This window comes from Thioalkalivibrio denitrificans, from assembly GCF_002000365.1.
GTDB lineage: Bacteria > Pseudomonadota > Gammaproteobacteria > Ectothiorhodospirales > Ectothiorhodospiraceae > Thioalkalivibrio_A > Thioalkalivibrio_A denitrificans.
The window spans coordinates 1-51,230 of record NZ_MVBK01000042.1 but is presented as its reverse complement, the minus strand read 5'-3'; the positions used below and the strand labels follow the sequence as shown (position 1 = coordinate 51,230).

Annotated in this window: 52 protein-coding genes and 1 tRNA gene; 16 read left to right on the top strand and 37 right to left on the bottom strand. The window is 65.1% G+C overall.

Annotated features, from left to right (window positions below):
* Positions 1-165: 165 nt before the first annotated feature.
* The gene (locus tag B1C78_RS07705) at positions 166-3,441 is read left to right on the top strand and encodes an SNF2-related protein (RefSeq protein ID WP_077278579.1); all 3,276 of its coding nucleotides are present in this window, start codon (positions 166-168) and stop codon (positions 3,439-3,441) included.
* A 105-nt stretch (positions 3,442-3,546) separates the two neighbouring features.
* On the opposite strand, the gene B1C78_RS07700 is transcribed toward B1C78_RS07705, so the two are convergent.
* Complete coding sequence (locus tag B1C78_RS07700) at positions 3,547-3,837, bottom strand: hypothetical protein (protein ID WP_077278578.1); 291 nt, start codon at positions 3,835-3,837, stop codon at positions 3,547-3,549.
* A gap of 320 nt (positions 3,838-4,157) precedes the next feature.
* Here B1C78_RS07700 and B1C78_RS07695 point away from each other — a divergent pair, with 320 nt between their 5' ends.
* On the top strand, positions 4,158-4,403 hold the full coding sequence (locus B1C78_RS07695) for a hypothetical protein (protein ID WP_077278577.1): 246 nt from the start codon (positions 4,158-4,160) through the stop codon (positions 4,401-4,403).
* 264 nt (positions 4,404-4,667) lie between these two features.
* On the opposite strand, the gene recG is transcribed toward B1C78_RS07695, so the two are convergent.
* The 21 genes from recG to B1C78_RS07590 form a co-directional block, all read right to left on the bottom strand.
* Entirely contained in the window at positions 4,668-6,725 is a 2,058-nt protein-coding gene (recG, locus tag B1C78_RS07690; protein WP_077278576.1) for an ATP-dependent DNA helicase RecG, read from the bottom strand.
* Between the two features lie 221 nt (positions 6,726-6,946).
* The gene (locus tag B1C78_RS07685; protein WP_077278575.1) at positions 6,947-7,330 is read right to left on the bottom strand and encodes a RidA family protein; all 384 of its coding nucleotides are present in this window, start codon (positions 7,328-7,330) and stop codon (positions 6,947-6,949) included.
* Between the two features lie 240 nt (positions 7,331-7,570).
* A complete protein-coding gene (gene spoT, locus B1C78_RS07680) occupies positions 7,571-9,745 on the bottom strand; it encodes a bifunctional GTP diphosphokinase/guanosine-3',5'-bis pyrophosphate 3'-pyrophosphohydrolase (protein ID WP_077278574.1) in 2,175 nt (724 codons plus the stop codon).
* A gap of 23 nt (positions 9,746-9,768) precedes the next feature.
* Positions 9,769-10,029 (bottom strand): DNA-directed RNA polymerase subunit omega, encoded by a 261-nt coding sequence (gene rpoZ / locus B1C78_RS07675; protein ID WP_077278573.1) that lies wholly within the window; start codon positions 10,027-10,029, stop codon positions 9,769-9,771.
* Positions 10,030-10,069: 40 nt separating this feature from the next.
* Positions 10,070-10,702: a guanylate kinase gene (gene gmk, locus B1C78_RS07670; protein WP_077278572.1), complete on the bottom strand. Its 633-nt coding sequence runs from the start codon at positions 10,700-10,702 to the stop codon at positions 10,070-10,072.
* A gap of 169 nt (positions 10,703-10,871) precedes the next feature.
* Positions 10,872-11,444, bottom strand: a complete 573-nt coding sequence (locus B1C78_RS07665; protein WP_425443964.1) for an SgcJ/EcaC family oxidoreductase — start codon at positions 11,442-11,444, stop codon at positions 10,872-10,874.
* A gap of 67 nt (positions 11,445-11,511) precedes the next feature.
* Complete coding sequence (locus B1C78_RS07660) at positions 11,512-13,833, bottom strand: nitric oxide reductase activation protein NorD (protein ID WP_077278570.1); 2,322 nt, start codon at positions 13,831-13,833, stop codon at positions 11,512-11,514.
* A gap of 38 nt (positions 13,834-13,871) precedes the next feature.
* The gene (locus B1C78_RS07655; protein ID WP_077278569.1) at positions 13,872-14,675 is read right to left on the bottom strand and encodes a CbbQ/NirQ/NorQ/GpvN family protein; all 804 of its coding nucleotides are present in this window, start codon (positions 14,673-14,675) and stop codon (positions 13,872-13,874) included.
* Between the two features lie 75 nt (positions 14,676-14,750).
* Positions 14,751-14,978 carry a histone H1 protein gene (locus B1C78_RS07650; RefSeq protein ID WP_077278568.1) on the bottom strand — a complete coding sequence of 76 codons (228 nt, stop codon included), beginning with the start codon at positions 14,976-14,978 and terminating at the stop codon, positions 14,751-14,753.
* Positions 14,975-15,613, bottom strand: a complete 639-nt coding sequence (gene parA, locus B1C78_RS07645; RefSeq protein ID WP_077278567.1) for a ParA family partition ATPase — start codon at positions 15,611-15,613, stop codon at positions 14,975-14,977. Before parA ends, B1C78_RS07650 begins: the two co-directional genes overlap by 4 nt.
* A 39-nt stretch (positions 15,614-15,652) precedes the next feature.
* A complete protein-coding gene (locus B1C78_RS07640) occupies positions 15,653-15,931 on the bottom strand; it encodes a 4a-hydroxytetrahydrobiopterin dehydratase (RefSeq protein WP_077278566.1) in 279 nt (92 codons plus the stop codon).
* Entirely contained in the window at positions 15,924-16,370 is a 447-nt protein-coding gene (locus B1C78_RS07635) for a ferritin-like domain-containing protein (RefSeq protein ID WP_077278565.1), read from the bottom strand. Before B1C78_RS07635 ends, B1C78_RS07640 begins: the two co-directional genes overlap by 8 nt.
* 12 nt (positions 16,371-16,382) lie before the next feature.
* The gene (csoS1, locus tag B1C78_RS07630; RefSeq protein ID WP_077278564.1) at positions 16,383-16,727 is read right to left on the bottom strand and encodes an alpha-carboxysome major shell protein CsoS1; all 345 of its coding nucleotides are present in this window, start codon (positions 16,725-16,727) and stop codon (positions 16,383-16,385) included.
* A gap of 80 nt (positions 16,728-16,807) precedes the next feature.
* Entirely contained in the window at positions 16,808-17,101 is a 294-nt protein-coding gene (gene csoS1 / locus B1C78_RS07625; RefSeq protein WP_077278563.1) for an alpha-carboxysome major shell protein CsoS1, read from the bottom strand.
* Positions 17,102-17,131: 30 nt separating this feature from the next.
* Positions 17,132-17,431 carry an alpha-carboxysome major shell protein CsoS1 gene (gene csoS1 / locus B1C78_RS07620; protein WP_077278562.1) on the bottom strand — a complete coding sequence of 100 codons (300 nt, stop codon included), beginning with the start codon at positions 17,429-17,431 and terminating at the stop codon, positions 17,132-17,134.
* Between the two features lie 41 nt (positions 17,432-17,472).
* Positions 17,473-17,805: a carboxysome peptide B gene (locus tag B1C78_RS07615; RefSeq protein ID WP_077278561.1), complete on the bottom strand. Its 333-nt coding sequence runs from the start codon at positions 17,803-17,805 to the stop codon at positions 17,473-17,475.
* 3 nt (positions 17,806-17,808) lie between these two features.
* Positions 17,809-18,060 carry an alpha-carboxysome shell vertex protein CsoS4 gene (gene csoS4 / locus B1C78_RS07610; RefSeq protein WP_077278560.1) on the bottom strand — a complete coding sequence of 84 codons (252 nt, stop codon included), beginning with the start codon at positions 18,058-18,060 and terminating at the stop codon, positions 17,809-17,811.
* Positions 18,061-18,084: 24 nt separating this feature from the next.
* The gene (locus B1C78_RS07605) at positions 18,085-19,638 is read right to left on the bottom strand and encodes a carboxysome shell carbonic anhydrase (protein WP_077278559.1); all 1,554 of its coding nucleotides are present in this window, start codon (positions 19,636-19,638) and stop codon (positions 18,085-18,087) included.
* A 32-nt stretch (positions 19,639-19,670) separates the two neighbouring features.
* Positions 19,671-22,559 (bottom strand): alpha-carboxysome scaffolding protein CsoS2, encoded by a 2,889-nt coding sequence (locus B1C78_RS07600; RefSeq protein ID WP_077278582.1) that lies wholly within the window; start codon positions 22,557-22,559, stop codon positions 19,671-19,673.
* A gap of 143 nt (positions 22,560-22,702) precedes the next feature.
* Complete coding sequence (locus B1C78_RS07595; protein ID WP_077278558.1) at positions 22,703-23,035, bottom strand: ribulose bisphosphate carboxylase small subunit; 333 nt, start codon at positions 23,033-23,035, stop codon at positions 22,703-22,705.
* A gap of 67 nt (positions 23,036-23,102) precedes the next feature.
* Positions 23,103-24,524, bottom strand: coding sequence for a form I ribulose bisphosphate carboxylase large subunit (locus B1C78_RS07590; protein ID WP_077278557.1), 1,422 nt, complete (start codon positions 24,522-24,524; stop codon positions 23,103-23,105).
* 349 nt (positions 24,525-24,873) lie between these two features.
* Here B1C78_RS07590 and B1C78_RS07585 point away from each other — a divergent pair, with 349 nt between their 5' ends.
* Entirely contained in the window at positions 24,874-25,827 is a 954-nt protein-coding gene (locus tag B1C78_RS07585; protein WP_077278581.1) for a LysR family transcriptional regulator, read from the top strand.
* Between the two features lie 616 nt (positions 25,828-26,443).
* Positions 26,444-26,980 carry a thioredoxin fold domain-containing protein gene (locus tag B1C78_RS07580; protein ID WP_077278556.1) on the top strand — a complete coding sequence of 179 codons (537 nt, stop codon included), beginning with the start codon at positions 26,444-26,446 and terminating at the stop codon, positions 26,978-26,980.
* Positions 26,981-27,170: 190 nt separating this feature from the next.
* On the opposite strand, the gene B1C78_RS07575 is transcribed toward B1C78_RS07580, so the two are convergent.
* Together B1C78_RS07575 and ispB are read right to left on the bottom strand one after the other, a co-directional pair.
* Positions 27,171-27,247: transfer RNA gene (locus tag B1C78_RS07575), tRNA-Pro, on the bottom strand.
* Positions 27,248-27,343: 96 nt separating this feature from the next.
* A complete protein-coding gene (gene ispB, locus B1C78_RS07570; protein WP_077278555.1) occupies positions 27,344-28,312 on the bottom strand; it encodes an octaprenyl diphosphate synthase in 969 nt (322 codons plus the stop codon).
* 156 nt (positions 28,313-28,468) lie between these two features.
* Here ispB and rplU point away from each other — a divergent pair, with 156 nt between their 5' ends.
* The 4 genes from rplU (at position 28,469) to proB (ending at position 31,365) form a co-directional block, all read left to right on the top strand.
* Positions 28,469-28,780, top strand: a complete 312-nt coding sequence (rplU, locus tag B1C78_RS07565; protein ID WP_077278554.1) for a 50S ribosomal protein L21 — start codon at positions 28,469-28,471, stop codon at positions 28,778-28,780.
* A 20-nt stretch (positions 28,781-28,800) separates the two neighbouring features.
* Positions 28,801-29,058 (top strand): 50S ribosomal protein L27, encoded by a 258-nt coding sequence (rpmA, locus tag B1C78_RS07560; protein ID WP_077278553.1) that lies wholly within the window; start codon positions 28,801-28,803, stop codon positions 29,056-29,058.
* A gap of 167 nt (positions 29,059-29,225) precedes the next feature.
* Positions 29,226-30,266 (top strand): Obg family GTPase CgtA, encoded by a 1,041-nt coding sequence (gene cgtA, locus B1C78_RS07555; protein WP_077278552.1) that lies wholly within the window; start codon positions 29,226-29,228, stop codon positions 30,264-30,266.
* Positions 30,238-31,365, top strand: coding sequence for a glutamate 5-kinase (proB, locus tag B1C78_RS07550; protein WP_077278551.1), 1,128 nt, complete (start codon positions 30,238-30,240; stop codon positions 31,363-31,365). The genes cgtA and proB overlap by 29 nt, the downstream gene beginning before the upstream one ends.
* Positions 31,366-31,521: 156 nt before the next feature.
* Here the strand turns inward: proB and rpsT are convergent, their stop codons facing one another.
* Complete coding sequence (gene rpsT / locus B1C78_RS07545) at positions 31,522-31,782, bottom strand: 30S ribosomal protein S20 (RefSeq protein ID WP_077278550.1); 261 nt, start codon at positions 31,780-31,782, stop codon at positions 31,522-31,524.
* A gap of 233 nt (positions 31,783-32,015) precedes the next feature.
* Here rpsT and B1C78_RS07540 point away from each other — a divergent pair, with 233 nt between their 5' ends.
* The 8 genes from B1C78_RS07540 to ispH all read left to right on the top strand — a co-directional run bounded on the left by B1C78_RS07540 (position 32,016) and on the right by ispH (position 41,254).
* On the top strand, positions 32,016-32,561 hold the full coding sequence (locus B1C78_RS07540; RefSeq protein WP_077278549.1) for a DsrE family protein: 546 nt from the start codon (positions 32,016-32,018) through the stop codon (positions 32,559-32,561).
* A gap of 177 nt (positions 32,562-32,738) precedes the next feature.
* Positions 32,739-33,284: a DsrE family protein gene (locus B1C78_RS07535; protein ID WP_077278548.1), complete on the top strand. Its 546-nt coding sequence runs from the start codon at positions 32,739-32,741 to the stop codon at positions 33,282-33,284.
* Between the two features lie 193 nt (positions 33,285-33,477).
* Positions 33,478-34,995, top strand: a complete 1,518-nt coding sequence (murJ, locus tag B1C78_RS07530; RefSeq protein ID WP_077278580.1) for a murein biosynthesis integral membrane protein MurJ — start codon at positions 33,478-33,480, stop codon at positions 34,993-34,995.
* 220 nt (positions 34,996-35,215) lie between these two features.
* Positions 35,216-36,142 carry a bifunctional riboflavin kinase/FAD synthetase gene (gene ribF / locus B1C78_RS07525; RefSeq protein WP_077278547.1) on the top strand — a complete coding sequence of 309 codons (927 nt, stop codon included), beginning with the start codon at positions 35,216-35,218 and terminating at the stop codon, positions 36,140-36,142.
* A gap of 66 nt (positions 36,143-36,208) precedes the next feature.
* Complete coding sequence (gene ileS, locus B1C78_RS07520) at positions 36,209-39,022, top strand: isoleucine--tRNA ligase (protein ID WP_077278546.1); 2,814 nt, start codon at positions 36,209-36,211, stop codon at positions 39,020-39,022.
* Between the two features lie 239 nt (positions 39,023-39,261).
* Entirely contained in the window at positions 39,262-39,753 is a 492-nt protein-coding gene (gene lspA, locus B1C78_RS07515; protein WP_077278545.1) for a signal peptidase II, read from the top strand.
* Positions 39,750-40,187, top strand: a complete 438-nt coding sequence (locus B1C78_RS07510; RefSeq protein ID WP_077278544.1) for an FKBP-type peptidyl-prolyl cis-trans isomerase — start codon at positions 39,750-39,752, stop codon at positions 40,185-40,187. Before lspA ends, B1C78_RS07510 begins: the two co-directional genes overlap by 4 nt.
* Positions 40,188-40,321: 134 nt before the next feature.
* Positions 40,322-41,254: a 4-hydroxy-3-methylbut-2-enyl diphosphate reductase gene (gene ispH / locus B1C78_RS07505; protein ID WP_077278543.1), complete on the top strand. Its 933-nt coding sequence runs from the start codon at positions 40,322-40,324 to the stop codon at positions 41,252-41,254.
* Between the two features lie 139 nt (positions 41,255-41,393).
* On the opposite strand, the gene B1C78_RS07500 is transcribed toward ispH, so the two are convergent.
* The 12 genes from B1C78_RS07500 to B1C78_RS07445 all read right to left on the bottom strand — a co-directional run bounded on the left by B1C78_RS07500 (position 41,394) and on the right by B1C78_RS07445 (position 51,089).
* On the bottom strand, positions 41,394-41,780 hold the full coding sequence (locus B1C78_RS07500; protein WP_077278542.1) for a type II toxin-antitoxin system VapC family toxin: 387 nt from the start codon (positions 41,778-41,780) through the stop codon (positions 41,394-41,396).
* Entirely contained in the window at positions 41,780-42,010 is a 231-nt protein-coding gene (locus B1C78_RS07495; RefSeq protein ID WP_077278541.1) for a type II toxin-antitoxin system Phd/YefM family antitoxin, read from the bottom strand. Before B1C78_RS07495 ends, B1C78_RS07500 begins: the two co-directional genes overlap by 1 nt.
* A gap of 124 nt (positions 42,011-42,134) precedes the next feature.
* On the bottom strand, positions 42,135-42,593 hold the full coding sequence (locus B1C78_RS07490) for a PIN domain-containing protein (RefSeq protein WP_077278540.1): 459 nt from the start codon (positions 42,591-42,593) through the stop codon (positions 42,135-42,137).
* Entirely contained in the window at positions 42,571-42,813 is a 243-nt protein-coding gene (locus B1C78_RS07485; RefSeq protein ID WP_077278539.1) for a hypothetical protein, read from the bottom strand. The genes B1C78_RS07490 and B1C78_RS07485 overlap by 23 nt, the downstream gene beginning before the upstream one ends.
* 92 nt (positions 42,814-42,905) lie before the next feature.
* Positions 42,906-43,619, bottom strand: coding sequence for a transposase (locus B1C78_RS07480; RefSeq protein ID WP_077278538.1), 714 nt, complete (start codon positions 43,617-43,619; stop codon positions 42,906-42,908).
* Positions 43,620-43,886: 267 nt separating this feature from the next.
* Positions 43,887-44,342 (bottom strand): type IV pilin protein, encoded by a 456-nt coding sequence (locus B1C78_RS07475; RefSeq protein ID WP_077278537.1) that lies wholly within the window; start codon positions 44,340-44,342, stop codon positions 43,887-43,889.
* A 20-nt stretch (positions 44,343-44,362) separates the two neighbouring features.
* A complete protein-coding gene (locus B1C78_RS07470; RefSeq protein ID WP_077278536.1) occupies positions 44,363-47,797 on the bottom strand; it encodes a pilus assembly protein in 3,435 nt (1,144 codons plus the stop codon).
* 33 nt (positions 47,798-47,830) lie between these two features.
* Entirely contained in the window at positions 47,831-48,346 is a 516-nt protein-coding gene (locus B1C78_RS07465; protein WP_077278535.1) for a pilus assembly PilX family protein, read from the bottom strand.
* 10 nt (positions 48,347-48,356) lie between these two features.
* The gene (locus B1C78_RS07460; protein WP_077278534.1) at positions 48,357-49,457 is read right to left on the bottom strand and encodes a PilW family protein; all 1,101 of its coding nucleotides are present in this window, start codon (positions 49,455-49,457) and stop codon (positions 48,357-48,359) included.
* Position 49,458: 1 nt separating this feature from the next.
* A complete protein-coding gene (pilV, locus tag B1C78_RS07455) occupies positions 49,459-49,971 on the bottom strand; it encodes a type IV pilus modification protein PilV (protein WP_077278533.1) in 513 nt (170 codons plus the stop codon).
* A complete protein-coding gene (locus B1C78_RS07450; RefSeq protein ID WP_077278532.1) occupies positions 49,968-50,462 on the bottom strand; it encodes a GspH/FimT family pseudopilin in 495 nt (164 codons plus the stop codon). The genes pilV and B1C78_RS07450 overlap by 4 nt, the downstream gene beginning before the upstream one ends.
* Before the next feature lie 114 nt (positions 50,463-50,576).
* Positions 50,577-51,089 (bottom strand): GspH/FimT family pseudopilin, encoded by a 513-nt coding sequence (locus tag B1C78_RS07445; RefSeq protein ID WP_077278531.1) that lies wholly within the window; start codon positions 51,087-51,089, stop codon positions 50,577-50,579.
* Positions 51,090-51,230: the final 141 nt, after the last annotated feature.

Below are 51,230 nucleotides of genomic sequence, written 5' to 3'. Positions count from 1 at the left end.
CGACACTCACCCCAACCTACACGTCGGCGTTTCCGCTTCAAGCGATGTCCTGGCGCGCTTTGCGGCTTTGCGAGAGAAAGTTTCCTTACGCTGTATGGCGCCGAACAATAGCTCGGGCAATCCCCGCCATGCACGCATGGCCCCTCCGGCGCTATAGTGCCACCCATGAACGACCCCGAACATCCGGACAACGAGCAGATCGATCTGTTCTCGGTCCAGCCGACAGTGGAGTCCGATCTCTGGCCGGCCCACGAACGGTTCCCGTGCAACCGTAGCGGACACACGGTGGGGCAGGTGGTTCTGCAGGATCTGCGCGAGGCTCAGTCCCCGCTGATCGTGAGCGGCTACGCCTCACTGGAGCGGATCGTGCGGCTGCTCGCGGACCTGGATGCGAAGGGCGGACCGGTGCGGCTGCTCTTTGGTGTGGAGCCTCACGCCACGGGGCGCGAACGCTTCGCGCTGCAACACGTGGATTTTCCCACAGAGGTCCGCGACTACTGGCTGGCACACGGCATCTCCGTCGATGCCAGCGCATCCCTGATTCACGCCATCGGGCTGATCGAGTCCGGCCGGGTGGAAGCGCGCCACCTTGGCGGTGCCCGCAAGCGGCTGCACGCCAAGATCTATTGCGGCGAGAAGGGCGTCACCCTGGGCTCCAGCAACTTCACGGATTCCGGCCTGAGCCGCCAGCTCGAGGCAAATGTGCGTTTTACGACGAAGGAGCCCCGGCGCTTTCACGAGGCCCGGCGCATCGCCGAGAACTTCTGGGCGCAAGGAAGACCCTACCGGGATGAACTGCTCGCCCTGCTGCGCCAATTGCTCGCCGTGGTGAGCTGGCAGGAGGCACTGGCGCGCGCCTGCGCCGAACTGCTGGACGGGGACTGGGCCCGCGCTTACCTGGGTGCACTGGAGCTGGAATCGGCAGGTCTCTGGCCTTCCCAGGTGCAGGGCATCGCCGAGGCCCTGTGGCTGATGGAGAACGTGGGCAGCGTACTGGTAGCCGACGCCACCGGCTCCGGCAAGACCCGCATGGGCGCGCACCTGATCCGGGCCGCGGTGGATCGCATCTGGAGCAGCGGGCGTATGCGCAAGGGCCGGCCGCTGATGGTCTGTCCGCCCGCGGTACGCCATGCCTGGGAGGCGGAGGCCCAACGCTGCGACCTGCCCCTGGTGACGCTTTCCCACGGCGTACTGTCCCGGGCCGCGGGCAGCGCCGGTGAACAGGTGGAAGACGCGCTGCGCCGGGCCCAGGTGCTGGCAGTGGATGAGGCTCACAACTTTCTCAACCTGGCGTCGCGACGCACCCGCATGGTGCTCTCCAACATGGCGGACCATACCCTGCTGTTCACGGCCACGCCCATCAACCGCAGCGTGGTGGACCTGCTGCGCATCGCGGACACCCTGGGCGCGGACAATCTGGCCCCGGAGACCCTCACCATGTTCGAGGGTTTGCTGCGCAGCCGTCGCCTGGACCGCAGCCTCAGCCCCGGAGAGCTGGCCGCGCTTCGCCAGGAACTGGAGCGTTTCACCGTGCGCCGTACCAAGCGCGAACTGAACGCGCTGGTCGATCAGAACCCCGAAGCCTACCGGGACGCTGCCGGCCGCCCCTGCCGTTACCCCCGCCACCGATCTCACGTCTACAAGCTTGGCGAGAGCAACGCCGACCAGGCGCTCGCGGCAAAAATTCGCACATTGTCCGGAAAGCTGCGCGGACTGCTGTATCTGCGCGGCGCCCTCGAGATGCCGGCCGTGCTGCAGCGCGAACACTGGGACGCGGCCCGATATCTTGAGAGCCGCCTGAAGTCGGCGCGTATGCTGCCCGCCTATGTGGTTTCGGCGGCACTGCGTTCCTCGCGCGCCGCACTGACCGAACACCTCAGGGGCACCGCCTTCGCGCTGGAGCACTTCGGCCTTGCGGGGCGCTTCAACAAGCCGCATGTAGGCAATGTCATCGATAAGCTCCGGGAAATCCGCGGGCAGGTGCCGGAGAACCGCCTCGGCATCCCTCTGCCGGACTGGCTCACCGATCCCGACGCCCACGCGCAGGCCTGCGACGAGGAACGTTCGCTCTACGAGGCCATGTGGGAGGCCCTCGCGCAGCTATCCGACGGACGCGAACGGGCAAAGGCGAAACTCCTCACGCGGCTGCTCTGCGAACACGATCTCGTGCTCGCCTTCGACAGCCGGCCCATCACCCTGGCGGTGATCCGCGCCATGCTCGAAGAAATGGGCGACGCCCGCATCCTGCTGGCCACGGGCGACACCGGATCGGATCGCCGCGAGATCGCCGAGACGCTGCGCCCCGGCTCTCAGCGCCAGCGCGTGGTGGCGCTGTGCTCGGACAGCCTGGCGGAAGGCGTCAATCTGCAGCAGGCCAGCACCATCGTGCACCTGGACATGCCCAGCGTTGTGCGCGTCGCCGAGCAGCGGGTCGGCCGGGTGGACCGCATGGACAGCCCCCACGAGGCCATCGACGCCTGGTGGCCCGACGATGCTCCGGCCTTTGCCCTGAGTTCCGACGAGCGTTTCATCGAGCGCTTCGAGACCGTGGAAAACCTGTTGGGCTCCAACCTGCCGCTGCCCGAGGAGATGCTGGGCAGGGGGCATGGGCCCGTGCAGGCCGAGGAACTGATCCGCGAGTTCGAGGCCCAGGCGGACGCGGAGCCGTGGGACGGCATCCGCGATGCCTTCCAGCCGGTGCGTGATCTGGTCTTGGGCCCCCGGGCGATGGTGCCGCCGCAGGTCATGGATGCGATACAACGCAACAAGCAGGACGTGCTGGCGCGCATCGCCGCCGTGCGTTCGACAGAGGCCTTCGGCTTTTTCTGCCTGTCGGGGGACGACGAGCGGGCGCCCAAGTGGGTACTGCTGCGGCCGCGTGCCCATGGCGCCAGGCCCCTGGTGGACGCGGACCTGCACCGGATTACGGCCCGGTTGCGCCGCCTGCTCACGCCCCACAGCGAAACCCTGCCCCTGGACGACCAGGTTCAGGGGCAGCTGAGCGCGCTTTTCGCTGACCTGCACCGGGCCGAGCGCGAGATCCTGCCCCGGCGCAAGCGGCGCGCGCTGGACGAGATGGAGAAAGTTCTTCAGGGGTATGCCAGGCGTTTCAGCGAGCCGCGCATGAAGCGCATCGTGAACGCGCTGCTGATGCGCCTGCGCCAGCCGGATGCGCAACAACCGCCCAACTGGGACGCGCTCGCCGAGCGTTGGCTGGATCTGATCCGCCCGGTCTGGTACCGGCACCTGGGCGAGCGCCGGCGCGGACGTCCCTTGTTGCTGCGCGACATCCGCCGGGACCTGCTGGGGGAGGACTGCCTGAGCGCTGCCGCCCTGGAAGCGGCGTTTGCGGACATTCCCGAGGCCGGCCCCTTGGAAGCGCGCCTTGCGGCCTGCATCGTCGGCGTACCGGAGCGACGGACGCCCGCAGGAAATCTGTAGGTCGGGCTTCAGCCCGACAACGGGTTCTGTCCAAGCCGGCGGCGTCGGGCTGAAGCCCGACCTACAGATCGCGTTGCCGCCGCAAGCCTTCACGAAGTATCCGGGTCAGACCCCCAGCAGACGCAATACCGCATCCGGCCAAAGCAGCAATACCAGACCGATGCCCGCCTGCGCCGCCGCCATCAGCACCGCCGGCGCGACCGGAAGCTGCCCGGACACCTCGCAGGCTGCCTGCGTGCGCCGGTAACGCCGCACCAGTTGCAGGCCGGCGAACACCACCAGCATCCCGCCCGCCGTGCGCAGACCCGGCACCGGTCCGGCGAGCCCCATCACCAGGATCACGACGCACAATGCCGCGATGCGGATGAACGGCCATGGGTTGGTACCAGCCCGCATATCTCACCACCTCATTATTGCGGCCCCCGATCTGCACGCCGTGGCGGGGCGTGCGCCCTCGCTACAAGCGGTACTGAGATACGCGGCCCAGGTTTCACGGCCCCATCATGAACCAGCGGTGGCCGGGGATGTAAGCCCTGACGCGTCCTTGACCGGCTCGCCCGGCGGGGCTATACGATACGGACCCCGGGGCCTCTCCCAGGTCCCGCGTTCCCCACTCCGGAGCCGCTGCTCCCGCCAGCGACCCTGCACGTCCTTCAGGCCTCCCGGGCAACCGGCGGCACCGGACATTCACCGTCAATGACGGCAGGAGGCTCACCATGAAGCTGAAACAGATCCTGGTCACATTGGCCCTGATTCTGACCACATCCGTGGCATTCGCCTTCCAATGCCCCGCCGACATGCGTCAGATCGACGCCGCCCTGGCACAGAATCCACAGCTCAGCTCGGAACAGCTCGCCGAGGTGAAGAAGCTGCGTGAAGAGGGCGAGGCCCTGCACAACGCCGGCCGGCACCAGGAATCAGTAGACACGCTGGCGAAGGCGAAGGAGATGCTCGGTCTCTGATCCGGGGTCCTGAGCCCGCAAACTGGCTCACCACGAAGGGCAGTTTCTCTCGCAAAGACCGCGAAGCCCGCGAAGCCCGCGAAGCCCGCGAAGGGAGCATATTCGTAGGGCGGGCCGTGCCCGCCGTGCGGGCCCCGAATCGAGGCCCCGCGGCCGGAAGTCTTGTTTGGCCGCGGCCTCGGGCTGAAGCCCGACCTACGAGTCGGCGGCTGACGGTGCCGCCGCCATTCCTTGCTACTTGCTACTTGAGACTTGCCACTGAATTTATCCGACGCGCCCGTATTCCTCCGCACCGCTCAGCCAGCGGTCGATGAGCGGATCCACATGATCCGGATACTCGGCCCATAGCCTTTGGGCGGTGCGCTTGACCTCATCGAGCAGATCCTGGTCGCGCATGATGTCGGCGATGCGGAACTGCATGGCGCCCGTCTGGCGGGTGCCGAGGACCTCGCCGGGGCCGCGAAGCTCCAAATCGATGCGCGCGATCTCGAAACCGTCGGTGGTGGCGCGCAGGGCATCGAGGCGCTTGCGGGCAGTATCGGAAAGCGGCGGACGGTAGAGCAGCACGCAGGAACTCTCGGTGGTGCCGCGCCCCACCCGGCCGCGCAACTGGTGCAACTGGGCAAGTCCGAGGCGCTCGGCGTTTTCGATGATCATGAGCGACGCGTTGGGCACGTCCACACCCACCTCGATGACCGTGGTGGCCACCAGGAGCTGGATCCCGCCCGCCTTGAACCGGGCCATGACCGATTCCTTCTCCTTCGGCCGCATGCGTCCGTGCACCAGACCGACATTCACGTGCGGCAGCGCTTCGCAGAGCTGTGCGTAGGTGTCTTCCGCGGCCTGTGCCTGCAGGGCCTCCGACTCCTCGATCAGCGTGCACACCCAGTAGGCCTGTCGGCCCTCGGCCACGGCGACGCTGATGCGTTCGACCACCTCCGCACGCCGGGCGTCACTGACAGCGACGGTCTTCACCGGTGTGCGCCCCGGCGGCAGTTCGTCGATGACCGAGTAATCGAGGTCGGCATAGGCGGTCATGGCGAGCGTCCTCGGAATGGGCGTGGCAGTCATGATGAGTTGGTGGGGCAAACGGCCGTCACGGTTGCCCTTCTCGCGCAACGCCATGCGCTGGTGCACACCGAAGCGGTGCTGCTCGTCGATCACCACCAGGGCCAGGTCGTCGAAGTCCACGTCGCCCTGAAACAGCGCATGGGTACCCACCGCCACGCGGGCGCGGCCTTCGGCCACATCGGACACTGTCTCCCGCCGCGCCTTTGCCGTCAGCTTGCCGGAAAGCCAGGCGACCGTAACACCAAGCGGTTCCAGTTGTTCGCTGAAGTTGTGGAAGTGTTGTTCGGCAAGAATCTCCGTGGGTGCCATCACCGCGGCCTGGTAGCCCGCCTCCACGGCCGCGAGACACGCCGCCACTGCCACCATCGTCTTGCCGGCGCCCACGTCCCCCTGCACCAGCCGCAGCATGGGATGGGGACGTGCCATGTCGGTGAGCAGTTCGCCGATGACCCTGTTCTGGGCACCCGTCAGCGCAAAGGACAGGCGGTCGGTGAGTTGCCGGAAGAGACGCCCCGGCACCTTGACGGCAGGCGCCGGATCTTCCGTGGTGCGTGCGCGCAGCCGCGCCAGGCTCAGGTGGTGCGCCACCAGTTCCTCAAAGGCGAGACGGCGCTGGGCCGGGTGACGTCCCTCCATGAGTGCGGCCACGGACACATCGGGCGGCGGACGGTGCACGGTGCGAAGCGCCGATTCCAGGTCCGGAAGCCCCGCGCCCGCCAGCACGCCCGGCGGCAGCCAGTCAGGCAACCTGTCGAGACGCGCGAGCGCCTCGTCGGTGAGGCGGCGCAGGCTGAGCTGATGCAGGCCCTCGGTGGTCGGGTAGACGGGCGTGAGCGTATCGTCCACCGTCGCATCTTCGCTGACAACCCGGTACTCCGGGTGCACCATCTCGAGACCCGCGTGGCCGCGCCGTGCCTCCCCGAAACAGCGCAGGCGCAGACCGCGCACCAGCCCCTGCTGCTGCGCAGCGGAAAAGTGAAAGAAACGCAATGTGATGGCGCCGGTGCCGTCACTGATGTGCGCAAGCAGCATGCGCCGCCCGCGATACACCACCTCGGCGTGATCGACGGTGCCTTCAACCACGCCCTCGTCACCGGGACGCAGGCTGCCCATAGGCACGACGCGGGTACGGTCCTGGTAGCGAAGCGGAAGATGGAAGAGCAGATCCGTCACCGTGCGGATGCCAAGCCGCTCGAGCCGCTCCGCCAGCTTCGGCCCGATGCCCTTGAGTACGGTTACGGGTTCAGTCATTGGTTCGGTGTCCTTACCGGGAGATCCAATAGACAGGATGAACAGGATTTTTCAGGATTCACAGGATGAAAGGCGTTTAGACAGGATTAACATGATTTACAGGATCAAAGGCCTTCAAGAAATAATCATGTAAATCCTGTCCAAGCTTTTCTTCTTCTTTTCACATTCTCTTTCATCCTGTCAATCCTGAAAAATCCTGTTCATCCTGTCCATTCCAAAGCTCAGCCAAGTTCAAGAATCGCATCCATCTCCACCGCCGCACCCTTGGGCAGACTGGCCACGCCGATGGCTGCGCGTGCCGGGTAGGGCTCGCTGAAATACTGCGCCATGATCTCGTTGACCAGGGCGAAGTGGGAGAGGTCCGTGAGGAAGATGTTGAGCTTGGCCACATCCGCGAGGCTGCCGCCGGCGGCTTCGGCCACGGCCTTGAGATTATCGAACACCCGGCGGATCTGCGCTTCCATGGAATCGGTCACCAGTTCCATGGTGGCGGGGTCCAGCGGGATCTGTCCGGAGAGATAGACGGTGTTGCCCACCTTCACGGCCTGGGAGTAAGTACCGATAGCCTGGGGGGCCTTGTCGGTGCGGATGATCTCGCGGGGCATTGATAGCTCCTTGGATTTTCTTTAAAGGCGAATGGACAGGATGGACAGGATTTTTCTGGATTTACAGGATAAGACATCTGAAGGAAAACATCAGACAGGATTAACAAGATTTACAGGATTAAAGACACTCTTCTTTGAATCATGTAAATCTTGTTAATCCTGTCTAAGCTCTTCTGCTTTTCGTTTCTTCTTTCATCCTGTAAATCCAGAAAAATCCTGTCCATCCTGTCCATTCAAAAATCAACCACGCGCACGCTGGATCTTCATCACCTCCGGCAGGCGGCGCATGCGGCGCATCATGTTGGCCAGGTGCCGGCGGCTGCTGGTGGAGAGCGTGAAGGTGATGGTGGTGGTGGCGCCGTCGCGTTCGTCGAAGGACACGTTCTCGATGTTGGAGCCCATGTCGGCGATCACCGTGGCCAGATTCGCCAGCACGCCGCGCTGGTTGGCGGTCTGCACGCGAATGGCTGCGGCATATTCCACGCCCGGCTCCGGCGACCATTCCACGGGGATCCACTTGTCGGGTTTGTCCCGGAACTCGGACACGTTGCGGCAGGTCTCGCGGTGAACGACCAGGCCGCGGCCGGTGCTCATGACGCCCACGATGGGGTCTCCCGGGATCGGATAGCAGCAGCGGGCAAACGAGAGCACCATGCCCTCGGTGCCCTTGACGGCCAGCGGCCGCTCGGGGGCGGCTTCCACCGCGGCACCCTCCTCGTCACGGCCTGACAGCCGCCGGGCGACCAGTGCGGCCATGCGGTTGCCGAGTCCGATGTCCATGAGCAACGTGTCCAGACCCGGAAGTTTGAGTTCCTCGACCAGCGCATCGATGCGCTCCTGGGCCACCTGTTCCAGCGACAGCCCATAGGCGACCAGCGCCTTGTCCAGCAGGCGCCGCCCGAGGCTGACCGCCTCGTCCTCGCGCAGGTTCTTGAGGTAATGCCGGATGCTGGTGCGCGCCTTGCCCGTCACCACGAAGGACAGCCACGCGGGGTTGGGACGTGCGCCGGGCGCGGTGATGATCTCCACGGTCTGTCCGCTGAACAGGTGTGTGGAGAGCGGCGCGAGCCTGCGGTCGATCTTGACCGCCACGCAGGTGTTGCCCACGTCGGAGTGTACCGCATAGGCGAAGTCCACGGCGGTGGCGCCCTTGGGCAACTCCATGATCTCGCCCTTGGGGGTAAAGATGTAGACCTCCTCGGGGAAGAGGTCCACCTTGACGTTCTCCAGGAACTCGATGGAGTTTCCGGCGCTCTGCTGAATCTCCAGCACGCCCTTGAGCCACTCCCGCGCACGCGCCTGGGCCGTTGCGGAATGGCTGTCGCCGGCCTTGTAGAGCCAGTGGGCGGCGATGCCGCTCTCGGCGACCCGGTCCATTTCCTCGGTACGAACCTGGATCTCGATGGGGATCCCGTGCGGGCCGAACAGCACCGTGTGCAGCGACTGGTAACCGTTGGCCTTGGGGATGGCAATGTAATCCTTGAAGCGTCCGGGCACCGGCTTGTAGAGGTTGTGCACCACGCCCAGCGCCCGGTAGCAGGTGTCCACGTCGGAGACCACGATGCGCACCGCGAACACGTCGAAGACCTCCGTGAACGAGAGGCGCTTCTGCTTCATCTTGCGATAGATGCTGTAGAGGTTCTTCTCGCGCCCGATGATGCGTGCCTCGATGCCCGCCTCTTCCATGCGGTTGAAGATGGCGGTCTCGATCTTCTGCATCACCTCCTTGCGATTGCCGCGCGCCTTGTTGACCGCCTCCTGAACCACCTTGAAGCGGTTCGGATACATGGCGGCGAAGCCGAGCTGCTCCAGCTCCCGGCGGATGGCATTCATGCCCAGGCGCTGGGCGATGGGGGCGTAGATCTCGAGGGTCTCGCGGGCAATGCGTCGGCGCTTGTCCGGGCGCATGACGCCCAGGGTGCGCATGTTGTGCAGCCGGTCGGCCAGCTTCACCAGGATCACGCGCAGATCCCTGGTGATGGCCAGCATCATCTTGCGGAAGTTCTCCGCCTGGGCCTCGACCTTGGAACGGAACTTCAGATGCGTCAGCTTGGAGACACCATCCACCAGTTCGGCAACGTCCTCGCCGAACTCCTCGATGATGCGCTCCTTGCTGATGTGGGTGTCCTCCATGACGTCATGGAGGATGGCGGCGATGATGGACTTGTGGTCCATCCGCATCTCGGCCATGGTCTTGGCCACGGCCAGGGGATGGTAGATGTAGGGTTCGCCGGAGAGACGGGTCTGCCCGTCGTGGGCCTCGGCGCCGAACAGGTAGGCCTTGTAGACCTCGCTGACCTGTTCGGGCTCGAGATAGCTATCCAGATAGGCGCACAGGTCGCTGGCCAGGAATCGCGTGTTCTCCTTTGACGCGACACCTGTGGTGGAGGGAGCGGATGTGGCGGTTTCCACCATAGGTTACGTATGCGCGCATGCCTTCAGAGCTCCGCGCGCACCTCGTCCTCGGTGATCTCCGACGCCACCGCGTGCTCCTCCGCGACCACCTCGTCCAGCACCTGCGGACCCACCAGGCCTTCCGCCACTTCGCGCAGGGCGATGACCGTGGGCTTGTCGTTCTCGGTGGGTACATGGGGCTCGTGGCCCATGGACAACTGGCGCGCGCGCTTGGCGGCCACCAGCACGAGCTGGAAGCGGTTGTCCACGTTTTCCAGGCAGTCTTCGACGGTAATGCGTGCCATGTTTCCATTTACTCCAAAAAATTCGCTCGAACTCAGTATTTTAGGCCTTACGGCCCCCGGAAGCCAGCAGGTTCTCGAGGAGTCTCCGGTGACGCTCCAGCTGGGGCCTCAGCCTGAGTCGGTTGGCCTGGAAGATGGACTGCAGTTCTCCCAAAGCCGTGTCGAAGTCGTCGTTGACCACCAGGTAGTCGTATTCCACGTGGTGCTCGATCTCTTTGACCGCTTCACCCAGGCGTCGTTCGATGACCTCGTCCGAGTCCTGGCCGCGGCCGCGCAGGCGCGCCTCCAGGGTTTCAGGGGAGGGCGGGACGATGAAGATGGACTGGCAGCCCGGCATGAGCCGGCGCACCTGCTGCGCCCCCTGCCAGTCGATCTCCAGGATTACGTCCTTGCCCGCATCCAGCTGGGCCTGCACGGCGGCCCGGGAGGTGCCGTAGTAGTTGTCGAAGACCCGGGCATGCTCCAGGAACGCCCCGTCCTCGATCATGGCCAGGAAGGTCTCGGCGTCGGTGAAGTGGTAATGCACGCCGTCCTGCTCACCCGGGCGCGGTGGTCGGGTGGTATGGGATACGGACAGGGCCAGATCCGACCGCACCTCCAGGAGCTTTGCCACCAGGCTGGTCTTGCCCGCACCGGAAGGGGCCGAAACGATGTAGAGGGTTCCCTTGCTCACCGATGGCACTCCAGGTTCAGTGTTCGCACGGCACGGGTTGACCATCATACAGGCCGCCCCGAACCCGTGTCATGGACAGCCGGCGTGTCGTTTCTCTCGAATCAAGGTGTTCGCCCCTCTTTCCCCTTCCCACTGCTTGCTTCCAAATTCCCAATTCCCACATCAAGACTCAGTCCGGCATCTTCGACGAGTGGTGGTGCACGATCAGCCACTCCCCGTCACGATTCTCGTAGACGAAGGTATAGCGGGCGGGCACCTCCAGGATCTGGCCGTTGTCCTCGACGCGGAAGGTGTAGATGCCCGCATCGGTGATCTTGTTGCAGCCGAACTTGACGTTGCGCTGGTTGATGGTGCCCCGGGGCTTTTTCTCCAGGAAATGCACGAAGTAGTCGCGGATCTCGGCATGGCTGGTGCGCGGGATGTTGGATACCGTGGGCAACAGCACGGCGTCCTCGGCGTAACAGGCGGTCACGCGGTCCGGATCCCCGCTCTTGAGCGCATCGTTCCAGCGGTCGAACAGGTCCTCCGCGAGACGCTGGGTCGTGGGGGCACAGACGACGCAGGCCTCATCCGGGGGCGTGTCGATCCCCTCGGCTTCGACGCCGCGAAAAGTGCCGGTGACCGGATGCGCATGGCCGCGAAACGACGCGCTCATGCTCAGTCGGCTGCCGCGCACGGCGTCCGCGTCGATGAAGCGGGTCCCGCTGATCCGGGGCCGGCTCGTGGAAGAACCCTTGGTCACCATAGTGTGCTCCGTGATGTCTCTCCGCCAACCTGCATGTTTCGCAAGGGATAGCGGACCTGGAAAGCTATCGTGTCAGGCCCGCATACAGCATGGGCAGACGGTCCGGCAGCCGCTCGACGTTGTCGATGACGGCAAAGTTGCGGGCGCCGAAGATGCGCTCCACGTATTCGTCGGCATGGGGGTCCAGGCTGATGCAGAACGTGAACACCCCATGCCTGGCCACCTCCTCGACCGCGCGCTTGGCGTCTAAGCGCAGGTACTGGGGATCGCGCACGTCGGTGTCCGCCGGCTCGCCGTCGGTGAGCAGCAGCAGGAGCTTCTTGTGGGTGGGCTGGCGTTTGAGGATCTCTCCGGCGTGGCGGATGGCCGTGCCCATGCGCGTGGACATCTGCCCGGTCATGCCCGCCAGCCGCGCCTTGACCTTGTCGTCGTAGGGCGCGTCGAAATCCTTGAAGCGGAAATACTCCACGTCGTGGCGACCGTCCGAGTCGAACCCGTGGATGGCGAACGGATCGCCGATCTTCGACAGCGCCCCGGCCAGCAACGCGGTGGACTCGCGCGCCAGGTCCAGCACGCGCGTCTCGCTCCCGCCCACCGTTTCGTTGGTGGATTCGGAAAGGTCGATGAGCAGCAGTACAGACAGATCGCGCACCTTGCGGATGTTGCGGATGAACACGCGCGGGTCCGGCTGCTCGCCCAGGCGCAGATCCACCATGGCGTGAACCAGGGCGTTGACGTCCAGTTCGTCGCCGTCCGGCTGCTTGCGCATGCGAATGAGCCCCTGGGGCTGCATGGCCTCGATCAGGTACTTGAGCCGCGCAATCAGGGGGCGGTGCTTGTCGGCAAGGTCCTCGATGAGAGACAGGTCGCCGGCGGGCGGGCGGCGTTCCAGCAGGGTGCACCAGTGCGGTCGCTCCAGCTGCATCTGGTAGTCCCACTCGTGGTAATGAAACGGCAGGGAGATGGGCGGCTTGCCCTCCTGCTCATTGAGACTGGTCTCCTCCGAGTCGCGGAAGAACTCGGTGGAGAGCACCCAGATCTCCTCGGCGTCGTCGCCCGCGCCGGGCACGTCCAGTTCATTGATCATCTCCATCAGGCTCACGTGGCGGCGCTGATGACGTGTCTCGCCCAGGCGCACCACCTCGCCCGATTCGTCCTCTCGCCCGAAGTCCCAGATGTAGCGATTGTCGTCCCGGTAGACGATGTCCGCCTGATCCTGGGCCGGGTTGAAGCTGCCGAGCAGGGGGAAGGTGGACGCCAGTTCCTGACCCAGCTCCCATGCCAGCAGCGGCTGCTCCAGGTTGTCGGCGCGGGCCTCGAAGGCCTCCAGCGCACGGGTCACGAACGGGTGGTCATCGCGGTAGTCGGGATCCAGCAGGGCGCGGGCGGTACGCGCCAGCAGCACCGCCGGCTCGTCTCCGTCATCGGGCGTGGCGCGGTGCAGGGGCAGCCAGATCTGGCGCAGGCCGGGAAACGCGCGCACCGCCAGGGTCTCGACGCGGGCGTCCTCGAACAGGCCCACCAGCGCGCCGGCCACGCCCCTGGGCTCCGCCTCCGGGAGCATCTCCCGTGTGTACACCATGTGCGCCGCGGCATGGGCGGCGGCAGCACGATAGAGGTCCAGGCCCGTGAGTCCGTCCATGTCGTCGTAGGCATCGGGCAGGTAGAGGGTGTAGCCCTCGATGTAGGGCCGGTAGCCCTCACGGGACTCGAAGTCACCACTGGTGGGACGCATGAAGAAGTCCCGTGCCCACAGGGCGCGCAGGTAGATGTTGATGCGCCGCTGCACGTCCACGAACAGGGTGCCGCGACGTTCCTTCTGGAACACCGACAGCGACTCCGGGGACTGCAGGCCGAAGTAGGCCACCTGGGCCTCAGGGTCCGTGCGATGGGCCTGCGCGCCCCACATGGCCCAGCGACGCAGGCCGCCCAGGGTCAGGTGGGTAAGCAGTTCGTCCAGACGCTCGAGCATGGGGCGCACGCCCCTGGGCACCTGGCTGAGCAGGTTGTCCAGCAACCGCAGGTAGCCGTTGAACAGCGAGCGATCGCCCAAGCGCCGGGCCGCCACCGGGGCGGTGGAGACCAGCAGGGTGATCACCGCGACACTGGTCTTGGAGTAGAGCCTGATGGCCGCGCTCAGGAGATCCTGCACGGCGTCCTCGCCCAGTTCGCGGGCAACGTCCGGCGCCTCCTGGATGAAGGCCACCACCAGTTCACTGCCGCGGCTCAGGGAGTGCAGGGCCTGGGCGCCTTCCAGGTAATAGGCCTTCAGCCCGTGACTGCTGAAGGCGCGCGCCGCTTCCTGCCATGAGGCCTCCATGACCTCGGCCGCATGGGGCCCGAGATCCTCGAGAAGCTCGCGGTAATCTTCGAGATGGATGCTCATGGCGGAGACTGCATGGCCGCGCTTCGCGGCGGCACCGGTCAGAAGAACGTCGTGACCGCGGCGTCCAGGGCGTCGCGCATGTCGGGGTCGTCCGTGATGGGACGCACCAGGGCCATGCGGCAGGCGGCCAGCGGCGCGACACCCTTGTGGATCAACGAACCGGCGTACACCAGCATGCGCGTGGAGATGCCCTCGTCCAGACCGTGACCCTTGAGGTTGCGGGCACGCTCGGCCACGCTCACCAGCTTGCCGGCGATGTCGGCGCTCACCCCGGTCTCGTGAGAGACAATCTCGGTTTCCAGGTCATGGGCCGGGTAGTTGAAGTCCAGCGCCCCGAAACGCTGCTTGGTGGACTGCTTGAGGTCCTTCATCAGGCTCTGGTAGCCCGGGTTGTAGGAGATCACTACCTGGAAGTCTTCGTGGGCATGCACCAGCTCACCCTTGCGCTCCAGGGGCAGCACGCGGCGATTGTCGGTCAGCGGATGGATCACCACCGTGGTGTCCTGGCGCGCCTCGACCACCTCGTCCAGATAGCAGATGGCCCCGAAGCGGGCGGCCAGCGCGAGAGGGCCGTCCTGCCAGCGGGTCCCCTCGGCATCCAGCAGGAAACGCCCCACCAGGTCGGATGCGGTCATGTCCTCGTTGCAGGCCACGGTGATCAGCGGCTTGCCCAGACGCCAGGCCATGTACTCCACGAATCGGGTCTTGCCGCAGCCGGTGGGGCCCTTGAGCATCATGGGCATACGCACCGAGTAGGCGGCCTCGTAGAGTTCCACCTCGTCGCCGACGGGCCGGTAATACGGCTCCTCGTGGATCAGGTAGTCGCGCAGCTCATCGTTCATGACAACAACTCTCCCGGGGATCGCCCCGTTTCGGCGGCGGTCCCGTCCTCTTTACCGTGAATGGCCAAACGGGCCTCAGTCGGGCCAGACGCGCCGCGGATGCAGATCCGCCCACGGGTCATCGCCGGTGTTGGGCGGCACCTGGTTGGCGTCGTCCGCAGCGGGTGCCGGCGCCTTGGCCGGGGCGGGCGTCTTGGGAGCCGGCCTGGACTTGGCCGCCTCGGCCTTGCCCGCCTTGGGTTCGTCCTGCTGCTTCCTCGCCTCGCGTACGCCGGCGGCCAGCTTGCTCTGGATGTCGCTCATGACTCGAACACCTCTTCAATGATGGATTCCACTTCGGCGGCCGCCGCCTCGCCGGGCTTGCCCAGGTCATAGACCGAGCAGCCTTCGAGCGCGGCGCGCCGATACGCCGCCCGGCGCCGCAGGCTGCTGTCCAGCGCCGGAATGTCGATCTCCGTCAGCGCGTGGCGCATGGCCCGGGACAGCGCGTTGCGCACCTCCAGCTGGTTGACCACGATGAACGCCCGCAGCCCGGGGTTCTCATCGCGGGCGTCCTCCAGCCCGCGCGACATGCGCACGCTGCCCCACAGATCCACCGGTGACGGCAGCACGGGGATGAGCACCACGTCGGCCACCGACATGGCGGCCCCGGCGGAGGCCCTGTCCATGGTGGGGGGGCAATCCACCACCACGTAGTCGTAGTCGCGCCGGATGCGCCCCACCTCGCGGTCCAGGGGCCCGGCCACCGAGATCACCGAGGCGGGAAAGGGGCGGCGATCGTCCGCCATGCGCACCCAGTGCCCGGCGGAGCCCTGCGGGTCGGCGTCCACCACCAGGGAACGCGCGCGGCGCGCAAGCCCGGCGGCCAGGTTCATGGTCAGGGTGGTCTTGCCCGTGCCACCCTTCTGATTGATGACCGCAACCACCTTCGACGACATGCCCGCTCCCCGCTTCAAGGCGCCCTCGACCAGGCGGCGCTAACCCTTTTCCGAGTAAAGCCTGTCTATCTCCAGCGCGAAGGCGACGTCCGTCTCTTCCAGCCGCTCACCATTGCGCGCGTCAATGGTGATGTTCACATACGTGGTGCCGAAACTGATGTTGGGGTGATAGCCCTCGCCCTCGGACAGCTCGGCCACCCGGTCCAGGAAATCGCGCGTCTGGCCGTAGCCCTCGAAGCTGTAGCGCTTGTTGAGCTGCGCCGCCTTGCCGCGCCCCGGATCCCAACCCTCCGGCACCACCAGATCCGAGTCAGCCACGGCTGCGGCTCCTGTTGTCCATCGCCGCCAGCCGGGCATCGATCTCGCGCACGTGCTCGAGTTCATCATTGAGGATGCGCTCAAACAGCTGCGCATCGTCCTCGGCCCGACGCCGCCGGCAATAGGTCATGGCCTCCTCGTACAGCCTGACCGCATCCAGCTCCAGCTCCCGGTCGTGCAGGAGCAGATCCGCCAGGGACCGGCCCAGGCGTACCGGCGCCAGATGGGTGCCACCCGGGGTGGCGCCATGAAACAGCATGCGCGTCAGCAGCATGTCGGCATGCCCCATCTCCTCGTCCGCATCCTTGCGAAAACCTGCACTCTCGGACTCCAGACCCCACAGGGCGGTCAGCCTCGCCTGGGCGAGATACTGCTGGGCCGCGGAGAACTCATGGGAGATCGCCCGCCCCAGGAATCCGATGATGCGCGAATCGGCCATGGATGCGCGTCCTTAGCTGGCCGGCACTACCGCGCCGTCACGGCCGTCACAGGCGCCGCTGTCGCTGGGGCTCGTGGGCAGAATGCCCTCCACCTCGGTATGTACGCGGGCAATGATGTGCGCGGCCACCAGGCCGTCACCCACGCGCTCGCAGGCATCGGCACCGGCACGCACGGCCGCGTTCACCGCGCCCGTCTCGCCGCGCACCAGCACGGTCACGTAACCACCGCCCACGAACTGGCGCCCGATCAGACGCACCTCGGAGGCCTTGGTCATGGCATCGGCTGCTTCAATCGCCGGCACCAGACCGCGGGTCTCGATCATCCCGAGGGCCACACCGGTCACTTCGTTAGCCATCTCAGTCTCCTTGCTTCAGACCCCTGCCGCCGGGCTTGTTACCGCGGCGGCAATTACGGGTTCCATACCGCGATTGCCGCTTACGGCTTCTCGGGCAGGATCGCTTCCACCTCGGAATGCACGCGGGCAATGATGTGCGCGGCCACCAGGCCGTCACCCACGCGCTCGCAGGCATCAGCGCCGGCACGCACGGCCGCGTTCACCGCGCCCGTCTCACCGCGCACCAGCACGGTGACGTAACCACCGCCCACGAACTGACGACCAATCAGCCGCACTTCGGAGGCCTTGGTCATGGCATCCGCCGCTTCGATCGCGGGAACCAGACCACGGGTCTCGATCATGCCGAGGGCCACACCAAATCGTTCATTCGCCATTGTCTTAACTCCTAGTCAAGGTTTGTTGACTTACTTTTCCACGCGCTCGGGCAGGATGCTTTCCACCTCGGAATGCACGCGGGCAATGATGTGCGCAGCCACCAGGCCATCACCCACGCGCTCGCAGGCGTCAGCGCCGGCACGCACGGCCGCGTTCACCGCACCCGTCTCGCCGCGCACCAGCACGGTCACGTAGCCGCCGCCCACGAACTGGCGCCCGATCAGACGCACCTCGGAGGCCTTGGTCATGGCATCGGCTGCTTCAATCGCCGGCACCAGACCGCGGGTCTCGATCATCCCAAGGGCCACTCCAAAACGTTCACTTGCCATCTCTCTTCTCCTGGATTTACGGGTTCAGATTCCAATCATGCTCACGCCACGTTTCTGGAGGTGGCCGAGCCGCTTGCTTCGTTGCCTTCACCACCCGATTCCCTTCCGGTGGCCTGTTTACTGCCGTCATCACCGTCCCAGTGATCGATGATGCCGCCGATGGTGAGATCGGTGGCGATGCGAAAATCACCTGTCGCGTAGCGCGCCGCCGAGCCGCTCACGGTGAACACCCAGTTGCCCGGGTGTGCGCCCACCGGATCCACCGCGACGTTGAGCCTGCCCTTGTGGTCCGCGAGCACGCGCAGCGAGGCGGTGTACAGCCCCGGCACGCGCCGGGTGCAGACCAGCTCGTCGACCACGCGCATGATCTCCACCGGTTACTCCTCCTCCCAGTAGTCGATGATGCCGACGATGGTGGCGTCACTCGGGTACTCCTTGCTGCCGGCGGCTTCACGCGCGGCCGAGCTGCCCACCACGATCACCCAGTCGCCCGGCACGCAACCCACCGCGTCCACGGCCACCGTGGGCGGGCCGCTGCCCTTTTCGCGCACCACCAGCAGCGGACGATGGCCCAGGTCCCTGATCCTGTTCGTCGACACCAGCGTCTTTTCAACCTTGCAGATCTTCATGCGTTCGCCCTGTGACCTTGCGGTTCAACCTTCCAGCAGTTCGAGCTGGCTGCCACTCTGCTTGTCACGGATCACCATGTGACATCCGATCAGACCCTTTTCGGCCAGCTCCCGGTAGCGATCCATGATCGCCGCCTTCACCCGCCGCGCATGGGCCTCTGCGCGATCCCGGGCTCCCGGGACGTTCCGGTTGTAGCGGTAATGCACCACCACCGGTATGGGCAGACCGTGCGAGATGTTCAGCGAGCCGAATATCTTGCGCACCGCCACGTCCATGTTCTTGCCGTCCTCCTCCATGGTCTGCATCTGCGTGAAGTACGCGAAGTTGCGTACCTGCATCTCGGAGATGTGATCACCCACGATGATCACCCGCTCCTGATGCTCCACGTCGGCGTAGCGTCCACCGTGGTAGCGCGCCACGTAATCGAGCTGCGAGATGTTGTTCAGCAGCAGTCTCGTCACGAGTCGCAGCATCCCTTCGTGCGGCGCACCGTTGCCCTTGCCCCAGCCCTGGGTGTGGATCGCCTCCTGTATCGCCTCGTACACCCGCAGCGACGCCGTCTGGGCATCCAGCTCGCGCGTCTCGCGGTACAGCTCGCCGCAGTCCACGAAGCGGTACAGGCTCATGCGCGTATCCGCATCGGGCACGTGCACCTTGATGGCGTCCGTGTCCGTGTCCACGCCGATCAGCAATGTATCCACCGACGCGCCGCAGCAGTACGTGTTCTCGATCGCCTGGCGGAACGCCCTGAGCTGCAGGAGCGCCGCCTCGGCCGCGTCGCGTTCGTTGCAGCCATGGGCCGCGCATCCCTGTTCATTCGGCGCCGAGCTGCTGAAGTGGTACACAGCAATCTTCAGGTAGCGGCTCGGCACGTCCGGCGTCGTCGGCACACCCTCCCTGAAGCGGATCAGCTCGCGCCTCGTCCAGTGCTGCACGTCGCTCTCGATGTCGAACAGCGCACCGGCATAACTCTTCACACGCACGGCCAGGGCGGGCAGACGCAGAATGAAACGTCGCAGGCCCAGCAGGCGTCCATCCGAACAGGGCGTGATGTCCACTTCATGGAAATCGCAGTCCAGGAAGTAGGCGACGGCCCGTTGCGCATCGGCGATCAGGTCGTCGCGGCCCCGCCAGTGTTCGTTGACCACCTGGTCGAACATCTCGAACATGCCGTGCAGGTACAGCGCGCGGGTGTCCAGACCGTTGATCCAGGCATCCGCCACAACTTCTTCCGGCAGCCGGTAACCCAGCGCCTCTTGCGTGATCTTCTGTGCACGCAGCTCGAAATCCGGTTCGTGCTGCAGCGAGTGCACCTCCTTGAGCACCGGCACCAGACGCGCGAATCGCTCCCGGAACCCCCGCTCGTATTCGTACAACGCCGTGTTGGCGTCCTGGTCCGCCAGGGGATGACCCGGCAGGAAAGGCGCCTGGGCGCTGGACGCCGCCGATGCAGGGGCGGACTCGCCTTCCACCTGCGCCTGCTGTTCCCTGTCGTCCTCCTCGGGCCGTCCGACGCCCATCTCCCTGGGTGCCTTGTAGCGGCTCCCCAGGGGGGTCTTGTCACGATGTCGCAGCATTCACGTCCGCACGGCCCGCGGCCGCCTTCATCCTAGCCACGCGCACCCCCGGAGAGCGTCACCAGGGAACCCTTGCTGGTGTTCCCGGAACTGCCGGTGATCCTGCTCTCGGGCACCTCGGGCCGTTCCATGCCGCGATACGTCACGGCACTGCGGCCCTCGCCGCGTGGCTCGCCGCGCTGGGTGGCGTTACGGCGCACCGAGAAACCCTCGGTCCCCGTCACGCTGCTGCCCCGGGCCCAGTGATCACCGGTGATGGTCACGCCGCTTTCGCTGCCGTTGCCGGTGATCCGGCTGGCGGCAGGCGGTGCCTCGGGCTGGGCGGGCACGGCCTGACCTGGGGCCGCGGCGCCTTCGCTGTAACGGAACTCGGGAGTGCCCGAGATCAGGCCCGCAGCCTTGTTGATGGGGCCGGTGACCGTGCCGTTGGCGCCGTAGGCGGTTCCCGTCACCCGGCGGTCGCGCCGCTCCCAGGCCTCACGGGCCGGAGACACGACGCTGAACCGGCTGTTGGGCGCAGGCTCGAAACCCTGCGGCGCCGCCTGTGCCGGCTGCCCTTCCGGACGCAGGCGCGGATGCAGGTCCGCCGCACCGCCCATGTGGCAGGTCTGCGCGAAGTCGTCAGCGCCCACGTAGGGGGCACCGGAGACCGGCTGGCAGGCGCCGCGCTCGGTGCCCGTCACCTGCGGGTCGTAGCCCGGCTGGCTGCCCGTGACCGGCATGCCCGGCGTGGAATGGCGCTGCGCCACCCGTTCCTGGGCCGCCCCCGTATCGGGCGCCTCGCAGAAGTCCTGGTACTGGTCAGGACCGATATACGCGGTGCCGGTGACAGGCTTGCATGCGCCGTACTCGTCGCCGGTCACCCTGGCGCTGCGGCCCACGGCGCTGCCGGAGACCGCCTGCTGGTTCCAGGTCCGACCCACGGTCACCTTCTCGGGCGAGGGATCGGGGCGGCTGGCGCAGAAGGCGTCGTAGTGCTCGGAACCCACGTACTCGGTACCGGTGATGGGCTTGCAGCCGCCGTACTCGTCACCGGTCACCCTGAAGGACCCGCCCACCACGGTACCGGACACCTCGCGCCCCTTGAGCGTGTGCATCACGCCCACCTTGGGCACGCCGCCGGCGGCGGGTGCCTCACAGGCCGCTGCGAAATCGTCCTGGTTGTAATAGGGCGTGCCGGTCAGGCGTGCGCAGGAGCCGGGCTCGTCACCCGTGACGCGCTCGCTGCGGCCCACCGCCGTGCCGGTCACCGCAAGCCCCTGGGGCGTGCTCAACCGCGACACCTTCTCGGGGCCGGGCGCCGGACGCGTGCCGCACCCGGAGACGTACTGCTCGGCGCCGATGTACTCGGTACCGGTGACCGACTTGCAGCTGCCGGGTTCGTCACCGGTCACCTTCACGGAGCGGCCCACTTCCGTGCCGGTCAGTTCACGCCCGCGCAGGGTGTGCATGACCCCCACCTTCAGGGGGCCGCTTTCAGACTTTCCCATGCCGGGCACCTCGCTGGCGGCTTCGCTGACATAGTCCGTACCCGTGATCGGGCGACCGGAGCCGGCCTCGTCGCCGGTCACCCTGACGCTCCTGCCCACGGCGGTGCCGGACACCGACTCGCCACCGCGGGTCGGCATGGCGCTGGTCTTGCGCGGGCCCGGCTGCGGGCCCGTGGCGCAGAATTCCGCGTATTGCTCCGCACCGATGTACTCGGTGCCGGTCACGGGCTTGCAGCTGCCGTACTCGTCGCCGGTGACTCTCACCGAACGGCCCACCTCCGTGCCGGTCACGCCCTGACCGCGCAGGGTGTGGGTGACGCTCACTTTCGGCGCATTGGCCTCCGGCCGCGTCCGGCAGAAACGCTCGTACTGCTCGGCACCCGTGTACTCGGTGCCCGTGATGGTCCGGCAGCTGCCGGACTCGATACCCGTCACCCGCGCGGAACGGTCCACTTGGGTGCCGGAGACGCGCTGGCCGGCCAGGGTGGTGCCTTCCTCCACCTTCACCGGCCCGGTCTGGGGGCGCATGCGTCCGCAAGGACGCCCCTTCTCGTCTGTACCACGCCCGATGGCACACAGCTCCTCGCGACGTTGCCGGGCGATCTCGCGCCCCGACAACCCCTGCTTCTGCGCACCCTTCCAGGAACGCTGCCGGGGCAGCGTGCCCTGGGACAGGCCGCCGCCCGTGAGCGGCTGGCGCAGGGCCTTCTTGCCGCGCCCGGCGAGCGCCTGGCGGCGCGCCATGCACAGGGCGCGCACGGAGGACATCATCGGACCCGGGGATTCGGCGTCGTCAGCGGACTCGGCCGCCTCGCACACGGCGTCGAGACCCGCCTCCACGGCAGCCTCCTCCACCGTGGGCTGTGCCTCCTCCCGCTTCTTGCCCTTGCACCCGCAACCGCAGCCCTCCTTCTTCATCTCACCCGTCTCCGACGCGCGGGGCACGTTGTCCACGGGGGCCTCGGGCCGCTGCTCCGAGGGTGCCCGGCGCACCGGGGAAGGCTGGACGTTGAGGGCCTGCTTGCCGCCCTGGGACAGGGCCTGGCGACGCAGCCGGCAGATCTCCCGCCCGCTCATCTCGGAACAGTCCACGTCCATGGACGCCGCCAACGCCTCCAGTGTCGAGGCCTTGCCGGAACCGCCACGCACCATGCCAAGCCCGGCCTTGCCGTTGCGGGTCATGGCCTGACGCCGCGCCAGCGACGCCTGGCGTCCTCTGGACGGCCCGGGATTGGTCCCGGAGTCGGGCGAGCGGGCGGCGGCAGGCGCCGGAGCAGCCGTCTGCCTCGGTCTTGAGGACGAGGCCACCGCGGGGGTCCTGGCCGTCGACTGCGCCGGGGCGGACCTGGAAGTCGCGCCACGCGACGCCGTGCGGCTGCCGCTGCGAGCGGCCGCCTGCGGGTTCACGCCGGCCTTGCCGCCCTGCGACATGGCCTTGCGGCGCTCCAGCGCGATTTCGCGGCCCCGGCTGGAGCCGGCTGTCGAATCACTCATGGCACATCCTTCCTGATAGGCGTCTGCTGTTTATGGCTGCGAACGGGGCCGGACCGGCAGGGTCCGGCCCGCATCGGCAATCAACGACCGCGATACACCACGAAGGCCATACCCTGGCTCTGGGCATAGTTGTCATAGGCCACGAAGCGCACCATCTGGTTCGGGTATTCGCGGTGGCAGGCCTCGATCTCGGCCAGCACGGTATCCACGGACTGCTCGCCGAACATGGGCAGCTTCCACATGTACCAGTAGTGGCCGAAGGCGTTCTCCTTCTCGCTGTGCTCCACCGCCGGGTTCCAGCCCTGGGCGATGCAGTAGGCGATCTGGCGACGCACCTGGTCGGCATTCATCTCCGGCAGGTAGGAGAAGGTTTCGAACTTGGGCGTCTGCTTGTAGCTCTGAATGTCGGACATGTCGGTATCCCTTTAATCTGGTTCTCAAGTCGCGGGCGGCAGGCAAATACCGCCCGCGCAGCGACGATTACTTGTGCGCAACGTCCAGCTTGTCGGTGGTCTCGAACTCGAACTTGATCTCTTTCCAGGTGTCCATGGCGATCTTGAGTTCGGGGCTGTGCGCGGCGGCGGCGGTGAGGATCTCCTTGCCTTCGCGCTCCACTTCGCGGCCTTCGTTGCGGGCCTGCACGCAGGCCTCCAGGGCGACACGGTTGGCGTGGGCGCCGGCCGCGTTGCCCCAGGGATGGCCCAGGGTGCCGCCGCCGAACTGCAGCACGGAGTCGTCGCCGAAGATGGTGACCAGGGCGGGCATGTGCCACACATGGATACCGCCGGAGGCGACGGCGAACACGCCGGGCATGGAACCCCAGTCCTGGTCGAAGAAGATGCCGCGGCTGCGGTCTTCCGGGATGAACTGTTCACGCAGCAGGTCGATCCAGCCCAGGGTCGCGGCGCGGTCGCCTTCCAGCTTGCCCACCACGGTGCCGGTGTGCAGGTGGTCGCCGCCGGACAGGCGCAGGATCTTGGCCAGCACGCGGAAGTGGATACCGTGCTTGGGATGACGGTCGATCACGGCGTGCATGGCGCGGTGGATGTGCAGCAGCATGCCGTTGTCACGGCACCAGTTGGCCAGACCCGTGTTGGCGCAGAAGCCGCCGGTGATGTAGTCGTGCATGATGATCGGCGCGCCGATCTCCTTGGCGTATTCGGCACGCTTGTACATCTCTTCCGGGGTGGGCGCGGTCACGTTCAGGTAGTGACCCTTGCGCTCGCCGGTCTCCGCCTCGGCCTTGTGGATGGCCTCCATGACGAAGTCGAAACGCTGGCGCCAGCGCATGAACGGCTGGGAGTTGACGTTCTCGTCGTCCTTGGTGAAGTCCAGACCGCCGCGCAGACACTCGTACACCGCGCGGCCGTAGTTCTTGGCGGACAGGCCGAGCTTGGGCTTGATGGTGCAGCCCAGCAGGGGACGGCCGTACTTGTTCATCACGTCGCGCTCGACCTGGATGCCCAGCGGCGGACCGCCGCAGGTCTTCACGTAGGCGATGGGGAAGCGCACGTCCTCCAGGCGCAGCATGCGCACGGCCTTGAAGCCGAACACGTTGCCCACCAGGGAGGTGAACACGTTCACCATGGAGCCTTCCTCGAACAGGTCGATGGGATAGGCGATGAAGGCGTAGAAGGACTCGTCGTCACCGGGCACGTCCTCGATGCGGTAGGCGCGGCCCTTGTAGTAGTCCAGGTCGGTGAGCAGGTCGGTCCACACCGTGGTCCAGGTGCCGGTGGAGGATTCGGCGGCCACGGCGGCGGCAGCCTCCTCGCGGTCCACGCCGGGCTGGGGCGTGATCTTGAAGCAGGCCAGAATGTCGGTATCGAGCGGGACATACTCGGGCATCCAGTACGTATGCCGGTATTCCTTCACGCCAGCGCTGTATTTCTTGGCGGCCATGTGCGACTCCTTAGATATATTGAGGATCGAAAACCACGCCTGAGGCCCGCACCGGGCGAGACCGCAAGCCATTTTGGATTTGGACTGCTGGCATCCTAGAGGAAAGGCCAGCATAATTAACAATCAATTCTTGTGATTATTACGATAAGTGATCAGTTATGATCTGGCGGGGGCGGATCGAGGCTTCCGGCCGGCCAGATCGACAGTTCCGGTCTTCGCGGCCCCAAAAGGGGCTGCGGGATGCACCGGCCCGGGCAGATACCCGGCGCGGTGTGCTCGTCACTGAAAGTGCTCTTTCACCCCAGGCGGCAGGCCCGCCGCGGAACCGTCCAGATTGGTGGGGATCGTCATGATGAACTTTACCTTTCGGCAACTCAAGGCCTTTGAGGCCGTGGCCCGCAACCTGAGCTTCACCCGGGCCTCCCAGGAGCTGCACCTCACCCAGCCCGCCGTCTCCATGCAGATCAAGCAGCTGGAGGAGCATGCCGGGCTGCCCCTGTTCGAGCAGGTGGGAAAACGCATCTTTCTGACCGAGGCCGGGCGGGAGATGTACCACTACACCATGGCCATCTCGGCCCAGCTGTCGGAGCTGGAGATGGTGCTGGACGAGATGAAGGGCTTCAGCCGCGGGCGGCTCACCATCGCGGTGGCCAGCACGGCCAACTACTTCGTGCCGCGCCTGATCGCCGGCTTCTGCGAACGCCACAGCAGCGTCTCGGTGACGCTGGAGGTGACCAACCGCGAAACCCTGCTGAGCCTCCTGGAGGCCAACGCCATGGACCTGGCCATCATGGGCCAGCCGCCCGGCAAGGATCTGGTGTCCCACCCCTTCATGGAGAACCCCCTGGTGATGATTGCGCCGCCGGATCACCCCCTGACACGGGAGCGCAACATCCCCCTGGAGCGTCTGCGCACCGAGCCGTTCATCATGCGGGAACAGGGCTCCGGCACCCGGGGCGCCACGGAACGCTTCTTCGAAAAGCACGGCGAGCAGGTGGTGCCGGCCCAGATCATGCACAGCAGCGAGGCCATCAAGCAGGCGGTGGAGGCGGGGCTGGGGCTGGGGGTGTTGTCGGTGCACACCCTGGAGATGGAACTGGCGCTCGGCCGACTGGCGGTCCTGGACGTGGCCGGATTCCCCATTCGCCGGCAGTGGTACGTGGTCTATCCCCAGGGCAAGCGGTTCTCCCGGGTGGGGCAGGGATTTCTGGATTTCATGCTCTCGGAGGCGCCGGCGCTGCTTACGGTGCCCTCGGCCCCGGGCCCCACGGGAAAGCCTGCCAGGGAAGCAAAAAAGGCCTGACCGCAAACCGGTCAGGCCCTTCGCAGGCCGATCTGGTCCGAGTGAAAGGATTCGGACCCTAGCCCGCATATCTCACCGGGATCGCGGGAGCAGGCAAAGGATTCGCGTTTGTAGGCGCCGCTCTGGAGCGAAACCCATAGCCGTAGCTATGGGTTGAGTGAAGAGCAAGCATACGGACGCGAAGACGAGCCTGAACCGCGATCCCGGTGAGATATGTGGGCTAGACCCGCGCCTCCCGAAACCTGACCGGGACTTGTTGATTCGGGAGGCAACACACGATAAAGCCGATTCACGGCCTTGGCGGCCAGGTCGAACGCCCACAACCTGTGGGGACACCTGCAGCGCCATGAAGACGCGGTGCTATACTTCGCCGGAGATCCCCGCGCGCACCTGACCAAACAGGGCCGAGCGCGATTCGTGCATAAGCAAGGTCACGCAGACAGTCTCAGGCTGCTTCAGGACCGGGCAACTGCCGAGGCCTGCTGCCGCGTCTCCGCCCAATTCCACTCCATGACCGCCAGGAAGACGGCCCTCTCGGGGCAGATTTGCGACAAGGGGGGGGGCGAGTGGTTACGCCCGAGTAATGAATCGAGGAGAGACAACAACCGTGAAAAAAATGCGGGCGCATACTCACAGCCTCGTCTATCTGCTGGCCGCTTGGGCACTGACGCTTGGGGCCTTGGCGCAGGCAGCGGGTGCACCCCCCGAGAAGGTCAAAGAGCGTGTCGGCGCCATCGACGACTCCGAGCTGATCGTCTACGAACCCGAGGGTGACGTGACGCATTCGGTAGTCGTCTTCACGGATGTCAATTGCACCCACTGCCGCCTGTTGCACTTCAGGATGGATGAGTATCTCGAGAAAGGCATTCGGGTGAAGTACGCGGCCTTCCCCGTTCATGGCAATTCCAGACGCCTGATGGAGGCGGTCTGGTGTCGGGAGGATCGCAAGGCGGCCATGGACGAGGCCAAGCGGAGTGTGAAGCTGGAGGCCGCAGATTGCGAGACCCCCGTGATGAATCACCTGGACATTGCCCTGGAGCTGAGTTTGTATGGGACACCGGCGATTGTGACCACGGAAGGGCGGGTCTTGTATGGCTATCTGCCCGGGGTAGAAGTGCTGAACGTGCTCGATGACAGTCCGGCGAAGGAATGACCTGGCCCATTGCCTTCAACCCTCGCCATCGAAGGACCAACCCGCGGCCATCGCGAACACGAAAACCAGGCCTGACAAGGCATGGAACACTAACCCATATCTCACCGGTCGGTGAGATATGGGTAGGAGCCTGCGACCTGAAATAAAAAGCCGCCCACTGTTTCCGGCAGGCGGCTTCTTACATCGTTTTTGGTCGGAGTGAAAGGATTCGAACCTTCGACCCCTGCCTCCCGAAGGCAGTGCTCTACCAGGCTGAGCTACACTCCGAAGAACTGCGCAAGATACAAGATACAAGTGTAAAGATACAAGAGAAAAGCGTCGGCGGCGTACGGTGCCGTCGCGGAGACCGTGCGTCGGCCGCCGTTAGAATCCCCGGTTGACCGAGAACCTCGCCAGGGCGACCAGCGCCTCCCGCTCGGGGGACTCCGGAAGCACGGTCAGGCTGCCCTCGGCGCGGGCGGCCTCGGAGGCTGCCACCGAACGGGTGTAATCCAGCGACCCCGTGGATCGAATGATCTCCAGCACCCGCACGGCGTAGTCCCGGCCACCCTGCTCGATGGCTTCGCGGATCACGGCGGATTGCTCGGGGGCGCCCACGCGCATGGCGTGGATCAGGGGCAGCGTGGGCTTGCCCTCGGCCAGGTCGTCGCCCATGTTCTTGCCCATTTCCTGGGCAGACGCCCCATAGTCCAGCACGTCGTCGATGAGCTGAAACGCCGTGCCCAGGTGCATGCCGTAATCCGCCATGGAACGCTCCACCGCATCGGGCTGCCCGCCCAGCACGGCGCCGATGCGCCCCGCCGCCTCGAACAGCTTCGCGGTCTTGGAGCGGATCACCTCCATGTAGCGGTCCTCGGGGGTATCGGCATCGTGGCAGTTGAGCAACTGCAGCACCTCGCCCTCGGCGATGGTGTTGGTGGTGTGGGCCAGGATCTCCATGATGCGCATGGAGCCGATCTCCACCATCATCTCGAAGGCCCTGGAATAGAGGAAATCGCCCACCAGCACACTGGCCTCGTTGCCGAACAGGGCGTTGGCGGTCTCCCGGCCCCGGCGCAGTTCGGAGGCGTCCACCACGTCGTCGTGCAGCAGCGTGGCGGTATGAATGAACTCGATGATGGTGGCCAGATCCACCCGGCGGAGATCCGTGGCGCCGCAGGCGCGGGCCGACAGCAGGACCAGCAGGGGCCTCAGGCGCTTGCCGCCGCTGTTGACGATGTATTGGCCCAACTGGTTGATGAGCACCACGGAGGATTGCAGGCGCTCCCGGATACGGTCGTTGACCGCATCCATGTCGTCGGCGACAAAATCGCGTATCCGGTCAATATCCATGGGGGCGGGCGGGCGGCTGGGAACTGCGCATGCTAGGGACGGCCGCGTCCGGGTGTCAAGCTCGGGGGCTCCGGGGCGTTTGACCTGTGTCGCGCCCACCGGTATCATTCCGCTCCTTTGGATCCGCCAGACCCCCCTTTTTCCGGAGACATCAAGATGTACGCGGTGATTGCAACCGGTGGCAAACAGTATCGGGTCGCCCAGGGCGACGTGCTCCGCATCGAGAAGCTCGACGCCGAGGCGGGCGCCACCGTGGAATTCGACAACGTCCTGCTGGTCGGCAGCGGCGACGAGGTGAAGGTGGGCACTCCGCTGGTGGAAGGCGGCAAGGTCACGGCCACGGTCCGCACCCACGGGCGCGGCGAGAAGATCTCCATCATCAAGTTCCGGCGCCGCAAGCACCATCGCAAGCAGATGGGCCACCGCCAGGATTTCACGGAAGTCGAGATCACCGGTATCTCCGGCTGAACGCTCAGAGGTAACACGAGATGGCACACAAGAAAGCAGGCGGCAGTACCCGTAACGGCCGCGATTCCGAAAGCAAGCGCCTGGGTGTCAAGCGCTTCGGCGGCCAGAACGTGCTCGCCGGCAACATCCTGGTCCGCCAGCGGGGCACCCGTTTCCACGCGGGCGTCAACGTGGGCTGCGGCCGCGACCACACCCTGTTCGCCAAGGCCGACGGCACCGTGGTCTTCGAGACCAAGGGCCCCAGGAACAGGAAATACGTGAGTGTCGTGCAGGCCTGAGGTTTCCCGGCAGCACAGAGCTCACGCAAAGCCCCGACCCGTCGGGGCTTTTTGATTTTGAGCGGCGCCTTGCGCCGCAGATACAAGGGCAAAGATACAAGGTACAAGGGAAAACCCCTAAGATTGAAAACCTTGTACCTTTGCCCTTTACCCTTGTACCTGCCCCCATGAAATTCGTCGACGAAGCAACCATCAAGGTCAAGGCCGGGGACGGCGGCAATGGCTGCGTGAGCTTCCGTCGCGAGAAGTACATCCCCTTCGGCGGGCCGGACGGCGGAGACGGGGGCGACGGCGGCAGCGTGTTCCTGGTCGCCACCCACGACCTGAACACGCTGGCCGACTTCCGCTTCCAGCGCCACTTCGAGGCCGAGCGCGGCGAGAACGGCGCCGGGCGCAACATGACCGGGCGCTCCGGCTCGGACCTGGACATCCCGGTACCCGTGGGCACACTGGCCTATGATGCCGAGACCGGCGAACTGATCGGCGACCTGGTGGAGGACGGCCAGCGCCTGCTGGTGGCCCAGGGCGGTTTCCACGGGCTGGGCAACACCCGCTACAAGACCTCCACCAACCGCGCCCCGCGCCAGTCCAAGCCGGGCACGCCCGGCGAATTGCGCCAGCTGCGCCTGGAACTGAAGCTGCTGGCGGACGTGGGTCTGCTGGGCCTGCCCAACGCCGGCAAGTCGACGCTCATCAGCCAGGTCTCCGGTGCGCGCCCGAAGATCGCCGGCTATCCGTTCACCACCCTGCACCCGGGGCTGGGTGTGGTGCGCGTGGGGCCGCTGCAGAGTTTCGTCATGGCCGACATCCCGGGGCTGATCGAGGGTGCGGCGGAGGGTGCGGGACTGGGCATCCGGTTCCTCAAGCACCTGGCCCGCACGCGGCTGCTGCTGCACCTGGTGGACGTGGCACCGGCGGACCCCGCAGAGGATCCGGTCACTGCGGTGCACACCATCGAGGCGGAACTTGAACAGTTCAGCGACGAATTGTCCCGGCGCCCTCGCTGGCTGGTGCTCAACAAGATCGACCTGGTTGCGCCCGACGAGCGCGAGTCCTTCACCCGTGACCTGGTCGCACGGCTGGGCTGGGAGGGCCCCGTGTTCAGCATCTCCGCGGCCACGGGCGAGGGCTGCCAGACACTGATGCAGGCCATCATGCAGTATCTTGAGTCCCGAGAAGATGACACAGACGCGCAAACAACTGGGTGAGGCCCGCCGCTGGGTCGTGAAGATCGGCAGTGCCCTGCTTACCAACGAGGGACGCGGGCTCGACCTTGCCGCGCTCACCGGCTGGGCCGAACAGATCGCCCGCCTGCGCAGCACCGGGCGCGAGGTGGTGGTGGTGTCCTCCGGGGCCGTGGCCGAGGGCATGAGCCGCCTCGGCTGGACCGCCCGGCCCCATGCCCTGTACGAACTCCAGGCCGCGGCCGCCGTCGGGCAGATGGGCCTCGTGCAGGCCTACGAAAGCATCTTCCAGCGCCACGGACTGCGGGCGGCCCAGGTCCTGCTCACCCACGAGGACCTCTCAGACCGGCGCCGCTACCTGAACGCCCGCTCCACCCTGCGCACCCTGACGGGGCTCGGCGTGATCCCGGTGGTCAACGAGAACGACACCGTGGCCACCGACGAGATCCGCTTCGGGGACAACGACACGCTGGCCGCCCTGGTGGGCAACCTCACCGAGGCCCGGATCCTGGTCATCCTCACCGACCAGCAGGGTCTCTACGACCGCGATCCCCGCGCCCACGCCAACGCCGCACTGATCTCCGAGGGCCGGGCCACGGATCCGGATCTGCTCAAGCTCGCCGCCCCCACCTTCGGCCACCTGGGCCGCGGCGGCATGGCGACCAAGCTGCAGGCAGCGGCGCGCGCGGCACGCTCCGGCACCTACACCCTGATCGCCTCGGGCCGCGAGCCCCGGGTGCTGGAGCGCATTGCCGCCGGCGAACCACTGGGCACCCTGCTCTGCCCCGACCGCGAACCCATTGCCGCCCGCAAACAATGGATCGCCGGCCAGTTGGTTTCAAAGGGCGAACTGGTGCTGGATTCGGGTGCCGCGAGGGTGGTGCGGGAATCAGGCCGCAGCCTGTTGCCCGTGGGCGTCACCCACGTCAAGGGCAGCTTCTCGCGCGGCGACGTGGTCACCTGCCTGGACCCCGACGGCCGCCCCGTGGCCCGAGGCCTGGTGAATTACAGCGCCGACGAATCCCGCCGCATCATGCGCCACAAGGCCGATGAGATAGAGGGGATACTCGGGTATGTGGACGAGCCCGAGTTGATCCACCGCGACAACCTCGTCCTCCTGTAGGTCGGGCTTCAGCCCGACAGCGGCGCCTGTCGAGGCCGGCCGCGTCGGGCTGAAGCCCGACCTACAGGATCCCGAAATGCAAAAGGCCCGGCATATGCCGGGCCTTTCACTTGTATCTTGCCTCTTGAATCTTGTCTCTGCGCGCCCCCGGCGCGCTTAAAGCGCCTTGACGCGCGCATTCAGCCGGCTCTTGTGCCGGGCAGCCTTGTTCCTGTGGATCAGCCCCTTGGTGGCGGTGGTGTCGATCACCGGCTCCGCAGCCTTGAGCGCCTCGCGGGCAGCGTCCTTGTCGCCGGCCTGCACGGCCTTGAGCACCTTCTTGACGGCGGTACGGAAGCGGGAGCGCAGCGCCATGTTGTGCTGGCGATTCTTCTCGGCCTGGCGGGCGCGCTTGCGGGCAGATGCGATGTTTGCCAAGGTAATGCTCCTGAATGAATCCGGGGCTACGGCTGCTAAAGGGCGAGGATCATGCCCGATCGGGCCGGGCCTGTCAATGCCCGCCGGGGCCACGCAACGCTGTCGGGCGGGAACCCCGCCAAGACCCCCTTGGTCACAGGGATTACACGGCCACAGAACGAGAACAAGTCCACAGGACGCCCCTGCGGGACCGCCGCGCCTTCGGGGCGTCCGGAAACCCAAGGAGACCCGCCATGAATCGCTTCCGACCCCAAGTCCCCTTAAAGGCCCAGGCACAGGCGCGCACCCGCCGCCCCTGGCTGGTTTTCACCGCCCTGGTCGCCCTGGCCCTGGCCATGGGCTTCTCCGTGCCACAGGCCCGCGCCGACGTCGAGGCCAAGGTCGTCTACCACGCGGACTATGCCGACCCGCGCCGTTTCAGCGCCATGCTCACCAGCATCAACAACATGGTGACGCACTACCAGAACAATTTCATCGACTACGATGTGCGCATCGTGTTCGTTTCCCACGGCATCCGCTTCATCACGGATAACCCCCTGGAGGGCACGCCCTTCGCCGAGGACGAAGCCCTTGCCGAGGAACGTGACAACCTGCGCGGCCGGCTCATGAGCCTTGTGAACATGCACGGCGTGCGGCTCGAACTCTGCGACATCACACGCACTGCAGTCCAGCTGGCCAAGGAAGAGATGTACGAGGTCGTGGACTATGTCCCCTCCGGCGTTGTGCGCATCGCCCAGCTGCAGAACGAGGAAGGGTTCGCGTACCTGAAGATCGAATGAGCGTGAGGCGAGAGGGGTGAGGGGGTGGGCGCATGAAACCCCTCACGCCTTCTCTCGGGGTGAAGGGTAGCGGCCGTTTCCCTCCGCGCTTCCAAATCCTCCTTGTGCAGGATACCCTGTGTGCGCTTTTGGACAAGACCACACAGAACTTGCTGTTTATCAAGGAGGACCCACCGCATGTCGTTTTCCCCCATCGCCCGTGTATACGCCGCCGGCCCCAGCCTTCGCTTCAGCCGTGGCATTGCCCTGCTGTCCACGCTGCTTCTGGCGGCATGCCTGTCCCTCTGGCCCGCCGGCGACGCCCGCGCCTTCGGCGACGAGGCCAAGGTGGTCTACCACGTGGACTTCGCCAGCCCGGACAGGGTCAGCGCCATGATCACGAACATCTTCAACATGACCACGCACTACCAGAACGAACTGCGTGATTACGACGTTCGCGTCGTGTTCCTGGCCCACGGGATCCGCTTTGTCACCGACGAACCCATGGAAGGCACGCCGTTTGCCGCGGACGCCGAGCTGGAGGAGCGCCGCGAGAACCTTCGCAGCCGCCTGCTGGGCCTGGTGACCAACCAGGGCGTGAAGCTGGAACTGTGCGACATCACCCGCCAGGCCGTCGGCCTGACACCGGAACAGATCTACGAAGCGGTGGAACCCGTTCCCTCCGGCGTCGTGCGCATCGTCGAGCTGCAGGACGAGGGATTCCGTTACCTCAAGGTGGAATGACGTGATGTGTGAGGGGTGAGGGGTAAGGCGTAAGAGCCGACAGACTCTGTTCATCCTTCATCCTTCATCCTTCCCCACAAGGTGGTGGCCACCGGCACGTAAAACCCAGTAAAGTCCGGGTTTTCCTTGCTACCTGCCACTTGCCACTGCCTTGAAGAGCCGCTTGCTGAAATCCACTGCCGTGGTGAGCGCCATGACGCTCGTCTCGCGGCTGTTCGGCTACCTGCGGGACCTGGTGCTGGCCATCAGTTTCGGGGCCAGCGGTGCCACCGACGCCTTCTTCGTCGCCTTCCGCATTCCCAATTTCCTGCGCCGCCTGTTTGCCGAGGGGGCCTTTTCCCAGGCCTTCGTGCCGGTGTTCGCCGAGTACCGCGAACAGCGCGGGCGCGAGTCCCTGAAGGATCTCCTGGACCACACCGCCGGCGCGCTGACCCTGGTGCTGTTCATGGTGACCGCCGTGGGGATGCTCGCGGCGCCGCTGCTGATCATGATCTTCGCCCCCGGCTTCGTCGGGGAGGACGACGGTCGCCATGCGCTGGCTTCCGACATGCTGCGCGTGACCTTCCCCTACCTGCTGTTCATCTCCCTGACCGCCATGGCGGGCGGCATACTGAACAGCGTCGGACGTTTCGCGGTGCCCGCCTTCACGCCGGTGTTCCTGAACCTGTCGCTCATCGCCGCCGCGCTCTGGGGCGCACCGCTGTTCGAGGAGCCGGTCAGGGCGCTGGCCTGGGGCGTGTTCGTGGCCGGTGCCGTGCAGCTGGCCTTCCAGATCCCGTTCCTGATCCGCGTGGGGCTGCTGCCCCGGCCGCGCCTCAGGAAGGCCCACGAGGGCGTGCGCAAGATCACCCGGCTGATGCTGCCGGCGATCTTCGGCTCCTCGGTGGTGCAGATCAACCTGCTGGTGGACACGCTCATCGCCTCCTTTCTGGCGGCCGGCTCCATCACGTGGCTGTACTTCTCCGACCGCTTCGTGGAACTGCCGCTGGCGCTGTTCGGCATCGCCATCGCCACGGTGATCCTGCCGAGGCTCTCCCGGGAACATGCGGCCAACACCCCCGAGGCCTTCAACAGCACCCTGGACTGGGCACTTAAACTCACCCTCGTGGTGGCCCTGCCCGCCATGCTGGGGCTCATCTGGCTCGCGGGCCCGATCCTCGCCAGCCTGATCCAGTACCGCGAGTTCACCGCCTTCGACACGCGCATGGCGGCCATGTCCCTGATCGCCTACGCCGCCGGCCTGCCCGCCTTCATGCTGATCAAGATCCTTGCGCCCGGCTATTTCTCCCGCCAGGACACCAGGACCCCGGTCAAGATCGGCGTGATCGCCATGCTGGCCAACATGGCGCTCAACGTGGCTATCGTCGTGCCCTGGGTCATGCTCGGCCTGCCGGGCCCCCATGCGGGCCTGGCGCTTGCCACCGGGCTTTCGGCCCTGCTCAACGCCGGGCTGCTCTTCCGGGGGCTGTACCGGGACGGGTTCTACCGACCGCCCCCGGGCTGGCGGGGCTTCCTCGCGCGCATCATCACGGCCGGCCTCGTCATGAGCGCCGCCCTCTGGTACGCGACACCCGACCTGGCCGCCTGGAGCGAGTGGGCCGCCCGGGAACGCGTCATCCGCCTCTTCGGCCTGATCGCCCTCGGCGCCGCCGCCTACGGCGCCACCCTCCTGGCGCTTGGCGTACGTCCCCGGCAGTTCCTGATGCGCTGAATCCCTGTCCGCTGCGCCCATGACCCCTGGGGCTGGGACCGGTTGCGGTGTTGGGACGCAGAGACCGCAGAGACGCGGAGGACGCAGAGTTTTTTCAGCATGATTCTCTCCGCGTTCTCTGCGTCTCCGCGCCCTCTGCGTTCCCAGCCGCACCGGAACCACACCACCCGACGCGCCGGCACCACAGGGCTGATATAATCGGCGCTTTTCCGGAGCCGGCATGGAACTCATTCGGGGGGCGCACAACCTGCGGCCAAGGCACCGGGGCGCGGTGGCCACCATCGGCAACTTCGACGGGCTGCATCTCGGGCACCAGGCGGTGCTTGGTCAGCTGGCGGAGAAGGGGGCCGAGCTGCGCCTGCCGACTGTGGTCATCAGCTTCGAGCCCCTGCCCCGGGAGTATTTCATGGGGCCCAAGGCCCCGCCCCGGGTGCAGCGCTTCCGTGACAAGGTGTTGGCCATGCGCCGCTATTCCGTGGACCGGCTGCTGTGCCTGCACTTCGACCGTCGCCTGGCGGAGCAGGAGGCCGAGGCCTTCGTGCGGGAACTGCTGGTCGAGCGTCTCGGTGTGCGCTATCTGGTGGTGGGCGACGATTTCCGCTTCGGCCGGGGGCGCACCGGGGACTTCCACCTACTGCAGGAGCTGGGCGGAAGGCTCGGTTTCCAGGTGGCCCACATGCACAGCTTCACGATCGACGGGGCGCGGGTAAGCAGCACCCGCATCCGCGAGGCACTGGGTCAAGGGGACATGGACACCGCCCAGCGCCTGCTGGGCCGCCCCTATCGCCTGAGCGGACGCGTGGCCCACGGCGACAAGCGCGGGCGCCAACTGGGCTATCCCACCGCCAACGTGAAGCTGGGGCCCCGGCCGCTGGCGGTTCGCGGCGTCTACGCGGTGGAGACCTTCGGGCTCGACGAGGAGCCCGTGCATGGGGTCGCCAACGTGGGCAACCGCCCCACGGTGGCGGGCACCCAGAACCGGCTCGAGGTGCACCTGTTCGATTACGACGGGGACCTTTACGGGCGGCACGTGCACGTGGACCTGCTGTACCGTATCCGCGACGAGCAGCGATTCGAGTCCCTGGATGCGCTGAAGGCGCAGATCGCCCGGGACGCGGCGCAGGCGAAACAGTGTTTCGGCAAATAGGGCGCCCCGCGGGCGCCGTCCACACAAGTTCGGCGCCCACGGGGCGCCCCATGGTGAAACGACCTCGTGACTGACTACAAGGACACACTCAACCTGCCGAACACCGACTTCCCCATGCGGGCCAACCTGGCGAAGCGGGAGCCGGAGATGTTCGAGGCCTGGGAGCGGGACGGGCTGTACCGGCGCCTGCGCGAGGCCTGCGCCGGACGGCCGCGTTTCGTGCTGGCCGACGGACCGCCGTATGCCAACGGCGACATCCACATCGGCCACGCGGTCAACAAGATCCTCAAGGACATCATCGTGCGCAGCCGCACCCTGGCCGGCTTCGACGCCCCGTACGTTCCGGGCTGGGACTGCCACGGCCTGCCCATCGAGCTGCAGGTGGAGAAGAAGATCGGCAAGGTGGGCCACGAGGTGGACGCGCGCCGTTTCCGCGAGGCCTGCCGTGCTTACGCGGCAGAGCAGGTGGACAACCAGCGCCGGGACTTCAAGCGCCTGGGCGTGCTGGGCGACTGGGACAAACCGTACCTCACCATGGACTACCAGGTGGAGGCGGATACCGTGCGCGCGCTCGGGCGCATCATCGAGCGCGGCCACCTGCTCAAGGGCGAAAAGCCCGTGCACTGGTGTGTGGACTGCGGCTCGGCGCTGGCGGAAGCCGAGGTGGAATACGAGGACAAGACCTCCCACGCCATCGACGTGCGCTTCCGCGTGGAGGACGAACTGGACTTCATGCGCCGATGCACCCTGGACGACGACGGCGACGGCCCGGTCTCCGTGGTCATCTGGACCACCACCCCCTGGACGCTGCCGGCGAACCGGGCCGTCGCGCTGCATCCGGAGCTGGACTACGCGCTGGTGCGCGTGAACGACGAACGCCTGCTGATGGCGGCTGATCTGGTTGAGTCCGCCATGCAGCGCTACGGCTTCGAGGGCTGGCAGATCGTCGGGCGCTGCACCGGCGCCGCGCTGGAAGGCGTCACGCTTCATCACCCCTTCCTGGACCGCCAGGTGCCCGTGGTCCTGGGCGAACACGTCACGCTGGAGGCGGGCACCGGCTGCGTGCACACCGCCCCCGGCCACGGCCAGGACGACTACGTGGTGGGCCGCCGCTACGGCCTCGAGGTGGAGAACCCGGTGGGCCCCGACGGCAGATTCCTGCCCGGAACGGAGTTTTTCGCCGGCGAGTCCGTGCACCAGGCCAACGGCCACGTGATCGAGGTGCTGCGCGAACGCGGCACCCTGGTGGTCACCGAGAAGGTGCGCCACAGCTATCCCCACTGCTGGCGCCACAAAACGCCCATCATCTTCCGCGCCACGCCCCAGTGGTTCATCAGCATGGACCAGGCGGAGTTGCGCGACACGGCACTCACGGCCATCGGACAGGTGCAGTGGGTGCCGCAGTGGGGCCGGGCACGTATCGAGGGCATGGTGTCCTCGCGTCCGGACTGGTGCATCTCGCGCCAGCGCAACTGGGGCGTGCCCATTCCGTTGTTCGTGCACCGGGAAACCGGACGGCTGCACCCGGACACCCCCGCGCTCATCGAGGCGGTGGCGAAACGCATCGAGCAGGCGGGGATCGAGGCCTGGTTCTCGCTGGAGCCCGCCGACCTGCTGGGCGCCGAGGCATCGGATTACGAGAAGGTGCCCGACACCCTGGACGTGTGGTTCGACTCGGGCGTCACCCACGCCACGGTCACGGAGGTGCGCAAGGAGCTGGGCCTGCCCGCGGACCTCTACCTGGAGGGCTCCGACCAGCATCGCGGCTGGTTTCAGTCCGCCCTGCTCACGGCGGTGGCCATGCGTGGCGAGGCGCCCTACCGGGCCGTGCTGACCCATGGCTTCACCGTGGACGCCCAGGGCCAGAAGATGTCCAAGTCCCGAGGCAACGTGGTGGCGCCCCAGAAGGTGGCCGACAGCCTGGGGGCGGACATCCTTCGCCTCTGGGTCGCCGCCACGGACTACAGCGCCGAGATGGCCGTGTCCGACGAGATCCTCAAGCGCACCGCGGACGCCTACCGGCGCATGCGCAACACCGCCCGCTTCCTGCTGGCCAACCTGTCGGGCTTCGATCCGGCGCGCGACATGCTGTCACCCGAACAGATGCTGCCGCTGGACCGCTGGGCCGTGGATCAGGCGCTCAAGGTGCAGGAGCGTGTCACGGCCGCCTATGAGAAATACCAGTTCCACCAGATCTACCAACGGGTGCACAACTTCTGCTCCGTCGAGATGGGCAGCTTCTACCTGGACGTCATCAAGGACCGCCAGTACACCACCCGCCCGGACAGCATCGCGCGGCGCTCCGCGCAAACCGCCATGTACCACGTGATCGAGGCGATGGTGCGCTGGCTCGCGCCCATCCTCGCGTTCACCACGGAGGAGATCTGGCAGGAGATCCCGGGCGAACGCGGCGAATCGGTGCTGTTCGGCACCTGGTACGACGGGCTGTTCGCGCTGGACCCGGACGAACCCATGAACGACGCCTTCTGGACGACGCTCCTGTCGGTTCGCCAGGCGGTCAACCGGGAGATGGAAAAGCTGCGCGCCGCAAAGGCCAGCTCGCTCGACGCCGAGGTGGACCTGTACTGCGAATCCACGCTGGCCGACACGCTCGCGCGCCTGGGCGAGGAACTGCGCTTCGTGCTGATCACGTCCTACGCCCGTGTTCACCCGCTGGACGCACGCCCGGCGGACGCGGTGGAAACCCCGCTCGAGGACGGCACGAAGCTCTACACCCGCATCACCCGCAGCGAACACCCCAAGTGCCCGCGCTGCTGGCATCATCGGGAGGATATCGGCGCGAACGTGGAGCACCCGGAACTGTGCGGGCGCTGCGTGGAGAACGTGGCGGGCGCCGGCGAGCAGCGGCGCTTTGCCTGAGAAGGATTAATGGACAGGATGGACAGGATTTTTTCTGGATTGACAGGATAAAGACTGGGGCGAAAGGCAAAACCCTGGACAGGATTAACATGATTTACAGGATTAAAAGGCCTTTAAGGAATAATCCTGTAGATCATGTTAGTCCTGTCTGATCTTTTTTCTCTTTGGTCTTCATCCTGTCAATCCCGAAAAATCCTGTTCATCCTGTCCATCCTGTCCATCCTTATCTCGAGTACCCCATGCTGAAATGGTTATGGCTTTCCGCCGCGGTGATCGTGCTGGACCAGATCACCAAGTACATCGCCGAGCGCGCGCTGGTTCTCTACGCGCCCGTGGAGATCACGCCGTTTTTCAACTTCACGCTGGTCTACAACCCGGGCGCCGCGTTCAGCTTTCTGGGTGACGCCTCCGGGTGGCAGCGCTGGTTCTTCGTGGCCGTGGCCGTGGGGGCCAGTGTGTTCATCATCTGGTGGTTGCGAACCCTGCATCGTTCCGAGCGATGGACCGCGGCGAGTCTGACGTTGATTCTCGGCGGCGCCATCGGCAACGTCATCGATCGCCTGTGGCACGGCCATGTGATCGATTTCCTCGACTTTCACTACGCGGGGCGCCATTGGCCGGCCTTCAACGTGGCCGACGCAGCCATCACCGTTGGCGCGATCATTCTGGTGGGTTACAGTCTGTTCTTCGCCCGCAATGAACCCGACGCAGGCAAGGAGAACCGGCCGTGATCGCATATGGGAGCAAGGTGCGCATGCACTACACCATCGCCCTGGAGGACGGCATGGTGGCAGACACCTCCGTGGGTGAGGAGCCCTTCGAGTTCGTCATGGGCGCCGGCGACCTGGAAGAGGGGCTCGAACTGGCTTTGATCGGCCTTCGGCCGGGCGACAAACAGACCGTCAAGCTGCCCCCCGACAAGGCCTTCGGCTACCACAGTCCTGCCGCGATCCACGATGTCCCGCGGGGCGATTTCCCGCCGGAGATGGACCTGAAACCCGGACTGATCGTCAGTTTTGTCACACCGGGCGGCGACGAACTGCCCGGCACCGTGAAGGAAGTCTCCGAGGACACCGTCACAGTGGATTTCAACCACCCCCTCGCCGGCCACGAGATCACCTACTCGGTGGAGATCCTGGACGTGGGGACGGGAAAGGCCCCGTAGGAGCCCGGCCCTCCGGGCGAATCATTCAACAAACAACCATTCGCCCGGAGGGCCGGGCTCCTACGGGCGGAGGTTCATTCCCGACCCGGTTAATGGGACAATAGCCCCTCGCCTTACACCTCACGGTCGTATTCATGCAAGTCATTCTCGCCAATCCACGCGGCTTCTGCGCCGGCGTGGACCGCGCCATCGACATCGTCGAGCGGGCGCTCGCGTTGTTCGGAAGCCCCATCTACGTGCGACATGAGGTGGTGCACAACCGCTACGTGGTGGACGACCTGCGCGCCAAGGGTGCGGTCTTCGTGGAGGAGCTGGACGAGGTGCCGGACGGCGCCACGGTGATCTTCAGTGCCCATGGGGTGGCCCGCAGCGTGGTGCAGGAAGCGGAACGCCGGGGGCTCAGGGTGTTCGACGCCACCTGCCCGCTAGTGACCAAGGTCCACCTGGAAGTGGCCCGTCACGCGCGCCGGGGCGAGGAAGTGATCCTGATCGGGCATGCGGGCCATCCCGAGGTGGACGGGACCCTGGGTCAGTACGACCGCAGCCACGGCGGCGAGATCTACCTGGTGGAGACGGTGGAGGACGCCGAGCGCATCCAGGTGCGAAACCCCGATGCACTGGGCTGTGTCACCCAGACCACGCTGTCCGTGGACGATACAAGGGGTATCTTCGAGGCGCTGAAACGCCGGTTCCCGAACATTCAGGGCCAGCGCCGCGACGACATCTGCTACGCCACCCAGAACCGGCAGGACGCCGTGAAGACGCTGGCCTTGGAATGCGATCTGTTTCTCGTGGTGGGCTCACCCAACAGTTCCAATTCCAACCGGCTGCGGGAGATCGCGGAAAAGTTCGGCGTGGAGGCGTATCTGATCGACGACGCGGACCAGATCGATAACCGCTGGCTGGCCGGAAAGCGCAAGGTGGGCCTCTCCGCCGGCGCCTCGGCGCCTGAACTGCTGGTTCAGCAGGTCATCGAGCACCTTGAGAAAGCGGGCGTGGATGCCGTGACGGAACACGGCGGCAAACGGGAAACGATTACGTTCTCGCTGCCGAAGGCGCTGCGCTGAGGGGCTTTGACAAGCCCCGGCCGCATAACGCTGCTTTTCGGGTGCGCTCGAAATCAAGGGGTCAGAGTTGTTGAAACCAACTTCAACAACTCTGACCCCTTGATGACCCCTTGATGAGGCGGGCCAGCGGGTCAGTCTGTTACCAGAGGCACCGAATCGAAAAATCGCGAAATGCCGGATCGGCCGTCACCAGGGGCACCTGTTCCAATTCTGCCTGGGCGGCCAGTATCCGGTCGAACGGGTCGCGGTGGTTGACCGGATAAGCCCCGGCGTGGATGGCTTGCCGGTAGTTCACCGCCAGATGCGTAAAGCCGTCCGCAGTGATCAGTTCATCAAAACGCTGGAGCACCTCGCCGCCAATCTCCAGTTTTCCCAAGCGATGCTTGGTGGCAATCTCCCATGCGCTGGCGGCGCTCACAAGCACGGCGTTCTCCAGACCCCCAATCGCTGCGCGTGCGTTCGCGGACAATCGCGAGTCATTTGTGAGCCACCACAGCAGGGCATGGGTGTCGAGCAGGATTCGCACTACTTTTCCCAAGCGGCGAGTTCATCTTCTGGCAGGGGATCGAAGAAAGCCTCCTCGACCCGGCCCTTGATGCGTCCGGGCTGGCGCTTTGACGGGGTGGACTCCAAGGGAACCAGGCGTGCGTAGGGCCGGCCGGCTTTGGCCAGGATGATTTCCTCGCCGTCATGCGCCCGTTTCAAGAGCCGCGACAGATGCGTTTTCGCTTCGTGTACGTTGACCGTGGTGCTCATGAGCGCTCTCAGAATGCCTTAGTCATAAGACTTAGTCTATTCTTTAACGTCACAGGAAATCAAGGGGTCAGAGTTGTTGAAATCAATTTCAACAACTCTGACCCCTTGATTTTCAGGGTCGGACTCAAGAAGGCGGAGTCGTTTCCGCGGGTTCAGGCACGTCCGTCTCAAAGGGGTTCAGTACCAGAATGCCACTCAGCATCTGGCCGTGCTGGAGATCTTCGGTCAGCAGGAAGCGGCAACCCGCGCGCTCGGCGGCACCCACGATCAATGAGTCCCACCATGAGAGCCGGTAACGGGACTCCACGGACCAGGCCGCCTCCAGGACGGCATCATCCGTCTGCACGGGCCGCCAGGTGATCAGGTCGCGAATGTCGGCACGCGCCAGCTCGGGATCCATGCCGGGCGAAAGGCGGCGGGTCACTACCTGATAGTACTCCTGCAGAACCTGGTAACTCAGCCGACCCAATCCCCGGTTCCACAACACTTCGATCCAGCGGGCCGCCCGACGCTGCTTTTCGGGTGCGCTCGCGTCCCGGGCATATACGAGGATATTGGTATCAACGAAGTACAGGTCGGTCATACAACGTTTCCCTGTCCGGATAGGTTCCATCTGCGGCCTTCAACGCCTTGACAGGGCGCTGTATGAAGCGCTCCAGGGCCGCCAATCGCTGCGCTTCCTGTTCCCTGCGTTCGCGCAGAATCCGCCCGACAAGACGGGAAACGCTCGTCCCTTGCCGCGCGGCCTCAATGCGAGCCCAGCGTGCCGTCTCTTCGTCCAGCGTGATCGTCACGTTCTTCATCTACACGAAACTAGTGCTGCACGAGATTCGTGTCAAGCGAAATCAAGGGGTCAGAGTTGTTGAAGTTGGTTTCAACAACTCTGACCCCATGATTACGTCGTCTTGCGCTGGCGAAATTCCTTGCTGCGTCGATCACCCCCATGGGCCCGTCGTGCCACCGGCCGACCCAAGGCCGCTTCGACCTCCTTCCGAAAGCGCTTGCCACCCAGGACCATTCCGGCATGTGTTGCGTCCCGGATTTCCTTCAGGGTTCGAGACTCAAGGAGGCCGCCGAAAAGAGCCCCGTAGGCGGCCTCACGCTCCGCAGCGCTCGGCCCTAATGCACGATAGACAGGATGCGGCGTGATCAGGTTGTCTGCCACGCCTCGGGCATTGCACCCGTAACTTGACCAGGAGTACTCACCGGGATGCGTCACCATCCCGGCGCGCACCGGATTGAGTTCGATATAGCGGCTGCATGCCAGCAGGTAATTCTCGGAATCCACCACCACCGACTTGTAGCGCCCTTCCCATAACGTGCCGGTTCGACCGTGACGCGTATTCACGTAACGGACGTAGCGCCTGCCAACGGCCTGCATCATATGTGCAGGCCCCTGCTCATGGTCAGGGGTCAGAAGCAAGTGCACGTGGTTGGTCATCAGCACGTAGGCATGAATGGCGCAGCCATAGCGCTCGGCGGCTTCACGCAGGTCGTTCAGGTAACGCAGATAATCGCTGCGTTGAAAGAAGACGTCCGCACGATTATTGCCACGCTGAATGACGTGTAACGGCTGACCCGGGATCACGATCCGTGGCATCCGTGCCATGAAAAACTCCTTGCTCCTTTATCCGAAAGATGCGACCAGTGGGCAATCCTCTCTTCGATCGTCCAAAATCGATCTCAGCGATATCCGGTTACCCAAAGTTCAGCCGATCTGCGCGGATCAACAACTCTGACCCCTTGGATTAAGTTCAGCCGATCTGCGCGGATCAACAACTCTGACCCCTTGGATTTCCTGCGAAGGACACAACCCGGAGGCTTGACAACGCTGGCCTCATAGAAGGGCGCCGCACCGTCGCATCAATCGGCAGGGTCAGCGCCAACAGTCCGCCGGGTCGGCACCTGTTGCACCTCGGGTTCCTGCCTGGTTCAGCGTCAGGTTACCGCACCAGTGACCCGCCTGCGGCCCGACAGGTGTAGCCGTTAACGTGAACGTATTCGCGGTGACGTCTCCCAGAGTGACGTCGTAGGCAGTCGTATTGCTGTCCTTCGGCGATTCGGTGAAGGGCAGATCGCCTGTAACTAGGAACGGACCGCCCGGCGCCGAACGGTAGGCGTTGTTCAGCGTGTACTGGCGCTCCATCCACTGGGCAAGCTCCATCAGATCCCCTTGCGCGTTCGCCATGCGGGTGTTCTGAACGTGGCGCGTGTAGTTGGGGTAGGCGATAACAGCGATGATGCCGAGGATCACCACCACGATCATCACTTCGATCAGGGTGAAACCCCGAGACTCGCGCCGCTTCGCGTAACGTGGCTTTCTCTGGTTCATCCAATGGCCCCCTCGCCCGCTTATCTCAACTGCTGCCAGGACTGACGGCCCAGATCGACACCGGCCCCGCGTTCCGTGATCACACCCACGTCACCCGAGGTGCCGGACACGTACTTGAACTCCCTTTCACTACCCGCCGAGATGATGGCCGGGTCACGGATGATGCCGACACCGGGACGAAGCCCGCTGACCGGGACCTGGACCTCCTGACCGTCGATCATCACGGTCACATAGTCTCCACTGTCAAAGTTGCCATCCTGATTCAAATCGTACACGGAGTACGTCAATCGGTTCCCCGTGATGGCATCGAGTTCCATCAGCCATGAGTCCCCCCCGAACGTGCAGGGATCGGCCGACGGGATCAGGGTCACGAAGATGATGCGCCCGTGACGCAGCTGCGCCCGGCTCACCACGCGCTCGCCCTGGAAGCCCGCCACCGGAGAAACCAGGTCCAGGTACCACCCCTTTGTTCCGGATGTCGCCGGGTTATCGCTCACTACTCTCAGGTCAAAACCGAACTGGTTCGTCTCGGCAAGGATCTGCTGGTCAACCAGGTTGGTTCTGGTGAGCGTTGTGTAATTGTTTCCATCTTCATCACGGATGCCATAGAAGCTGTGGCGGACATCGTTGGGATCCACAATATTGTCACCCGTGCGGAAGAATGTGCCTGTGCCAAAGTAGACCATGAACCCACCGTCCGGATGCCGACCCACTTCAGGCCGCGCAGTAATGGGCTGGGGCTTACCAAACGCGTCCCGCGCCTCGAACAGTCTGCGGGGCTGATTGGATGGACTCGTCCATTGACTAATGCTGGAGTTCGATACATTGAAGCGCCACAGATTGCCTTGCAGATCCCCGGCATAGATGTAGTTAACCACTCGATCGCCAGTGGTATCCACCGGAATAGGTGTCGACAAACCGTTGGAAGGCCCGTTGCCTGTGTTGATCTCCACCACATGCCCATCATGAATACGCTTCAGAAAGAGGCGCGCCGTGCCGCCGGTACTCTCGTAGCCGTTCGGGATGATGGCCCAAAAATGACCATCTGCCATGCGCGCGATAGTGGGCTGCGGGATGCTGTAGCCCATCTCGGCATCAGTGAACTCCCACAGCACGCTGTTGCCATCGATACTGGCGGGTGTGGGATCGGTGACGTCGAGGACGAAGACGGAACGTCCGCCTGCGCCGGTAGAGCCGATCAGGAGCGTACGCCAGTCGTCGTTGATATAGGCATCCGCCACACGCGGCGACCCGTCCACGAAGTAGCGGTGGGTGTAGTTGGGATCCGCCAGACTGGCCAGATTCGGATAGACCTCATAAGGGACATATGCAAACAGTTCATCTCCGCTTTCGGCATCGAAAGCATGCAGCATGCCGTCGTTGGCACCCACGAACAGCACCGATGGACGTGTCTGCTTCGAGTCCTGGAAGCTCTGGTAACTGTCCCCGGCAGCACCTGGAAGTCGGCTGTAGCCGAAGTTCTCCCGGCCGAGGAAAGTGGGATCCGAGTTGATGATGTCACCCAGGGCCGAATCGCGGTTACGGAAACTGCCGCCGTTGTCCAGTTCGTTGCTGGGATCGCCCCGCAGGTAGCTCAGTAGGTACTGGTTGTCATCAAAATGTTCCTCACGGTCCTGCTGTTCCAGATCACCCCACGCGAACATGCGACCGCCCGTAAGCGACGGATTGGATGTGATGATCTTGCGTATGTCATGCTCCGGGATAAGGTTAGGATCAGCCGCATTCCACAGGGGCGTCTCGGGCACAGAACCGTCCGGCTGCACGTTGAAGGCCAGCAGATCCCCGGACCACGTCTCGGGATTGAATCGCGCCTGGTAAATCATGGTGTCGCCGTCCAGACGCGTGGAGTTGGTCGCGATCGCTGCCGCAGATGCGTTTGTCTCGGAGAGAATTGTATAGAAAATGTCATCCAGTGCGTCTAGCAGTGACGTTTCGTCTTGGGCGTCAAACGCCTGCCCCGTACCGCCTGCTGCTGCGAGCTGATCCAGGGGGTTAGGCGGCATGCCCTGGATGTTCTCAACGCCTGGCGGCAGGGCAAAGCCGACGATGTAGGTATTGACCGGGCTGCCGAGAGTCTCTTCAGTCTTCGAATAAAAATCGGCGATGCCAAGTCTGGCCTGCTCCAGCGCCTGGGGCAGGTTGGTACCCAGTGCCGTTCCATCGGAAGCCACAGAGGGCAGACCATCGGTGACCCAAATGGCTGCATTCACACCGCAGGACTCCGGAATCGGGGGCAGGTTGCTGTGCCAGCCCTGGTTTGGGCCAAACGTATCGGATGCAGTGCTCCCGGCACCCAGGAAGTAGTCACGGGCGGTCTGCATGGTGCCTTCCAGCGGAGTCAACCCTGCTGCGATGAGCGGCCAGTCAGGGTCGGTCATCGCGTTCGGGTCCCAGTCGAGGCTCTGCGGCTGCAGCTTCTTGCGAATGTTCTCGGCGTGCTGCTCATCGAGCGTCTGAATCGGCTGGTGCAGAAAGCCGCGACCGGGCGAGGTCGTGGTACGCCATTCCAACTGGTTGAGCTGCGTGAAAACCGCGCGCCGGCCCCAACTGGTGATACCACGCTGCCGTTGGCTGTCGACCAGGAAGACGCTCCAGGCCTGCCGCCGATCGTCGAACCACAGGTTGCTGGCGATTTCTGGAAACTGTATGTCCTGAAGGGTGCCGGGATCCGGTTGCAGACCGGCAAACTCCGTCATCCGCGTGAAGTCCGGGTCGTGCTGGAAACCAGGATTGGCCACACAGGAATTAACTGCAGATGTGGAGGTCGTGTCTCGTCGGCAATAGAATCCCGTCACGTTGGTGTCCAGATCCGGCACACCAGTGCTCGAATCGGCCGTCGACCAGGCATAGCCAGGAATGGCGTCGTTGAAGAACATCCAGATGTCGCTCCGGGTCGGATGCCTTTCGCGAAACCGCTTGATGTTGGAATCCCAGGGCTCAGTGTGGCCGGGTTGCCACCAGGACGGGTTCGGATTGGTGCTGAATCGCACGTCGATGGCGCGCTCTACCAGGTGCCAGCGCACCGTGCCGCCGGTATTGAAGGAGTTTCGATTGAGGCTGGCGGGATTCTGCTGGTAGGACAGCAGACCCATGTTGACGAGGCCTTCGTATCGATCGATGAGTTCCAACCCAACGCCCTTGACGATACTGGCCTTGCTCAAAGGCGAGCGAGCACCGGCAGGACACAGGTCGGCGTCCATGTCGGGCCCAGCAATACAGGCCGGATCACTCCTGTCCAGCGCCACTCTCCCGTCGACCCCTTCCTGCATGCTCTCCGAGCTGTCGATGATCAACAGAATGTTTGGCGGCACCGCCTGCGTCAGAAAAAGCGGCATCTGGGACACAGTGGCCTGTGTGGTCGTCGCGATGGCACCTATCGCCAACACCGCCAGCGCCGTGAACAGCGTTCGGTTCAGTGAGCTGAGTATCTTCATGTCTCGTCCATCCCTTGGGTTGACGACGCCTGTCTAACGGCGAAACGTCGTCTGGAGAATGACTACCGCTTCGGCGCTCCCGCCCACCGCACGGGCCGTTACCCGGAACATCTCCACTTCGGGCATGGGGCCGTCCGCCGCCAGCGTGCCGGCAGGATCGGGCGAGGGCGGAAACTGTTCGATGACATAGCGGGGCTGCGCCGCCACGGTAAATCCCGCAGTAGTGGGCAGCGTGTGGGTCTGCACCGCGGACTGGTTCCAGTTGTAGCCGTTCCATGTGGCGGCACGCCCGCCGCCGGGGACCGGCGGGAGCACGAACGCGGGTATGGTGGGCTGCTGCAGGCGCCATTCACCTTCGCGAAGCGCCGACTCCGCCGCCTGCAGGGCCATGTCACGGTCGCGCAGGTTGCCGGCCATGCGTTCCTGCAGGGTGGTGGTCTGCATGGCTGTCACCCCCACGAGGGTCATCAGCAGCAGGAACACCAGCGCGATGATCAGGGCGCTGCCGGACTGTTGCCTGACGAACAATTGTTGGGGAGCGGAACGCATGATAGGGGCCTCAGGGCAAGCGGTTGCGCACGGCCACCGTCGTGGTGGCCACCTGGCGGATGCGGCGGTCATCCACGGGATCGATGCGGGTGCCGATCAGGTTGTAGACGCGGGTGTCCGGCTCGTTGTTGACTTCCTGAGGCGAGCGCATCAGCAGCGCCACCCGCACCGACACGACACTCTCCCAATCCGACACTCCGGCCGCCGTCACGTATTCGTCCGCCGTGCGATTGCCGGTGTCATCCAGGCCATAGAGCACCTGCATGGATTCAACACCCTCGACCAGCTCCTCTGCTTGCCAGTCTTCATCGTTCCGTGGATCAAGGCGGAGGCGGTACAAAGATGGCTCGCCGCTCGCACCCGTGCGCACGTAGTAGGCCGTGCTCCGGAAGGAGAGGATCTGGGTCTCCCCGCCGTGGATGTTGGCGAAGGGTGTGCCGGCGGGCGGCCAATTGCCGGGGCTGCCGCCCGAGCCGCGACTCAGGTTGGCGGCGCTATCGGAGCTCTGTTTCTGCCAGAGATCGCCGCCGCTGCAATCGCCCGCGACAGCCAGCACGATGGAGTGCCCCGGAAGCCCGTTGGGGCCGGTGAGGCTGATCACGGAGCCTTGGGGCTGGGAGGCGGAGGGCTGGATATCCAGCACGCGAGCACCATTAACCACCAGGATGTCGGATCCCGGGATACGGTTGCCGTCATTATTGATAGCGGTGGGCAGGGCCGATGCGGTGCCGTTGGACCAGCTCGCGGTGCCGGGCAGTGCGAACAGATTTCCGGGAGCGGTACCCCCCGCCTCCCAACCGGTGACGGCGGGGCCGCCCAGAATGTGTTCCCACTCCGTACCACTGGTGTCATTAAGCCAGCTCGTGATGTTGCGCGTGCATCCGCGGTATCCGGCCATGCGCAGATCACGCTGCAGGGTGTCCATGGCGAACCGGGCGTTCTCCTGCACCCGGGAAGCGCCCTCGGTAAAGCGGTACGTCTGATTCGAGCCCAGGAATATCTGGATGACGCCGGCGGTCAGGATGAGCGCAATGAGCAGGGCCACCATCAGTTCCACCAGCGAGAGGCCCTGCTGGCGACGACAGAAAGCTTGAATGGGCCGGGCACGCATGTCAGAGCCTCGTCTGGAATACGAAATCGCGCATGGCGGCAGGGTCATCGGGATCCCGCTCGTTCCAGCGCACAGTGACGGTCACTACATCATCGACCCTTGTCACAGAACCCTCGCCCAGCGGCAGCAGGCAGGCCATCTGGTTGCGCCATTCGGCGAGATCCTGGTCGGCCACTGAGAGACTGGCATAGCCAGGGAAGCTGTCGGGGAAATCGACATCACAACTCGTGACGGCAAAACCGGCGTCATAGTCACCCTCGTTGATCGCCGCCTCCCGGTTGGCCCGCATACGGTCCGCAATATCATAGGCAAGCAGGGTCGCCTGGGTGCGCAGCTGCGCGTCATGATTGAAACGCAGCGAGGAGGCCTGAAGACCCGCAAGGCCCAGCAGGCCGATAGCCAGTACGAGAACGGCGATGAGCACTTCGACAAGGGTGAAGCCGCGCTGGCCAGCAGGGCGCACGACAACAACACTTGCAGGGCGGTCAGGAATTGTATCGATACGCTTGTTCATGAGCTGCAGTCTGTTCGCGTGACACTCACACGGCCGGTATTGATGACACTGACTTCCCTCGCACGGCCAGCGGCACCCCCGCAATCCTCCGGCTCAAGCAGGAATTCGAGGGGACTCTCGTCAGGCTCGTCCTTCGCGCCCCGGCCGTCGAAGGTAATTCTCACCGGATTCACGGGGGTCATGGTAACGGTCATCCGGCGCATTTCGCCGTAACTGCGAATCAGAGTGCCGGCGCCACAGTTCTCGCCCGTACGCACCTCGAAGCCTGCCGCGTAGCTGGCCCCTCCACGGCAAACACTGACGGATTCGCCCCGCTTGATCGCCTCGCTTCGCGCAAGGTTCAGGGCCGACACCAGCTCATTGGTCTGCGTGGTCACCCGGTTGTTCTGGATCAGATTCCAGAACCCCGGCACCGCGATGGTGGCGAGGATCGCCGCCACCGCCAGGGTGACCATCAGCTCGATCAGCGTGAATCCACGGGATTTCATCATGTCGCCAAGTTTAGACAGGGGGGTACGGGGGTGTCTCCGTGCATTCGATGAACGGCGAGCTTTTGGCCGATGACCGGGCTCAAGGCCCCCAATCGTAAAAATCGCCGACACGGATCAACAGACGGACGGTTCCACGCGGGGCCGGCCGGTGCGGCTGATGATCACATTTCGGCCGCGATCTTCGTCACAGATGGTCACCGTGCCCATCTGCAGGGCGCCGCCGAGCTGGCGGGTCTCGCCCGTGGCCACGTAGGAGATGTAGCTGGCCATGGAGCCGTTGCCCTCCACATCCAGAGGTCCCGCCGGAAACACTCGGAGGATTTCGCCGGGCGGATTCAGTGGCTCTCCAAACGCCGGACCAACGAAGACGATCCAGCCGTCACTATAGTCGCCGGCACTGCCACAGGTGCTGCCGTCTCCGCTGGCGCACAGCGTCACCCGGGCCCCACGCTTTACGGCCTCGGAGCGGGTCAGGTGGAGCGCGGTCACGAACCGGTTGGTGGTGGTCACTACACGCTGCTCGGCTATGAGATTTGCGAACCCGGGGACAGCCACGGTGATCAGGATGGCAGCCACGGCCAGCGTGACCATGAGTTCAATCAGGGTGAAGCCAGATTCCCTTGGCATGATGGGCTCCTCGTTCCATGAGGGGGATGAAGGAGGATAGTCCAGTCAGGGGAGAGGGGGAAGGGGGGGAGGAGGGAATCGAAACCACCCGGCTTTTCCCCTCTCCCTCAGGGAGGACAGAGTGAGGGTGGTTTGATCAGG

Coding starts and splice junctions, on each gene's coding strand:
- rpmA (WP_077278553.1), top strand. CDS start 28,801: ATGGCACACAAGAAAGCAGGCGGCAGTACCCGTAACGGCCGCGATTCC.
- pilV (WP_077278533.1), bottom strand. CDS start 49,971: ATGAACAAGCGTATCGATACAATTCCTGACCGCCCTGCAAGTGTTGTT.
- csoS4 (WP_077278560.1), bottom strand. CDS start 18,060: ATGAAGATCTGCAAGGTTGAAAAGACGCTGGTGTCGACGAACAGGATC.
- recG (WP_077278576.1), bottom strand. CDS start 6,725: ATGACTGAACCCGTAACCGTACTCAAGGGCATCGGGCCGAAGCTGGCG.
- B1C78_RS07605 (WP_077278559.1), bottom strand. CDS start 19,638: ATGCTGCGACATCGTGACAAGACCCCCCTGGGGAGCCGCTACAAGGCA.
- parA (WP_077278567.1), bottom strand. CDS start 15,613: ATGTCGTCGAAGGTGGTTGCGGTCATCAATCAGAAGGGTGGCACGGGC.
- ribF (WP_077278547.1), top strand. CDS start 35,216: ATGGAACTCATTCGGGGGGCGCACAACCTGCGGCCAAGGCACCGGGGC.
- rpoZ (WP_077278573.1), bottom strand. CDS start 10,029: ATGGCACGCATTACCGTCGAAGACTGCCTGGAAAACGTGGACAACCGC.
- B1C78_RS07475 (WP_077278537.1), bottom strand. CDS start 44,342: ATGAACCAGAGAAAGCCACGTTACGCGAAGCGGCGCGAGTCTCGGGGT.
- B1C78_RS07660 (WP_077278570.1), bottom strand. CDS start 13,833: ATGAGCATCCATCTCGAAGATTACCGCGAGCTTCTCGAGGATCTCGGG.
- B1C78_RS07635 (WP_077278565.1), bottom strand. CDS start 16,370: ATGGCCGATTCGCGCATCATCGGATTCCTGGGGCGGGCGATCTCCCAT.
- B1C78_RS07700 (WP_077278578.1), bottom strand. CDS start 3,837: ATGCGGGCTGGTACCAACCCATGGCCGTTCATCCGCATCGCGGCATTG.
- B1C78_RS07465 (WP_077278535.1), bottom strand. CDS start 48,346: ATGCGTTCCGCTCCCCAACAATTGTTCGTCAGGCAACAGTCCGGCAGC.
- B1C78_RS07580 (WP_077278556.1), top strand. CDS start 26,444: ATGCGGGCGCATACTCACAGCCTCGTCTATCTGCTGGCCGCTTGGGCA.
- B1C78_RS07585 (WP_077278581.1), top strand. CDS start 24,874: ATGATGAACTTTACCTTTCGGCAACTCAAGGCCTTTGAGGCCGTGGCC.
- rplU (WP_077278554.1), top strand. CDS start 28,469: ATGTACGCGGTGATTGCAACCGGTGGCAAACAGTATCGGGTCGCCCAG.
- B1C78_RS07480 (WP_077278538.1), bottom strand. CDS start 43,619: ATGGCACGGATGCCACGGATCGTGATCCCGGGTCAGCCGTTACACGTC.
- B1C78_RS07445 (WP_077278531.1), bottom strand. CDS start 51,089: ATGCCAAGGGAATCTGGCTTCACCCTGATTGAACTCATGGTCACGCTG.
- csoS1 (WP_077278562.1), bottom strand. CDS start 17,431: ATGGCAAGTGAACGTTTTGGAGTGGCCCTTGGGATGATCGAGACCCGC.
- B1C78_RS07685 (WP_077278575.1), bottom strand. CDS start 7,330: ATGCCCCGCGAGATCATCCGCACCGACAAGGCCCCCCAGGCTATCGGT.
- B1C78_RS07600 (WP_077278582.1), bottom strand. CDS start 22,559: ATGTCGCAGGGCGGCAAGGCCGGCGTGAACCCGCAGGCGGCCGCTCGC.
- cgtA (WP_077278552.1), top strand. CDS start 29,226: ATGAAATTCGTCGACGAAGCAACCATCAAGGTCAAGGCCGGGGACGGC.
- ispH (WP_077278543.1), top strand. CDS start 40,322: ATGCAAGTCATTCTCGCCAATCCACGCGGCTTCTGCGCCGGCGTGGAC.
- lspA (WP_077278545.1), top strand. CDS start 39,262: ATGCTGAAATGGTTATGGCTTTCCGCCGCGGTGATCGTGCTGGACCAG.
- B1C78_RS07695 (WP_077278577.1), top strand. CDS start 4,158: ATGAAGCTGAAACAGATCCTGGTCACATTGGCCCTGATTCTGACCACA.
- csoS1 (WP_077278564.1), bottom strand. CDS start 16,727: ATGGCTAACGAAGTGACCGGTGTGGCCCTCGGGATGATCGAGACCCGC.
- ispB (WP_077278555.1), bottom strand. CDS start 28,312: ATGGATATTGACCGGATACGCGATTTTGTCGCCGACGACATGGATGCG.
- spoT (WP_077278574.1), bottom strand. CDS start 9,745: ATGGTGGAAACCGCCACATCCGCTCCCTCCACCACAGGTGTCGCGTCA.
- B1C78_RS07485 (WP_077278539.1), bottom strand. CDS start 42,813: ATGAAGAACGTGACGATCACGCTGGACGAAGAGACGGCACGCTGGGCT.
- B1C78_RS07490 (WP_077278540.1), bottom strand. CDS start 42,593: ATGACCGACCTGTACTTCGTTGATACCAATATCCTCGTATATGCCCGG.
- B1C78_RS07460 (WP_077278534.1), bottom strand. CDS start 49,457: ATGCGTGCCCGGCCCATTCAAGCTTTCTGTCGTCGCCAGCAGGGCCTC.
- B1C78_RS07540 (WP_077278549.1), top strand. CDS start 32,016: ATGAATCGCTTCCGACCCCAAGTCCCCTTAAAGGCCCAGGCACAGGCG.
- B1C78_RS07705 (WP_077278579.1), top strand. CDS start 166: ATGAACGACCCCGAACATCCGGACAACGAGCAGATCGATCTGTTCTCG.
- B1C78_RS07535 (WP_077278548.1), top strand. CDS start 32,739: ATGTCGTTTTCCCCCATCGCCCGTGTATACGCCGCCGGCCCCAGCCTT.
- B1C78_RS07470 (WP_077278536.1), bottom strand. CDS start 47,797: ATGAAGATACTCAGCTCACTGAACCGAACGCTGTTCACGGCGCTGGCG.
- B1C78_RS07495 (WP_077278541.1), bottom strand. CDS start 42,010: ATGAGCACCACGGTCAACGTACACGAAGCGAAAACGCATCTGTCGCGG.
- murJ (WP_077278580.1), top strand. CDS start 33,478: ATGACGCTCGTCTCGCGGCTGTTCGGCTACCTGCGGGACCTGGTGCTG.
- B1C78_RS07655 (WP_077278569.1), bottom strand. CDS start 14,675: ATGAACGATGAGCTGCGCGACTACCTGATCCACGAGGAGCCGTATTAC.
- B1C78_RS07450 (WP_077278532.1), bottom strand. CDS start 50,462: ATGATGAAATCCCGTGGATTCACGCTGATCGAGCTGATGGTCACCCTG.
- B1C78_RS07590 (WP_077278557.1), bottom strand. CDS start 24,524: ATGGCCGCCAAGAAATACAGCGCTGGCGTGAAGGAATACCGGCATACG.
- csoS1 (WP_077278563.1), bottom strand. CDS start 17,101: ATGGCGAATGAACGATTTGGTGTGGCCCTCGGCATGATCGAGACCCGT.
- proB (WP_077278551.1), top strand. CDS start 30,238: ATGACACAGACGCGCAAACAACTGGGTGAGGCCCGCCGCTGGGTCGTG.
- B1C78_RS07595 (WP_077278558.1), bottom strand. CDS start 23,035: ATGTCCGACATTCAGAGCTACAAGCAGACGCCCAAGTTCGAAACCTTC.
- B1C78_RS07650 (WP_077278568.1), bottom strand. CDS start 14,978: ATGAGCGACATCCAGAGCAAGCTGGCCGCCGGCGTACGCGAGGCGAGG.